Consider the following 42,482-nt stretch of genomic DNA (forward strand, 5'->3'; position numbering starts at 1 on the left):
GCCCATCTCGGAAGCCAGCTTTCGCCTTTAGTGAACGCTGCAGGAGAGGCAGGGGTCGTAGGCTCGCACGAGCTCTTCCACCCGCAGGCGGATATCGGCCTCGGCGGCGCCTTCCGCCACCATCTTCTCGGCGAGAACGCGCATGTCGCCTTCGAGGTTTGCGACGTTTTGCGCCGTGGGCGTGAGAATCGACGCATGCTTCACACGGCCTTCCTCGTCGAGCTCCAGGTCATGGAAGAGCACGCCTCGCGGAGCCTCGGTGAACCCGGTCGCGCGACCGGCGCGCACTGTGAAGGGCACAGGCTCGCTTGAACCCGCAAAGCAGCTGTCGCCCTCGGCGAGCCTTCGCGCTATGCCCGCGCAGCGATCGAGCGCATCGACGAGCTCGACTGCCTGCGCGACGTTGTTGCGGAAGGGGTTGCGCTCCGGCGGACGAAGCCCCGCCTTTGCAGCGGCAAGTCGCGCACGCTGACCGAGCTGGCCCCACGACGCGTTGATGCGCGCGAGCGACGCCGTCATGTACGGCTTTCGGGACAAGCGAGAACGCGCGAAGAGCGCGCCGGAATGCGGCACGGCGTATTCCTCGACACGAGCCTCGTGGTCGTCGGCGTCGAAGGTTTCCCCCGTGCCCACGAACCGCGCGTCGCGCGAGGTGCACACCGGGTAGTGTCCTTCCTGAACCATGGCGAGCATGTCGCCCGCCGTTTCGATATCGGGAACAGGGAAGCTGTTGAACAGGTCGACCGTCTGCTCGGCGAAGGGCAGCATCGCCTCCATCTTCTCAGCGAGCGCCAAGTACTCATCGCGCGAGATCTCGTTCGTGAAGCCGCCCACGACCGCCGTGATCGGGTGCACGGAGCGCCCACCCACCTTCGTGCAGAGCTCGTTGCCCAATGCCTTTAAGGCAAGCGCCTGATTAAACAGCTCGGGTGCCTCGGTGGCCAGCGGGAACACGCTCGCATGCCCCGTGAAGTCGGGCGCGGCGAACACGAACAGGTGCGTCGCGTGATTCTGCAAGTACGACCCGTAAATCAAGAGCTCGCGCAGGGCATGCGTGCGGTCGCTCACCTCGATGCCGAAGACGCGCTCGATGGCCAAAAGATCGGTGACAACATGGCTTGCCGAGCAGATGCCGCAGATGCGCGAGGCGATATAGGGTATCTCGGAAAACGTGCGGCCGCGCACCATGCTCTCGAACAGGCGCGCCGGCTCCACGACGTTCATCTCGCAGGTCGCGACCGCGCCATCCTCGATCGCGAGGTGGATATTGCCGTGGCCCTCGATACGCGCGATATGGTCAACGTTGATCGAACATCTCATCTTGCGTCTACTCCTCGCTCGCCTCGGAAAGGGCTGGGTTCACGTAATTGAACATCTGAAGGGCCTCGTCGAAGGCCGCAACGCTCACGCCCGACTCGGCGCACACCGCCCGCGCGGCGGCCACGTTCGCATCGGGGGAAAGACCCGCGCAGCCGTTGCAGGGACGGCCAAGCGACGTGCAGCGCGCACCGCACCCGCAGCGCGTGACGAGCCCCAGGCACAAAATGCCGCGGCCGAAGAAGCATCCGCGGTCGTTGTGCTTGCACTCGCCGCACAGCGTCGCCGTCTGCGGCAAGCGATTCGAGCCGTAAATCGCGCGCTGCAGCACGTCGATGAAGGCGAAGGTGTCGATCGGGCAGCAGAGCACCTCGAAATCGACATCAATGTATGCCGAGATGGGCGCAGGATCGACAAGCTCGCCGCACGCCTCAGGCACACCCGCCTCGCCGTAGACGGCAGCGGCACCCGCCTCCACATTGCCCGCCGCCATGCCGGGGATACCCGCCGTCGTGGCGCATGCCCCCACGGCAATCACCGCGCTCGCCTTCTTGCGCACGGCCTTGAGGGTCTCGATGGCCTCGGCGGTCGTCGCCGCGCCCTCGATTACCGCCACGTCAAATTCCTCGGGCATGGGATCGCTCGAGGCAAGCTGCCAATAGCACAGGTCAATCTGGCCCAGCACGTCGAGCAGGTAGGGCTCGGCGTTGGTGATCTGGAGCTGGCAGCCAAAGCAGCTCGCCAGGCCCACCACGACGACGCGCGGTGCAGCCGGGCGCTCGCGCTCGAATTCAAGATTGCTCATGCTACATCGACCCCTGGATGTTCTTGGCTTCCCAGTAGTTGAACACGGGCCCGTCGATACAGCAGTACTGGTGCCCGATTTGGCAGTGGCCGCATTTGCCCATGCCGCATTTCATATGCCGCTCGAAGCTCATGTAGATGTGGTCGTAGGAAATGCCCTTCTTGCGCATCTCCTGCACGACGAACCGATACATCACCGGAGGTCCGCACAGCGCACCAAACGTGGTGTCGGGATTGATCTCGAGGTGCTCGAACGGCTTGGTGACCAGGCCTTCCTCGCCGTCCCAGGTCTCGTCGGCGTGATCGACGGTAAGGTAAAGGTCAAAATCCTTGCGATGGCGCCACATCTCGAACTGGTTGCGGAACATCACTTCCTGCGGCGTCTTGCTGCCGTAGATGATGGTGACCTTGCCGAAGTCGGAACGCTCGTCGTGAATGTTGTTGATAAGGCTACGAAGCGGCGCGATGCCAAGGCCGCCCGCCACGAGCAGGATGTCGTGGCCGCGCATCTTCTCGAAGGGAAAGCCACGCCCGAAAGGCCCGCGGATGCCCACGATGTCGCCGCACTGCATCTTGTGGAGCGCCTCGGTGAAGCGGCCCGCGCGGCGCACGCACAGCTCGATGAAGCCGCTCTTCGATGGCGAGGACGAGATCGAGATAGGCGCCTCGCCCACCCCGAAGATGGAAAGCTCGACGAACTGGCCGGGCTCATGATGGAACGCGTTGCGGATGCATTCGTCGACCAGGCGGAACTCGAAGAGCTTCTCGGTCGCGGTGAGCTCGGTGATCGACGTGATGCGCGCCGGCCACGGGCGATACGGGTTCGCGGCCATGCGCTCGGCGCCGGTCATCGGAGACCCGGCGTCATGGAAGGGATGCACCTCGATTGCGGAGGCTGCAACGTTATTCGGCATCGTCTGCCCCCTTTCGCTCGAAGAACTTCAGCACCTCGATGGGATTGATATTGGCCTTGCAAGCGCGCACGCAGCGCCCGCATCCCACGCAGAGCATGCGGTCGTGCGTGGCAAGAAAGCCGTTGAGCTTGTGATACATGCGATGGCGCACGCGGTTGCGCCCGTCGGGTCGGAAGTTGTGCCCGCCCGCCACGACGGCGAACTGCGGGTTCATGCAGCAGTCCCACACGCGCTCGCGCGAGCCGTGCTTTCCGTCGGGGGTGCGCACGTCGCGGATATCGAAGCAGTAGCACGTTGGGCACGCCGAGGCGCACGCGGTGCACGACAGGCAGCGTCCGCCGAGTTCCTCCCAGAAGGGGTCGGAATGGAAGGCATCCATCAGCATGGCGACTTCCTGGATGTCGGGAATTTCCTTGTTGAAGGCCTCCTGACGACGGCGCGTGACATGGCGGAACTCCGCCCGCTCCTCATCGGTCGCCTCACGAGGAGAGCATGCCGCCTCCAGGATGTTCGCAGCCTCGACACTCGAGATGCTCACCAGGTACTTCCCGCCAATATCCTGCAGGAACAAATCGTAACCGAAGCGCGCCTCGTCGGAGCCCCACAGATGGCAGAAGCAGGTGTCGGTCGGCATGCAACTGATGCCCACGATAAGCGTGGCGTTGCGGCGCGCCGTATAGTATGGATCGGGGTACGGTCCGTCGCGGAACACCAGGTCAAGGCTGTTGAGCGCATTGATGTCACACGCATGGGCGCCGAACACGACGCGCGGTGCGACGGGCTCCGAATACTCGGTGACGTCGTTGGTCTCTGTGTCGAAGGTGAGAAGCGTCTCGCGCACCGGCAAGAAGAGCTTCTTCAGCGGGGTGATGGTGGTCGTGTAATCGAGCGCGATTTCCTCGAACGATTCAACCGTAGAGTACGCATGACTCATGCCGCTCTTGACCGGCGCAATCACCTCATAGGTTTCCAAGAAGGCCGACACAAGCGAAGGGAGCTCGCTCGCGTCGATAACTCGATAGAGCATACGCACGCATCCTTATCTCGTCTGGGATTACTTCGTGCGCGTATCATGCTACTCCGACAAGCGCACCCCAAGAGCAACGTATCGACCAATGGCGCGTTTCCCCGACTCGGGATGGATGGGATTTCGTGTCTGCGCGCTACCGTCTCACCCCTCGAAACGCAGAAAAGCCGGCAAGCCATGAGGGCTTGCCGGCTTTCGGATGCGCTTGGGAGGCGCGAGAGTGCGCCCGAAGACGCTCGCTCAATTGCAGCTTATGCGCCGAAGAACACCTTAATCTCGCGCTCAGCGGACTCGACGGAGTCGGAGCCATGGATGACGTTCTCGTCGACGGTCAGGCCGAAGTCGCCGCGGATGGTGCCAGGAGCAGCATCGGCGCAATTGGTGGCACCCATGAGCTTGCGCATGGTAGCCACGGCGTTCTCGCCGGAAACAACCATCTTCACAACCGGGCCGGACGTGATGTAGGAGATAAGACCCTCGTAGAACGGCTTGCCCTTGTGCTCGCCGTAGTTCGCCTCTGCCTCTTCGAGCGTCACCATGCCGAGCTCCATGCGCTCGATCGTGAGGCCAACGCGCTCGATGCGGGAGATGATCTCGCCGATGTGGCCGTTGCGCACACCGTCGGGCTTGATCATGTTGTAGGTCTTCTCGATTGCCATGCTTGTTACCTTTCTTGTTCGCTACGTTTTATTCCCACGCGCCCAAAGCGCGCGAAATAGTTAATTTTGGCTGGGGAAATAAAGCTCAACGTTCGAAATCTTCCAACCGACGAGATCGCGAACCATCGAAATCTTGTATTGCACTTCCCCGCCCTGATCGGTGGTCGCCTTCACGTAGACGGTCGAGTTGCTCATCGACTTGTCGACGCCGAGCACCTCTGCGGAGGAGTCGGTCACGATCGGGCCCGTGAGCGAATCGACGTCCTCGACGTCCTTCGAGAACAGGGCATCGGAGCCGGACGGGTTCGCGAGCAGCTCCTTGGCAACGCTTTCCTGCGTCGGGAAGCCGTAGCCTTGGGTGTAGGCGAACACGGCGGCGCCGAGCGCGAGGATGATCACGATGATGATGGCCACCACGATCTTGAGGCCGACGTTTCTGCGCTTGCGCTCCTGCTTGGCGATGCCGCGCGACCACTGCTCGAGCTCTTCGTCACTCGCGGTGAAAAAGCGGTCGTCGTTGCCGTCCGCGTAAGCTTCCGGATAACCCGGCGCGCCTTCCATGGGGCCGTCGTCGTAATAGTACGGATCCTGAGGAACTGCTTCAGCAGGGTAGCTTTCAGCCTCGGGATATACCGCCGTACCATCGGCGACCACGTCGAAGCCCGACATGTCGACAGGCGCGAGCACCTGCGTGGGCTGGGAAGACGTCCCCTGAGCCACAGCGCCTACCGCGCGCTGGTAGTCAACGCTCGCGGAGTCGGAGAGATAGTACGTCTTGTCGGCGATTGCCGACTCGAATGCGGTGACTGCCTTCGCCATCTCGCCGCACGCGACATAGGCCTGGCCCAGATTTGCGTTGAGCTTGTTCTTCATCGCCTGAGACATATCGAATTGGAACGCGCTCTCATAGGACGCGACCGCATCCGCCGGACGATTGAGAGCCATGAAGCAAACACCCAGGTTGAGCAGCGCCTTCGTGGGATCGGGATTGCCCTCGTCAAGCGCTGCCTCGCGAAACGCGACGCCCGCCTCTGCGGTCTTGCCCACCTTCATGTACGCGTTGCCCATGCCGATGTAGGCCTTGTAACGCGCGTCGTATCCCTCGTCGGCCACCGCGGCCTCGAAATAGTGCACCGCGTTGTCGTAGTCGTGGAGCGACGCATATGCCATGCCGAGATTGCAATCGACCGCGCCCTTCATGTCGTAGGCGGGATCGGCCACGGCCTGTGTGTACGCTTGGATGGCCTCGTTGGCATCCCTCAGCTTGATCAGGCAGTTGCCGATCTGGTGGTACAAACGCCCCGTCTCGCCAGGCGCCGGCGGCATAGCCTCATCCTGCAGGCACTGCGTGAACGCCATGAGCGCGCCCTGGAAATCCTTGGCGTCGTAGAGAGATTGCGCTTTGCTGAAAAGCTCGTAGTTCATCTGGTTCCTTTGATCCGGGCAGAATGCCGGGATATCGGTTTATTCGTTGGCGTTCTCGATCTCGATCTTCTCGATCACATCGCCCACGCGAAGCTGACCGATGACGTCTTTGCCCTCGATGGTCTGGCCGAACACGGTGTAACCGTCATCGAGGAAGGGCTGCGCGCCCAGGCAGAAGTAGAACTGGGAGCCCGCGGAGTTGGGGTTCTGCGAGCGGGCCATGGCGAGCGTGCCGTCCTTGTGCACATTGTTCGGGTTGGTGGTGTACTCCTCATGGATGGAATAGCCCGGGTTGCCCGTGCCGCAGCCGCGACGAGAACCTTCATTGATGACCTGCTCGGGCGTGAGGTCACGCGTGTTCGGGCAGCCGCCCTGGATGACAAAGCCAGGGACGTAACGGTGGAACTTCAGGCCGTCGTAGTAGCCCTTCTGGGAAAGCTCGACGAAGTTGCCCACGTGGATGGGGGCATCGTTGCCGGCGAGTTGCACGCGGATAGTTCCCTTGGAGGTGGTGAGGACGGCGATTTCGTTGCCGTTCGGCTTGTATTCGGGGGTGTACAACGCCATAAGGCGACTCCTTTGCGTTTCCTTGACTCGCAGGGCGGCCTACCAGGCTGCACGGCGAGCAGATGATTGCATACGAACCTGTATTCTACCAGTATGCGGCGAACATGATGCAAAAACCGCAATGTTCGCAAACGAAGGCAAAACCAGAAGATACGCGGGTAAGGGGCAAAGGAACAACTACCGCCGTTTTGGCGCGCATACGAAAAACGGGCTGGAAGATAACTACCAGCCCGTTTGTTTTAAATGGTGCCCCCAACGAGAATCGAACTCGTGTCTCAGCCTTGAAAGGGCCGCGTCCTAACCTCTAGACTATGGGGACGAAGTCGCTTCCTTGCGAAAGCAGCCAGGATATTATCGCAAAGGTCGCGGCCCTTGGCAAGAACTATTTTGCATTTTTCTGCACAAAAATGCTCACGACCTCGACGTGATAGGTCTGGGGGAACAAATCGACCGGCTGCGCGTAAAGCAGCTTGTAGCCATTTTCCTCGAATCGGGCCACGTCACGCGCCCATGTCGCGGGATTGCAGCTCACGTACGCCACGCGCTCGGGGCACGCCGCGGCGATGCTCTCCACCACGCCGTCTGCCAGGCCCGCACGCGGCGGATCGACGACGAGCGCGTCGAGCTCGCCCAGCTCGGGAAGCTCGCGGGCCGCATCGCCGCCGATAATCTCGATGTCGACCCCGTTGGCATCGGCGTTGCGGCGCAAGTCGCGCACGGAACTTCCCGCCGACTCGACGGCAATCACATCGGCACCCGCCGCTGCAAGCGGAATGGAGAACGTGCCGCCACCCGAGTACAGATCGGCAATGAGCGTCTCGTCAAGGCCGACAGGCCCCTCATCGCCCACTTCCCCACCGAGCCCGCGAATGACCTCGCCGATGAGCTTTTCTGCCTGCGCGGTGTTCACCTGGAAAAACGACGGCGCCGCCACACGGAAGGTGAAGCCGAGCAGCTTCTCCTCCCAAAAGCCCTTGCCGTCGAGCACCTCCACTCCCTTGATCTTGCGCGCGCGACCCGGGTCGGCAAGCACGCGCACGATGCTCGTGGCCTTGAACGACCCCTTGAGGATGTTAGCCACATGGCCGCGCGGGAAGGCGGCGGGCGTCGTCCAAAGTGCGACCTCGGTGCTGTGGGTGCGCACGCTATGTCGCACGCCAACGCGGAAAATACCCAGGTCGTCCGCACCTTGTGCGAAGCGGAGCGCCCCGCGCAGCGCCTTAGGGGCACGCTCGATCTGCTTGTAGGCAACCGGGCACGTAGCGCTCGCGACAACGTCTTGACAACCTTCATCGTGGAAGCCCAGCTGGAACATGCCCGCCGCATCGAACGCCGCGCCGAGCTCAATCTTGTTGCGATATCCCCACTGCCGCTTGCTTCCCAGACAAGGGCGCACGAGAGCAGCCGCGCGCTCGTCCCCGAAGCCGGCCGTGCGCGAAAGCGCCGCAACGACGTTGTCAGTCTTCGAGGCAAGCTGGGTCTCGTAAACGAGATGCTGCCAGGGGGCGACTCCTTGCGAGGACGGCTCCGCCCAGGTGGGGGCCACACGGCACGCCGCAGGCTCTTTCACCTCGACGATGCGCGCGCGGGCGAAAGAGTGCTTCTCCTCCGTCAGCTCGATAGCGAGCACGTCGCCCGGTGCGCCGCCTTCGACGAACACGGCCTTCCCGCTCGCGAGATGCGCGACCGCCTCGGGGCCGAATCCCATGCGCTCGATCGTTACGATTTCTCCCATGCCCTTGCCCGTTCTCCCTCATTTTCGATATCGATGTTTGCGATTCACCCATGATAGCGTATAATTCCTGGGTTGTGCCCCTGTAGCTCAGGGGATAGAGCGTCTGCCTCCGGAGCAGAAAGCCACAGGTTCGAATCCTGCCAGGGGCACCAGAGTAGAATGAAAACGCCAGGCCGCAAGACCTGGCGTTTCTTATTGCGAGGCTAACCGGATAATACGGCGACAGGTTTAAGACACCCGGCCGTGCTCGACCGAGTAGGTGGCATCTGCGATGGCAGCGGCGCTTGGACGATGGCTCACGAGCAGCACCGTCTTCCCCGCTCGATTGCCGGCGAGCGCCCGCAGCACGGCGGCCTCGTTCAGGGCATCCAGGTTGCTCGTGGGCTCATCAAGCAGCACGAAGGGGGCGTCGTGCAGGAACATGCGCGCGAGGCCCAGCCGCTGGCGCTCGCCGCCCGAAAGCGCGTCGCCCAGCTCGCCCACCTGGGTATCGAGACCCGAAGGAAGCCTGCGAACGAAGTCGGCGATGGAGGCCTTCTCGCACGCCGCCATGATTTCCTTATCGCTCGCGCCCGGTTTCGCGAAGGCAAGGTTGTCGCGAACGGTGCCCGCGAACAGGTGCGTCTCCTGCGTCATGAAACCCTCCACCTGGCGCAAGCTCGCGGTGGCTACGCGGCGAACGTCGTGCCCCGACACTTCGATGGCGCCACTATCGACGTCCCAGAAGCGCATGAACAGTTTGAGCAGGGTCGACTTCCCTGACCCCGAGCGACCCGCGATGCGAACCACCTGACCGGGCCTGATACTCAACTCGACATCGGAGAGCACGCACGCATCGCCGTACGAGAAGTCGGCATGGCTTGCCGCGGCACCGTCGAACCCGTCAAGTGACGCGCCTTCTTCTATCTCCTCGGTCTGCGGGCTCTCGTCGAGCACATCGAGCACACGAGCGCCCGATGCGAGCGTCTGCTGCAGCGTCGAACCCAGGTTCGCCACGGCGATGACCGGGCCGAACGACGACATGAGCGCCGCACACGCAATCGCCGCCGGACCGAAGGCGATCATCCCGCCGTTCGCCAGGTGCATCGCCGCAAGCAGCATGCCCATATCGAGCGCGAGCACCACCGCACCCGTCGCCGCCATGGCCGCCGCCGTGCGATCCTTCAGGCGTCCTTCCACCTTGGCGAGGCTGCCCATGCGGCAAGCCAGCTCGTGTGCGCGGTCGGCGGCGCGCCCGAACTGCAGCGTTTCGCGCAGACCGCGCAGGCTGTCGAGCACGAACGCGTTCATGGAGCCGATGGCGTCGCGCACCTCGCGCCCGCCCGTGCCGCTCGCCTTCGACGAGATCCACGGCACCGCAATGCCCACGACCGCATAGGAGAAGGCCGCGTAGAGGGCCAAAAGCGGCGAGAGCGTCGCCGTGAACGCCACCATGACGACCGACACGACAAGGGCAATCGCTGCGGGCGAGAGCGTGTGCGCATAGAACACCTCGAGAAGCTCGATGTCGCCTGTGAGCAGGGACACAAGGTCACCCTTGTCGCGGCCCTCGAGCTTTGCGGGCGCAAGCGTGCGCATCTTGCCGAACACCTTGTCACGCACAAGCGCGAGGATCTTGAACGCCAGGTAGTGGTTGCACAGCTGCTCGCCGTAGCGAAGCGGCCCGCGGACCACGCCGCACACGACCACGAGCGCGCACGCCGCGCCCATGGGGAGCGCACCCCACACGCCCGCCGCGCCGAGCAGGCCGTACGCTGCGAACACAGTGAGGAAGATCGCCGCGAGAAAGCCGAGCACGCCCAGCACGATGGCAAGCGCCATCACGGGAAGAAGCGGGCGCGTAAGCCCCACAAGCCGCGCCATGATGGAGAAATTGGAGCGGCGGCGCGGCGCTGCGGTGCCCGACGCCCCACGTCGGTCGGTACCCGCGGCGCAAACCGGCTCACCGGCTTCGCCCGGCATCTCCAGAGCGTCCACGCCCGAAACCGCGCTCGGGGTCACCGCGCTCGAGGCGGCATCCCCGTCGCTCTGCGCGAACGCCTCCAACTGCGACTGGCTCTCCCACAGCCGCGCATAGGCGCCTTCCCGTGCGAGCAGCTGGGAGTGCGTGCCATGCTCCGCGAGTTTTCCCTGCTCAAGGACATAAATCGCATCGGCTTGCTCGATTGCCGACAAGCGGTGCGAGATCATGATGACCGTGTGGCTGCCCGCAAGCTCGCTCGCGGCTGAAATGATAGCGGCCTCGCTTTCGGCGTCGATATTGCTCGTGGCCTCGTCGAAGATGTAGATGGGCGAATCGTGCAGCAGTGCCCGGGCGAACGCCAGGCGCTGGCGCTGGCCGCCCGAAAGGTTCGCTCCCTCGGCTGCAATCTCCATGTCGAGCCCACCTGATTCGCGCACAAAACCCGCCAGCCGGCACTTCGCGAGGGCCCTCCACAGCTCCTCGTCGCCCGCGTCGGGCTTGGCAAGCAGCAAGTTCGAGCGAAGCGTTCCCTTGAACACGTAGCTCGAAAAAGGCACCGTGGTGATGGTCTTGCGCAGCGACTCGGCCGAGATATCGCGCAAATCGATCCCGCCAATGCTGACCTCGCCCGTATAGCGCGCGTTCGTGCCCGACAAAATGCCCGCAAGCGTCGACTTGCCCGAACCGCTCTCGCCCGTCACGCCGATGAAGCTGCCGCACGGCGCCGAGAAGTCAACCCCCTCAAGCACCTGGCGCTTCCCGTCGTAGGAGTACCCGACACCGCGGCATTCCACGCGCGCATCGTGCGGATCGACCTCGCAGGCGCCGTCGACGGGCAGGGGCGCATCGAGGATTGCATACATCTTCTCCGCCGCAGCCATGCCGCCCATGGCCGTGTGGAAGAACGAGCCCAGCGTGCGCATGGGGATGAAGAACTCGCTCGACAGAAACACGATGGAGAAAGCCGCCGCGAACGTCGCCGCGCCGCACGAGAACTGCCACAGCACGGCGACCATTCCCACCGCCGCGCCGCCGAACGCAAAGAGATCCATGACAGTGATCGAGTTCAACTGCATCGTGAGCAGGCGCATCGTCGCCTTGCGGAAGCTCTCTGCCGCCCCGTTCATCTCCTCGTGCTTGCGCGCGTCGGCGGAATAGATCTTGAGGGTCGTGAGGCCCTGGATCGCTTCGAGGAACATGCTGCCCAGATCGGTGTAGCTGCCCCAGTAGTTGCGCATGGTACGGCGCGCAATTTTCTGCACGCAGACGATGGATGCGGGAATGAGCGGCACGCACACGAGCAGCGCCACGGCAGCGGGAAGCGACAGGGGCGAAAGCGCCACGAACAGCGTCAAGGGGGCGAGCAGGGCGTAGAAAAGCTGCGGCAGGTATTGGCCGAAGTAGCTCTCGAGCTGCTCGGTGCCCTCGACGCTCACCTGCACGGCGACGGCCGTCGCCACAGTCTCGCTGTAAGCGGGCCCGAGCGCTGCGAGCTTGTCGTAGACCTGCTGGCGGATGGAACATTTCGCGCAAGAAGCGGCCTTACGGCCCATGCGCTGCGCCGCCGTCTGGCACACCATGCGCACTACGATTGCCGCCGCCGACGCCGTAAGCACACCAATCGCCATGCCTGCGTCAGCCGCGCCCTCGAGCGTCGCCTGCAAGAACAGGCCGATGACCACGAACAGCGCGATATTGCACGCAAGGGCCACCCATTGAAGCGCCACGTCGGCGACGATGAACTTGACAGCGCCCGGCACCATCGAAAGCAAACGTTTATCGAACACGTCTTCCCCGTTTTCATTCATGCGAAGCTTGAAAGTTATACGTGGCTAATGGTAACCCACGAGATACTTTTTGTGGGGAGAAAGGCGGAATGACTACTCAGGCGGCACAAAACACCTGTTAGGAAAGCCGCAGTTCGCCTGCAATCGCATATGCCCACGTCCCGATACACAAAGAGGGTTGAAGCCGCCGCACGCTGAGCGAGCACACGGCGCGGGACCGCCTGGGCACGCTCGACGCCACCACCTGAGGCTGCGGGCGCGGCGGGACGCTGCCACCAACTTATTCCGCAGCTATGCGTGCGTGGTCTTGCCGCATTCCTCGTAAATGCGCGTGACCTCGAGCTCGTATTGCTTGCGCGCTCCCTTCACCACCGTGTCCAGGATCAGGCCGCACGAGAACGACATCATCCCCAAGAAGATGAACGCCACGGCCAAAAGCGCGGTCGGCAGCTTCGGGACGAGCCCCGTATGAGCGAACTCCCAGATCACAGGCACGCCGAACAGAAGGCCGACCACGCACAGCAATAGGCCCAGAAGCGAGAAGAGCGCGAGCGGGCGGTAATCTTTGAACAGCGAGAGAATCATCATGAGCACCTTCATGCCGTCGGAGAAGGTATTGAGCTTGCTTTCGGAGCCCTCGGGACGGTCGCGATAATCGATAGGAACCTCAGCGATGCGCCATCGCTTGTCGACCGCGTGGATCGACAGCTCCGTCTCGATCTCGAACCCCGGCGAGAGCACCGGCATCGACTTCGCGAACACCTCGTTGTAGGCGCGATACCCCGTCATGACGTCGGAGAACTCGAACCCGTAGATCGCCTTGATGAGGAAACGGACGAGATTGTTTCCAAAGCCGTGGAAGGCGCGATCGTTTTCCTCGCCGTAAGTGCCGTTTGACAGACGGTCGCCCACCACCATGTCGGCCTCGTCGTTCATAAGCGGCGCCAAAAGCTCGGGCGCGGCCTCGGCGGGATAGGTGTCGTCGCCGTCAACCATAATGTAGTAGTCGGCGTCGATATCGCGCATCATCTGACGCACGACGTTGCCCTTCCCCTGGCGACGCTCGACGCGAACCTGCGCACCATGCTCGCGCGCGATGTCGCCCGTGCCGTCGGTGGAGTTGTTGTCGTAGACGTAGATTGAAGCGTCGGGCAAGACGCGCTTGAAGTCGTCGACCACCTTCGCGATAGTGAGCGCTTCGTTGTAGCAGGGAATGATGACGGCAACGGAGGGCTTCCCCGTGCGATCGGTGGTGTTATCGGCAGCCTCAAGGCTCATGTAGGTACTCCTCGCGAATACGTGCATTGCGACGCGCCGCAGCGCGCAACTCAAAACTTCTAACCAGTGAATGCTAGGGGATGAAAGCCCGAACCGAGGCGGCGTCAAGGGAAAAACAGGGAATCAGAGGAGAACGCGCCGCGAGCAGCTCGCTGTGATAGAGTTCACGCGGGCTGAAACCGCCTGCGCGCGAGACTTGAGCGCGCTTATTGGGACCGCATAGGGGGCGCACGCTTGAGACGCGCGCTCGAAAGGCACTCGGATATCGTGAAGAAACTTATCGCACAGCTTATGAAATTCGGCGTCGTCGGCGTGGTCGCCTTCATCATCGACTACGGCCTGCTCGCTCTTTTGACGGAAGTTTTCGGCGTGAACTACCTGGTGAGCGCCACGATTTCTTTCACCGCGTCCGTCATCTTCAACTACCTGGCCTCAATGCGCTACGTTTTCACCCACAAAGAGGGGATGAGCCGGCGCCGCGAGTTCATCATCTTCGTGACCTTGTCGGTGATCGGCCTTATCATCAACAACCTCTGCATGTGGGCAGGCGTCGAGCTCGCGCATATCCACTACCTCATCACCAAGATCGGCGCCACGTTCATCGTCATGGTGTGGAACTTCGTCACGAGGAAGATCTTCCTCGATGGCGGAGACGCGCCCGCCGAAACGCCGAGCGAGAGCTAGACCACAGCGTTTACGATGGAAACTATGGAACACACTGGCGAAATGGACAACGAGCTCGCGCAGCAGCCTACCACGCCCGAAGGGGCATCGGGGGTTGCGCGCAAAGATGCTCCCGAACAGGTGCTTGCCGACACAAACGAGGGCTCGCCCGACGACGCATCCGAGCAGCAGCCCGGGGCCAGCACCCCCGACGACGCAACGCGCCCGACGGTCATCGTGATGCACGCCTCCGTCGGCTCGGGCCATCGCAGCGCGGCGAACGCTGTCGCGCAGGCGCTCGAGCTTTTGCGCGACGACCCGTCCCTTCGCGATGGTGTCCCTTGCCCTGAGGACCTGAATGTCGAAGTGCTCGACGTGCTCGGCTTCGGCCGCATGCGCATGAACGGCGACAAGATGGCGTCGATGTTCACCGGCCCGACGCGCCCCATCTACGACCTCACCTGGCGCTACACCCTCACGGGGCGCCTTCTGTGGGCAGGCGGCACCGCCTGGTCGCGCATCATGTTCCCCCGTTTCACCGAGCACGTGCGCAAAACCAAGCCCCTCGCCATCGTCTGCACGCACATCACCGCCGCCAACGTCGCCGTCGGCGCGCGCATGATCACCGGGCAGTCCTTCCCCATCGTATGCGTCCCCACCGATTACGAGACGGAGGGCATGTGGCCCCATCTGCACAGCGACCTTTTCTGCGTCGCAAACGAGTCGATGGCCGAGACCCTGCGCCCGCGCAAAGTGCCCGAAGAACGCATCACAATCACGGGCATCCCCGCGCGGCCCGCGTTCCGCAAGACCTACGACAAGGCCGCAGGGCGCGAGAAGTTCGGACTGCCGCAGGACAAGCGCATCGTACTGGCGCTCGCGGGCGCGTATCTCCCCACGCCCTACGTACGCTTTCGAGAGGCGCTTGACAAGATGCTTCCCTACCTGCACCGTTTCAAGAACACCCACCTCGTGATCGTGGCGGGCGCCGACGCGGAATACGCCGCCCATCTGCGACGGGAATGCGAGGAGCTGGGAATTTTAAACGCCACGGTGCTCGAGTACGTGGAAGGCATGGCCGAGCTCATGGCCGCGAGCGATCTTGTGATTTGCAAGCCGGGCGGGCTCACCGTGACCGAGTGCCTCTGCGCGAAGGCGCCCATGATCCTGCTCGGGCGCGCCTATGGCCAGGAGAACATCAACGTGCGCATGCTGACCTCGCTCGGTGCCGCCCTGCACGTGACGACCGCGCGCGAGCTCGTCGGAGCGATGGGGCATGTCGATACGAACCCCGCCATCGTGGAGGCGATGCTCACGCAGGGCTCCTTCCTGCGCCGCCCGAACGCGGCAATCGACATCGCTCGCAACGCATTGCGCCTGGCCGCAGCCGAGCCGAGCACTGATGCACGTATGCGCAAGAAGCACTTCCTCCACTTCTACTGGGGGCACACCCCCGCACACATCCGCTAATGCACTCGGCATCGCGCCGAGATGGAAAGGAACAACCGAACGATTATGGCTTCATTCGACGATCTGGGGCTTAGCCCCAAGGCGCTTGCCGCCGTCGCGTCCCTCGGCTACGAAGAGCCGACCCCCGTGCAAGAACGCGCGATCCCGCTTGTCCTCGAAGGACACGACATCATTGCCGCCGCGAAGACGGGAACAGGAAAAACTGCCGCTTTCTCGCTTCCCTCGATGGATAAGCTCGGGCATGCGAAGGGTGAGCGCGGGCCGCTCATGCTCGTCGTCACCCCGACGCGCGAGCTCGCCGCACAGATTGCAGAGGTCTGTGAGGCCGTGGCGAAATCGACCCACCACCGCGTGCTTTCCGTCGTGGGCGGCGTGTCGTATAACCCGCAGATCAGCGCCCTGAAACGCGGAACCGACGTGCTCATCGCCACGCCAGGGCGCCTGATCGACCTCATGGAGCAGAAGGCTGCGCATCTCGATCGCGTGGAGGTGCTCGTGCTCGACGAGGCCGACCGCATGCTCGACATGGGCTTTCTGCCGTCGGTGAAAAAGATCGTCGCCGCCACGCCGAAAACGCGCCAAACGCTTTTGTTCTCCGCCACCATCGACCGCTCGATCGAGGGGGTTGCGGGCACGTTCTTGCGCGACCCCGAAGTGGTGGAGATCGCGCACAAGGGCGAGACCGCCGACACGGTCGACCAGTGCATCGTGCATGTGCCGCAGGTGCTCAAGGCCGACCTCCTGCGCGCGACGATCGCTGCATGGGGGCACGAGCGCGTCATCGTGTTCGCCCGCACGCGCAGCCGCGCCGACGCGACGTGTCGCCGCCTGAAGCGCGCTGGGTACTCGGTGGAAGCCATCCACTCGAGCCGCACGCAGAACCAGCGCCGCCGTGCGCTCGAGAACTTCGCAGCCGGGACGACCGACATCCTGGTGGCCACCGACGTGCTCGCCCGCGGCATCGATGTCGACGAGGTGAACTACGTCGTGAACTACGATTTGCCCATGCAGGCTGAGGATTACGTGCACCGCATCGGGCGCACGGGGCGCGCAGGCGCGAAGGGCCGCGCGATTTCCTTCGTCACGCCCGAGACGAAGGAAGCGCTCTCCGACATCGAGAAGTTCACGAAGCGCGAGATTCCCGAGGTGCGCATCGAGGGCTTTGACGAGGAAGCGTGCGCCGTGGCCGCCGCCGAACGCGCCACGAAGGCCGCAGCGAAACGCGACCCCGACATCGCCGAGGCGAAGCGCGAGATGGACAAGCGCGAGAAGAAAAAGAAGAAGGCGCAGGCCCGCGCCGCCGAGGAGCGCGAGGAAGCGCGCAACGGGGACGGCGGACGCAGCGGGAAGGCATCGGGCAAGGGCGCCAAAACTCACAACAGCAAGAAGACATCGCATGCTAACGGGCAGCGCACCCGCAAGAGCTCGCCTGAGACGAGCAGGCCCGCCAAGGGCGCGAAGGCGCAGGCCGAGCGTTCGCGCAAGCCGCAGGGTGGAGCCACACGCAAGCAAGCGCAGTCGCAGAGCGGGAATTCCCGCAAGCAAGCGGGCGCCACGAAGCCGAAGGGAGACTTCCGCCCCGGCCGCGCACACCGCGCCGAGGTGGCTCGCCAGCACAGCAAACGCCGCTAGGCGCTTTCGCCTCTGGAGCGCAAGCGCCTATGCGCTCCAGAGGTAGCCGACGCCGCGCACGGTTTCCAGACGTTGTGCCAGCTCAGGGCCAAGCTTCGCGCGCACGCGCCTCACGTGGACATCGACCGTGCGGCTGCCGCCGTAGTAATCGAAGCCCCACACGCGGCGCAGGAGCGCATCACGGGAATACGTGCGGCCAGGATGCGTCACCAAAAATGCGAGCAGCGCATACTCCAAATACGTGAAGTCGAGCGGCTCACCGTTCACCTTCACCTGATAGGTCGCCAAATTGATCGTCATGTTGTCGACGGAGATGTAATCCGAGGTGGAGCCCTCGTTGCCAGGCCACAAAAGCTGGCGGATGCGGGCAGCGCATTCCTCGGCGGATGCGCCATGCACCACGAAGTCCGCCTTGATCTGCACGGGAAGGCGAAACTCGGACAGCTGCGCCTCGTTCACGATGACGAGCATCGACGTGGAGCCGTCTTCCACCAAAAGCGACTCGGCCTGCGCCACCGTGTCGAGCGCATCACCGCGAGCCTCGTAGATCACGAGGTCGTGCGAGGGATGCTGGGCGAGCAGCTTCTTGAACTGCGCAGACGAACCCGCCACCACGTCAACATCGAGCCCCGAGAGCACGGACTGGAACTTATGGGCGTTGTCGAGACTGTCGGCGATGAAAAGAACCGTCTTCCTTTGCATCATGGCTCAACCTTTCCCGCATGCAGAGCGCACATCTAGAGGACCTCGAGGTAGCGATTGCGTTCCCATTCGGAAACGGTGCCCTGGTATTCGTTCCACTCGGCGCGCTTCGTCTCCACCAGATAGCCGTGGATATGCTCGCCGAGCGTCTTTTTCATGAGCTCGGACTCGGCGAAGAGCTCCACCGCCTCGCCCAGGCTCTCAGGCAGCGTGCGGACACCCTGTTTGCGCAGGTCCTGACGCGAAAGCTCGAACAGGTCGAGACCCTCGGTCGGATCTTGCAAGGGCAGCTCCTCTTCAATGCCGGCAAGGCCTGCGGCAAGCATGCAGGCGAATGCCAAATACGGGTTCGCCGCCGGGTCGGGGTTGCGCAGCTCCACACGGCACGCGACTTCGCGATTCGGACGATATGCGGGGATGCGCACGAGCGTCGAGCGGTTGCGGGCTCCCCAGGAAATGTAGGTGGGCGCCTCCCCGCCGGAAACCAGGCGCTTGTAGGAGTTCACGTACTGATTGGTGATGCAGCAGAACTCGGGAGCGTACTTTAAAAGACCGGCGATGTAGTGTTTCGCCAAATCGGAAAGGTTGTAGCCGAGCGGATCGTTCGGATCGAAGAAGGCGTTGTTGCCATCGAGGTCAAACAGGCTCTGGTGCACGTGCATGCCCGATCCGGGGGCATCGGCTAAGGGCTTGGGCATAAACGACGCGTACACGCCGTGCTTCATGGCGATTTCCTTCACGACCAGCTTATAGGTCATCACGGCGTCGGCCATGGAGAGCGCGTCGGTGAAACGCAGGTCAATCTCGTGCTGGGAAGGACCGTTCTCGTGGTGGGAGTACTCCACCGGAATGCCCATCTTCTCCAGGGTGAGCACCGTGTCGCGGCGCAGGTCAGAGGCATAGTCGAGGCTCGTCAGATCGAAATACCCGCCGTGGTCGAGTACCTCGGTGGAATGCTGGTCCTTGAAGTAGAAGAACTCGAGCTCGGGCCCGACGTTGAGCACGTAGCCCATGTCGAGCGCACGCTGGACCTCGCGCGCGAGCACCTGGCGCGGGTCGCCCTCGAAGGGCTTGCCTTCGGGCGTGCGGATGTCGCAGAACATGCGACCGACGGCGTTGCTTTCGGGGCGCCACGGAAGCACCTGGAAGGTCGAGGCGTCGGGGAAGGCGAGCATGTCGCTTTCCCGCGTGCGGCAAAAGCCCTCGACGCAGCTGCCGTCGAAGCCCATGCCGTCATCGAAGGCGTTCTCGAGCTCGCTCGGGATGACGGCGAACGACTTCATGTTGCCGAGAACATCGGTAAACCAGAAGCGAACGAAGTGGACATCGCGGCCCTTGATGGTCTTGAGCACGAAATCTTGTTCCGGATTCGATGACATGGCATATGCTCCTTGCGTTCGGTCGTTCTTCGCGGTGTGCCCCGCACCGCTCAAGCGCAGCCGCACAGCAGGCCACGCCCAGTGAATATCCTCCCATTATATCGACTCATGTTTCGATGGGGTTAACAGCTTTGTAAAGCTTCGGCTCCTCCCCTTCGCGTCGGGAAAACGGCGCTTAGTCGGGGCGACATTGCCTGGATATCGTGAATTACGATATCCAGGCATTTGTTTTTCGAACTACCACTTATTCCGCGCTCGCGATACTATGGGGAACATCCAATGGAAGCAAACGCGTTCCCCCGAGGCAACGCGTCCCAGGAAAGGACATCATCAATGGCAATCAATTTCAAAAAGAAGAAGGCAGCGCTCGTCGCAACGCTCGCCCTCGGCGCAGTGCTCGCATTCGGCTTGGCAGGCTGCGGCGCACAGAGCGCAAGCTCCGACAAGTCGGCAGGCTCTTCCAACGACAAGACCATCACCGTCGCGGCAACCCCCTCTCCCCATGCGGAAATCCTGAACAACGCCGTGAAACCGCTCCTCGAGAAGGAAGGCTACACCCTTGAAGTGAAGGAGTTCACCGATTACGTGCAGCCCAACACGGTGACCGAGGAGGGCGAGGTCGACGCGAACTACTTCCAGCACATCACCTACCTCAACAACTTCAACGAGGAGAAGGGCACGCATCTCGTGAGCGTCGCCGACGTCCACTACGAGCCGTTCGGCCTGTACCCGGGCAAGACCAAGAGCCTCGACGCCCTGACTGACGGCGCGACCGTCGCCGTTCCCAACGACGCCACCAACGAGGCGCGCGCGCTGCTGCTGCTCCAGGATGCCGGCCTCATCACGCTGAAAGACGACGCGGGCATCAACGCCACCACAAACGACATCGTTTCCAACCCGAAGAACCTCCAGTTCAAGGAAGTCGAGGCTGCAACGGTTCCCAACATCGTCGCCGACGTCGACATCGCCTGCATCAACGGCAACTACGCCATCCCCGCAGGTTTCAAGACCACCGACGCGCTCGCAACCGAGTCCGCCACCTCGCTCGCCGCTGAAGCTTATGCGAATGTCCTCGTCGTGAAGGATGGCAACCAGGATTCTGATAAAATCAAGGCTCTTGTGAAAGCACTCACGTCCGACGAGGTTCGCACCTACATCAATGACACCTACGCCGGCGCTGTCGTCCCCGTGTTCTAAGGGACGCCCACAAAGGAGTTAGAAAGCGAATGATAGAGCTAGACCATCTGGAAAAGGTCTACCTCGCTCGCGAAGGCTCACATCGTGCCCTGCATGATGTGAGCCTTACCATTGGCGAGGGAGAGATCTTCGGCATCATCGGCCAGTCGGGCGCAGGCAAGTCCACGCTTGTGCGCTGCATCAACCTGCTCGAGCGTCCCACGTCGGGGCGCATTCTCATCGATGGCGTCGATGTGACGAACTACCAAGGTCGCGACCTGCGACGTCTGCGCGAGGGAATCGGCATGATCTTCCAGAATTTCAGCCTATTCCAGCAGCGCACAGTCCTCGACAACGTAATGTTCCCGCTCACTATTCGCGGCGAGAAGAAAGACCACGCCAAGAAACGCGCCCTCGAGCTGCTCGACGTGGTGGAGCTGGCCGACAAGGCGCATCGTTACCCAAGCGAGCTCTCCGGTGGCCAGCAGCAACGCGTGGCAATTGCGCGCGCCCTCGCGAACAACCCTCGCATCATGCTCTGCGACGAAGCCACAAGCGCACTCGATACGCGCACGACGGTGTCGGTCTTGAACCTGCTCGCAAAGATCAACAAAGAGCTCGGCGTGACGCTCGTGGTGATCACCCACTCCCTCGCCGTGGCGCGCCACATCTGCGACCGCGTCGCCGTGATCGACGAGGGTGTCATCGTGGAGGAAGGCCCAACGCGTCAAGTGCTCGAGAATCCGCAAAGCGAGGCAGCCCGCGAGCTCGTTTCCTTCGACAGCCTGGAGGTGAAGTAGGCCATGTTCGATTTCTCCGCCTTTTTCGCCCAATACGGCAACTTGTTTTTGCAGGGCACCGTCGACACGCTCATCATGACGTGCGTGGCAACCATCTTGGCATACGTCATCGGAATCCCCCTTGGCATCCTTCTGGTGGTGACCAGCCCGAACGGGCTGCGCCCTAACCGAATCGTCTCGACCATCGTCGGATGGATCGTCAACATCGGCCGCTCAGTACCTTTCATCATTCTGCTCGTCGCGCTCATCCCGTTCACACGCTTTATCGTGGGAACTTCGCTCGGCGTGCCGGGAGCCGTCGTGCCCCTTGTGGTGACGGCTGCGCCCTTCGCCGCGCGCATGGTCGAGCAGAGCCTTGAGGAGACCGACGGCGGGCTTGTCGAGGCAGCTCAGAGCTTCGGCGCCTCCAACTGGCAGATTGTGTGGAAGGTATATCTGAAAGAGACGCTGCCCTCGCTCGTGCGCGGCGCGGCCATCACGTTCGTCACGCTGTTCGGGTACTCCGCCATGGCAGGCACCGTGGGCGCCGGCGGCTTGGGCGATATCGCCATCCGCTACGGCTACCAGCGCTTCCAGACCGACGTCATGATCTTCGCTGTGCTTTTGTGCGTTGTGCTCGTCATCGTGTTCCAGGCGGTCGGCGATGTGGCCGCGCGCAAAATCGACAAGCGCCGCAGGTAACCTGCAAGAGTAGCTGGCGCACGCCAGCAAAGACACGCACCATCAAAAGAAGCCGCATCCTCTGGGAGGCGGCTTCTTCATTTTGTGAGATACGCAGTTGGGCTCAACCATCTTCCTGCGATCGCCCGAGGCTCTTCTCGCTATTCGCCTGGTAAAACCTCGGACAGCCCCTTAGATTACGACCCCGTTGCAGTGGTCGATCTCATGCTGAACGATTTGCGCCTCGAAGCCAGAAAACGACTTTTCGCGCGGTGCGAACGATGCATCGAGATAGGCGACCTTTATGCGCTTGTAGCGCGCGCAGGGCCGCACACCCTCAAGCGACAAACAGCTTTCCTCGGTTTGGTACTCACCCGACGCCTCGATGATTTCCGGGTTGTACATGAGCACCGCGCCGCCTGCGCACGCCGCCACGATGATGCGCTTGCGCACACCGATCATATTCGCTGCAAGCCCCACGCATTCGTGCGCGTGCGCAGCAAGCGTGTCGAGCAAGTCCTGCCCCACGGCAGCATCGAGCGGCGTAGCGTCGACGCTCGGAGTCGAGAGCAGCACGGGCATCTTCACGATAGGGCGAATCATCAGGAGTTCCTTTCAAGTGGTTAGCGAGGTGGACTTGAAGCCCACAAAGGCGCGAGAAGCTTCGCGCGCGAAAGATTGGTCGGCCCCGGGGACGCCGGCTTTTGCTAAAAGCTAGTTAGAGGCTTCCTTCACGTCCCCGTCTTCGGGCTCGACATAGACGCCGTCCTGCTTGAAGATGACGTAGAACGTGCGGAAGAACACCTTCACGTCGAGCGCAAAAGACACATGGCGCACATAGTACACATCGAGCTTCAGGCGATCGCGCCAGGGCAGCGAGTTGCGGCCATACACCGCAGCATAGCCCGTGATACCAGGCTTGACCAGAAGTTTCTCACCGTCGTCTCCCTCGTAGAGCTCGGTTTCGCGCCGCAAGTCGGGACGCGGGCCCACAACACTCATGTCGCCTTTGAGCACGTTTATGAACTGAGGCATCTCATCGATCGACGCCTTTCGCATGAACGCCCCGATGCGCGTCATGCGCGGGTCGTCGGCGCCGTTGTAGGTCGAACCGTCTTCCATCACCAGGTCAGGCGCGTTCACCTTCATCGAGCGCAGCTTGTACATCGTGAAGTCGCGGCCGTCCTTGCCCACGCGCGGCGCGTTGTAGAAGATGGGGCCCTTGTCCTCAAAGTAGATGAGCGGAGCGCAAATCGCCACGATAATCAGCACAAACGGCAGCGCGATCAAGCCGATGACAATGTCGCAGACGCGTTTTCCGAAACGCAGGTACATCTAGCGCACGCCCTTCGCAGAAAGCCTTGCGAACACATCGTGGCACATTGCGATCACGTAGTCCGCGTCGTCATCGGAGAGCTTCGTGTGCAGGGGCAGCGTGACCTCGTTTGAGAACTGCGCAAGCGCGTTCGGGAAGTCGGCGATATCGAAGCCGAGGGCTTTATAAGCGGTGAGCAGGGGCAGCGGCTTGTAATGCACGTTGCAGGCGACGCCTTCCTCCCCCATCTCGTTGATAAACGCGTTGCGGAACTCCTGCGAAGCGCCCTCAATGCGCGCGAGCATAAGGTGCCCCGACGATGCGAAGTCATCCCCGTAGTGCTTGATCAAGGAAAACGGCAGGTCGGCAAGCCCGCGCTCGTAGCGCTCGACAATCTCGCGACGGCGAACGAGAAGACCCGGGTAGCGGCGCAACTGCGCCAAACCGAGCGCTGCCTGCAAGTCGGTCATGTTGCACTTCCAACCGCAAAAGGCCACGTCGTATTCCCATGCGCCGACGCGCGTTTTCGCGAGCGCATCTTTCGTTTGGCCGTGAAGCGACATCAGCATAAGGTCGCGATAGAGCTCCTCCGAGTCGAGCCCGGGGATATCGCGCCAGGTGAGCGCGCCGCCCTCGGCCGTGGTGAGATTCTTCACCGCGTGAAAGGAGAACGTCGTGAGATCGGCCGCCTGTCCCGAATGAAGGCCATGGCGCACCGCACCGAGCGAGTGCGCGCCGTCGGCAACGATGGGCACGCGATCGAAGAGCTCCTCGCGGGGCGTGCGCGGGCGCCACTTGCCGCTCACGCTCTCAAGCGCTGCCCGCAGGCGGTCGTAGTCGCACATGACACCCGCCACATCGACGGGGATGACGGCGCGGGTGTTCTCGGTGACGAGGCCCGCCACCTGGTCGTAGTCAATCTCGAAAGAGCCGGGCGCCACGTCACAGAACACGGGGGTCGCGCCCACGTGCACGATCGGGCTCGCTGACGCAGTGTAGGTGTAAGCGCTCGTGATAACCTCGTCACCTGGCCCGATGCCAAGCGCGCGCAGGGCGCATTCGAGCGCCGCCGTCGCGGAGTTGAAGCAGGCAAAGCGCGTCGTGTGGCTGAATTCCGCCAAATCGCGCTCGAACTGCTTGGTCTTCGGACCGGTGGTGATCCAGCCGCTTCGGAGCGCATCGGCCACCTCGTCGATTTCAGCTTGAGAAATATCGGGAGGGGAAAAGGGAATGTTGCGCTTCACGTTCACGAGCATGCCGTCCTTTCGTCGCCCCTTCGCGCACGCCGCCGCTCTGCCGCGCGCGGTCATGGGCCAACAGATTGAGCGCACGTGCGCCCAGGTTACTTCAAGCACTTAATTGTGCAACGAACCTACCCGCTTGATGTGCGCTTAGAGCAAATTGCGTATCAATTCCACTATCGCCTGGTAAGAATGAGCCTGATCGAACTGGCGGCACGCAATGTCGCGCGCCTTCGCCCCCATGATCTTGCGCGACGAGGAGTGCGCGGCAAGCTTCACGATTGCCTGGGTGAGCTCGCTCGCGTTTCCTGGGGCGACATTCACGCCGAAGCCATCCGCCTCCACCTTCGAGCAGAACTCAGGGCTCTCCCCCGTGTTGATCATGGGAATGCCCGCAGCCAGGTAATCGCCGATTTTCGTGACGATACTCTGGGCGGCGCCATGCACAAGCGAGTTGACCGTGATGTCAGACGCGGCGAGCCAGGCTGCCATGCGATCGTAGGGGGTGTAACCAAGGAAATCGACGGGCGCGCCAATCGAGCTCGCGAGCTCGGTGAGCTTATCGCGGTCGGGACCATCGCCCAGGATCTTCACGCGCAAGCCGCTCACCTGCGACTCCGCGAGCTTTGCAGCTTGAACGAGGGTCGAGAGGTCGTAGCTTGCGCCGAGCGTGCCCGCATAGGTCACCCAGAACTCGCCCGCTGGTTTCACGACCGCGTCTGCGTTCTCGCGCACGCCCTCGTCGAACGCGGCAAGGTTGTTCCCCACGTACACCGTCACGCGCTCATAAGGTTCCTCACGATCGGCGGCGGGGCGCGCGGCGTACTCGTCGGAGGTTCCCACCGCGCCCGAGAGCAGCTCGTAGACGCGATGCGCGTCGCGCGCGAACGGTCGGAAGGCGATGTCGCTCACGACCGGCACATTCACGACCATGCGCATGGCCTCGGGCCACAGATCGTTCACGTCGGCAACGAAGGGAATGCCATGCTCGTGCGCCGTCTCCGCGCACACGCGGGCGACGTCGTTGGGCGGAATCTCGGCGTAAATGAGATCGAACGCGCGGGCGTCGGCGGCGAAGCGCTCCGTGAGCATGCGACGCAGATTCTTCGCAGCCTTACGGTGGCTCATGATGCGCGCGAGGTCGAGGTTCTTCTTGTAGCCAGGCTCGGGAATGAAGACGACGCGATACGGAAGGTCGCGATAGCACGCCTTCTCAACGTCGCGCTGGGCCTTCTCCCAATGCTGAAACGACGAGGTGAACAGCGTCACGTCGAAGCCCTCGCGCACGAGCAGCTCCGACAGGAAGCGAAAGCGCGTGTAGCCGCGCGTTTCGTCGCCGAGCTTCACGCCCATGGTGACGACGGCGATGCGCTGCTTGCGGGCAGGCGCGTGGTGTGTGTTCGATAATGTGTTCATGGTTCGGAAGTATAGCAGCACCGACGGGAACGCCCGCCCTCGAACTTGCGAAAGCGGGCGTATCACGGTTTTTTGTTCGCGCTGGCAGATTCCCTGATCGACAAGACGAGGGCAGCCGATAGGACGAGGGCGGCTAATCCGAAGAAACGCCGCCCTCGAAGCTATATGCCGCCTACCCCTTCGAAGCGTACACCACGTTATCGGCGGCGTTTTCCCAGGCGGGAAGCTTGAAGATGCGGAAGCCCCGCTGCCGCAGCGCCTCGCATTCCCCTGCCGCGGCATCGCCAACGGAAAGTGCCCCGTTCGGGCATGCGTTCACGCAGTAGGGAAGCTCGCCCTCCGCCAGCCGCCCGCCGCAGCGCACGCAGCTCTTCGACCAGATGGGAATCCAGCTCATGTGCAGGTCGGGCCACACCCCCGCGGGCCGATCAATGCCCTCGCCGCTACCTTCCGTGCGCACCGTCAGCCAGAATTTCTCATCCGGGAGGCCGTTTCCCACCTTGCAAGCAAGGGAGCAGGTCCAGCATCCCGTGCATCGCTGCAGGTTCACCAGAATCGTCTTCTCATCCATGTCGCTCCCCTATTCCTCGACCTTGCGCACATCGCATGCGCAATCCCAAATCGTATCCCAGGCACCCGCCATGCCGCCGATGCCGCCGGTGCCGAACCCAGGCTGGAAACCGCCGATCGCTCGCACGCAACTGTCCCAATGTTTGGACACGTCGTTGAGGGTATAGTCGCTGCCGAGCGCTGGGATGAGCTCGGAGTACATGCCATCCTCGAACGCGTCATGGCGCCAACCGAACCAACACTGCACGGTTCCCGGGGGAATCTGCTGGTCGAGTTTCATCTCGATGGTCACATGCCCGCGCTCGTTGTAGATTTCCACCTTGTCGCCGTCTTTGATGCCTTCCGCCTGTGCGTCCGCCGGGTTCATGCGGCCCGTCGGATACCCGCCCGACAGATCGGCCATGACCGGGTCGTCGGTGAACATCGACTGCATGAAGAAGCGCTGGCGGCCGCTGAAGAAGTGATACCTCCCCTTCGCGGTTCCGTTCCCCAAGCTCATCGGCGTGGGAGCCTCAAGCGGCTCGCGATACGCGGCCATCTGCGCCCCGACGGGAAGCAGTCGCTCGCAGTAGAATTCAAGGCGCTTGGAGGGCGTGTTGAACTGCAGCCCCATGAACGGATCCCAGTTCACCGGGGGCGTTGCCGCGCGCACGAGCTTCTCCTTCTTCAGGCGCTCGTAGGTGAGCGGCGGCTGGATCCCCGCGATCATCGGCCACTTCGACTGGATGCGCACCTCGATCCATTCCTCCGCCGTCTTATCAAAGTACTCGCCCAAGCCCACGCGCTTCGCAAGCTCGCTGTAGAGGAACGTGGGGTCGCGCGCCTCGCCCTGCGGCTCGATCGCCGGCTCCTGCAAGACGATGTGGTTGTACGCCGCCGACGCCACCAACTCATAGCGCTCGAACGGCATGCAGTCAGGCAGCACGTAGTCGGCATACTGGCCTGTGTCGGTCATCCAGATGTCCACGTCGACGATGAGCTCCATCTGCGGGAATATCTCGTCGATCCACAGACCGCGGTTCGGGCAGTTGTGCACCGGGTTGCCCGCGATCACCCAAAACGCTTTGATCGGGTACGGCTCCTGGCTTTTCACCTGGTTGATGAACTCGTTTTGACGCAGCATCTTCGCCTTGTAGCCCTCGCGGCCAAGCGGCATGGTGATGGGCGTGTCGTTGAAGATCATCGGGAAGCCGGCCGGCAGCATCTCACTCGTGACGCCGGCGCCGGGGCGGCCCAAGTTGCCCGTCAGCATGCCGAGCAGATAGAACGAGCGGTAGCTTTCGCCCTGGTTCTGATAGCGAAGTCCCAGCGCGCCGAAGATGTAGGCATTCGGGGCTGCGACGTACTCGTCGGTAAGGCGCCTAACCACTTCGGGAGCGACGCCCGTGACGCCCTCCTGCCACTCGGGCGTATAGCTTGCCACATGCTCGCGCAGGCACGCGAACGCCGTCTTGCATGCCACGCCGCCGACTTCATGCACGCCGTCGAGTTCCATACGCGCCACAGGAGACGCCTGCTCACCCGGGGTCATGGGCGCCGCAGCTTCGGCGTCGGCATCCCACACCAGGTAGTTTCCTTCCGCATCGCGAAGGAACTCGCCCGTATCGTCGCGCACGAGGAACGGCGCCACCGTGTAGGACAAAAGGAAGTTCTCGTTGTAGCGCTTGTCCTGAATGATGAGGTTCGCCATGGTAAGGGAAAGGGCTGGGTCGGAGCCTGGCTTCACAGGGATAAACTCGTCGGCAAAGCCCGCCGTGCCGTCGAACAAAAGCCCGATATCGACGATCTTAGCGCCGTTCGAACGCGCCTCCACCAGGTGCTTTGCAATGCGCTGCTGATTTTCGATGGGATTGGCGCCCCACACAATGATGTAATCCGACGTATCGAAATTTGCCGGATCGGTCGTCATGTACTTGTAGAAATCGCCCATGTCGAAGAACGCCGCGTAGAACGGCCCGTTGTCGAGGCCGTACCCCTGAATGGGGTCGGTCGCGCCCCAAAGCCCCATGAACCGCGAGCTCAGCACAGCAGCAAGTCCCTGCGAGGGCGGCACCGACGCCACCACGTCCCACATGGCAAGCGACTCGGGGCCGTAATCGTCGCGCAATTGCAGAAGCTTCGCGGCGATTTCGTCGAGCGCCTGGTCCCAGCTGATTTCCTCCCACTTACCCTCGCCGCGCTCGCCCGCACGCTTCAGCGGATGCAGCAGGCGCTTCGGATTGTACGGCTGACGGCACGACATAATGCCCTTTTGACAGATATAGCCCTCGTTCGCCTCCGCGCCAGTGTAGCTCGGCTTTTCGGTGCGCACGATCTTGCCGTCTTTGACGATCGTCTTGATCGCGCAGAATTCATGATCGCCCCACCCAGGACAACAGGTGTAGACGAACGACTCCCCTTGCGTCATGATTAGGCTCCTCTCGTTTTCTCCCTCTTGGCGACGCCCCATCCCAAATGCTCGACGCAAGATGTACCCAACTTGCGGCAGGCAGAATAGACGGCTCTCATTCACCCTGGGCTCATTATGAAAAGGAATTACAGCAACCGAAAGAAGCCTATAATTGTCTTTTATGCAACGTTTGGTTGTGCACGAGAGCGAGCACGCATGAACATCGAGACAATCCGATACTTTGAAGAGGTCGCCCGGGCGGAATCCTTCTACGGTGCCGCAAAACGACTCGCCGTGTCCCAGCAGGGATTGAACAAGGCGATTACCTCGCTTGAGCGCGAGCTATCGACAAAGCTGCTCGAACGAAGCCGCAAAGGCGTCACGTTAACGCCAACGGGAAAGAGCTTTCTCGCGTTTGCGCAGAAGGTAACTGCGGACTACGGGGAGTTTCTCGATGCGCTTTACAACCCCGATGAGGAACAGAAACGGGAAGAAGACCCCTTCAATATCCATGTCACGCATTACTCGGCGCAAATAGCCTCGGCGACGCAGGCGTACGTCGACCTGCTCGCGCAGTGCTCGTATATCGAGGAGCCTTTCGAGAAAATCGTCTCGCGCACATGCCTCTCGGACGGCACCGACCTCGGATTTGTCGACCTTCACGCCAACAGCGCGCTCGAGCTCATCGCGAGCACGGAGCTTGCGTTCGACCCCGTCCTTCGCACGCAATTGGGAATCGTGTGCCATGCGGCGTCATCGTACGCCCGAAGAGAGTCCCTTCGTCGACGCGAGGTGGCGGGCGCACCCTGCGCGACAGACGCTTCACGAGAAGCGGCGCAGCAGATCGAGTGGCTGTTTCGCGATTATCCGCTGCGGAATGTGAGAATGAGCGTCGCAAGTCCGCGCATGCTCATCCGCTTCGTCCATTCGCGCGATGACGCTGTGGCTTTTTTTGACTCGTTCAGCTATCGCCTAGCGCTCGAAGACGCAGCCATGCCAACAGACGGCCTCGCCTTCGTTCCCCTATCGACCCCGGAATCGATGAGCTACGTGGGGTTTCTTTACCCCAAGCATATTCGCCAAAAGCCACGCGTGCGACACGCCGTGAGATTGCTCAATCGGTATCTTAAGGAGAATCAAGCCGACTACCTGGCGCAATACCCCGTGTAGAGGAAGCGTCACCCCCCGACCCGCCCTTTTCCCACTGACTTTCTTCTTAAAAAACAGGGTACGTGGCATTTTGGTTTGTGGTGCGTCAGAGGCATCACCGAAACCGCGTGCCGATGGTTCGTCATCCCGTGGCACATCAGGGGTATCGCCGAAGTCGTCACGCGCCCTCGAGAAACGGGTTGACTCGCCAACATCCAGAACGCCGTCTTTACGCCACCCTGCCTTTCCACCACCCTTCTTCTCGAAAAACAGAGCGCGGTGGACAATAATCGGCGATATGTGAGTCCTCGGGTCCGAAGGAAACCGTTCGCTCGCGTTTCTGCCGGCATTTCCCCAGGTTAGTTTTTTCAAAAGGAAGTTAGCCTTCCGACACTCCTCACATATCGGCGATTTATGTCCACGGCAAGCCGATTTCAAGAAAGAAAGAGGGACGACCGATTGGCATTAGCCGAAGCTTTGAGGAAGCAATCTTGTTCCATGGTGGACGAAGTCCAGAGGCAGGCTTCTTGAGCGCGCAATAGCAGCCGAGGACGAGAACTGCCTATTGCGAAATTCGCGACGCTTGCCGAGATGACCGCGAGCCGCCCACCGCGCAGTCGAGAAGCGCCCGCTGAGCCTTACGATTTACGCGCTCCATGCGCAATCGCACGCCAAGCCCCTTCGCCACCTGATATGCGAGTTGGTCCAATCCAGGAATGCTTGTCACCTGGCTCTTTGTAGCCGTGATAACCGTGAAGCCAAGGGACGAAAGGGCATTTCGCCGTCTCGCATCGTGCGCAATCTTCTGCGAACCAGTGTGAAACATGTCGCTATCGTACTCGACGCAAAGACTCGCTGTCGGCCATAGCAAATCGCACCTGAACTGCCGTCCGTATGCAACCCTCCAATCCCCCTTAGGAACTTCGACCGCTGCATTAAGCTGCGGCGACGGTAGTCCATATCCTCCTTTCGCCTTCGGCATTGAAAGCAACATGGCAAGCGCTGACTCCATCGGCGAGGCGGACCCCGAAGAAACGAAACGCAGGGCATTTTCCGCCTTATTTGCACCGAGAAGATTGCCCTGGGAAGAAACCGAAACCAACGCCGAGTGGGATACAAGTGGTGGCGCCGAAAAAAATCCCTGTTCAGAGTTCGAATCCAAGCGATAGCTGCCCGTTATCTCGTAACCCAGCAGGACCAGCTCAGCGAAATCGAGCTCGACCGCCGAGCGAGTAAATGCGAAAGCTGGCGAGCATGCATACACGTCGTCGCCCAAGAATACAAAAGCCTCGCTTGGGAGAGGCGATCCGAGTACACGACACTTGACGCCCTGGATTCGGCAGCGCTTCGACTGTTCGCTCACGAGAAGGCGAGGCGAAACGAGGCTTGGGAACGATTCCCGGGCGCTCTTCAGGCTTGCCAGGTTCGGCGAACTTGCCGCAAACTCTCGAGCGTAACGTTTTGGCGCACCGACAGACGCCCCCGCTAAGTTCATCGCGCGGTAACAATCCAGTGCCGATATGCCATCGAAGAAGAGCGCCATGGGAAGCACCATAACACGGGCACAGTGTGATTTCTAGTAATATTTTTTGGCTTTTACCTGGTGTTATATTCTGCCAGATTCCAGTTAGGAATATGGCAATTGCCGCCGAATTTCCGTCGAGAATCTGCCAGATAATTGCCAGGAAACAGTAGATGGCATGCAGCAAATATGCCAGGAAAAGAAGAAAACGCGGGGATTGTATGGCGGACGCTACAGGGGATTTACAGGGGATGCCTAAGGAGCGGGCGTGGAACACGGGCTAGGGTATATGTAAGGGCAGCGCCGAGAAACGGGCTCGAGGAAGCCGAAGGAGCGGGAAAGGAAGCCGACTCGTGGGAGCCAAAATTGCGAGAGTGCGAAACGGGGCTGGGACATGGTGAAAGGGCGAGTGCTGGGACGAACCGAAGGAACCATACGCCGGACGGGGTCGGGACGAACCGAGAACGCGAGGGCTCGGAGCGGGCGCCGAGGGCGCGCGAAGAAGCAGAGACGAGAATCGTGGGCTGAAGGCAAGCCGAAAACGCGAGGGTGCGGAACAGGCGCTGGGATATATGAGCAGGTGGACACTAGAGCGCGGACGAAGGAGCGGGCTGAAGGAGCAGGAGGAAAGCTGGTGTGGGGCTGTTTCGCCTTTTTGATAGGGCTCAAGCACGCGAACGCTACCCCCTCGCGAAAGACCACCCTCTCGTGGACAAAAATCGTCGATATGTGAGCCACTTTCGAGCTGACCGATCAAGAGGGTCGTGGCGTTTCCATAAAAGGCCACGTCACAACTTCTCACCTTTTGAACGCGTCTTCTTCTTAGAGTAGGAAGACTCACATACCGGCGATTTTTGTCCGCGAAAGAGGGATACCAGAGAAGATGGAGGCTGTTGGGCTGGTTGGGCCGGTTTGTTGGTTAGCTGGTTGGTGGCGAACCAGGGGGTTGGGGCCAAAGAGTCGAGAGGGTCGGGTGCCGAAGGCCTCGAGCCGCGCACCCGAAGGCCCCAAGCTACGCAACCGCGCACCCGAAAGCCCCAAGCGCCAGGCCACGCAAGCTCGCCCATCCCTTATGACGCGTCCTCGGGCAGAGGGGTCTTCTTGCGTCCGAAAAGCTCGTCCCAGTCGCATGCCGCAAGCACCGTGCCCGCCATGATAACCAGGCAGCATACGATCTGCACGACAGTCGGCACGCTCCCCAAAAGCACGAGTCCGAACACGACAGCCCAAGCGGAGTACGTGATGTTGAGCGCCATGCAGCGCGCCGCGCCGATCGTTGCGATACCCTTGTAGTAGAACAAATACGACGCCGCACCCGCGAGGCCGGACAACACCACCACGGCAGTGGAAATCGACGGCAGCGCACTCGCCGTAAACGCCCACGCGCCAAACGCCGGCAGCACCACCACAGCGTACACGATGGCAGACGTCGTCTCACGGATCTGCAGCGCGGTCTCGTTGTCAACTGCGTCGTCGCGCATGCCCCAAGCGCACAGCACCGCCTCGCTGCCCCAACCGACGACGCACACGACCGCGCCGACCAAGCCAAGCGCCGCGTTTCCGACCGATGAATCTCCCGAAGTGGCGTACCCCATCACCATGACGCCCGCGAGCGCGCAGGCAAGCGCAACGAGTTGGCGCGGCCTCATGCGTTCTTTCAACAGGACAAACGCCATGAACGTACCGAACGCAGGGTAAAACGCAGAGATGATCGCAGTGTAGCCTGCGCCAATGTTGTTGATGGCGACCAGGTAGCCCGTCATGCCCAAAGGTCCGCCGAGAAGCGCGCCGAGCATAACCACCTTGCCGCTTCGGGTCTTTAGGGCCCGAAGCGTGTCGCCAAGGCGCCGGCGCACACCCATGTAGAGGAAAAGCCAGATAGCGCATGCCGCATCGTGCATGAATGCGCTCGCAATCGCCGCGAAGGCAATAGCCTCGGGCGTGCCGATGAACGCGCCCATCGTGAGGGCTATTCCCAGGATGACGGTGTCCAAACCCCACAAAAAGCCGCTTGCAATGCCGAACCTCATGCGATTCCCCTCTCCTCTTGCTGAGCAATTCCCTCATAACCCGAGATCACGCGGTCAAAATAGCGCACTGCATAGCTGAGATAGATTTCCTTCCACTCACCCGCGTTCCCTCCGACGGCTTCCTTGTAGAGCGACCACAGATACCAGCACCAGCCAGCGAGCGCTACGAACGCGAAGTTATGGCAGCGCTCGGCAAACGTGGGAATGCGCCCGAAGTACGCTGCAAGCGCTGCATCGGCCTCGGATTCGGAAAGCTTGCAGCACACGGTGAAGGTACCGAAATCGTGCGCGTAATCGGACATGCCCGCGTACTCCCAATCGATAAGGTGCATGCGGTCGGATCGGTCGATGAGGATGTTCAGGTTGAAGAAGTCGTTGTGCGTGATGCACACGGGCGCCCCGTCAGCGTGCGCGAAGGCGGCGACGCAATCCGCCTTTGCGGCAAGCTCGTCATAACCAGGCACCTCAATCGGCCCCAGCTCGCGCAAAAGCGCGTCGTAGCGCTTCCCCTCTTCGTAGAAGTCGAACGTGCGGGCAAGGCGCGCGCCGCTTTCGTGAAGTGTGCGAGCCATGCGCATCGCGCAAGCGACCTGCTCGGCATCGCGCGCATCGAGCTCGCGGCAGTCCACGAGAAAGCGGGAAAGCTTCCAGCCCTGCTTGACGTCCTCGTAGATGAAGGTACCGTCGAGCCCGATCGAGCGCGCGAGCTTCAGCGCCTCGACCTCAGCCTCGCGATCGACGAGGTCCTCGGTGCCCACGCCCGGCTGCCGATACACATATTCGCCCTCTGGCGTGGTGAAATGCCACGACTCGTTTGTCAGGCCCTGCTTGAGCGGCCAGATATCGGTGATCTCGTCGCGCGAGACTTCCAGCACCGATGAGATGTGCGCGTATGCGCACGAGGGCAGCATGCCCTGTTCTTGTTCTATACCCACTTGTTCTCCCCAGACTCAGTAGGTTACTTACTTGCTATCTTCCACTGGACGAAACAAACCCGTCCAGCACATCCGTTACGCACACCGCTCGCCTGGCGTCACTCGGAGCTCCCAACCGCACGCTCCGCGTCATAGAGCACGTCCTCGCCCGCATGATGTAGACCACGATGGTTCCGATGAGTTCCACAGGCTTCCTTTCAACCAATCAAGAGGACCAGCCCTTTAAGCGGGCAAAACTTTGCGAAGCAGGCGCTCCTTAGGCGACCTGCCCCGGCGTCGCACCGTACAGGTCGAGCGCCAACGCCGAATACGCCTTCGCCGTTCGATACCACAGGTAGAGCCACTCGCCCACCGGATCGCCCGTCGACTCCTTGTAGAGCGCCCAGACGAACCAGTAATACGCAGCAAGGGCAACATAAGCCAGGCAGTGGCGCATTTCGGCATCGGTCGGGGTCCGCCCGAAGTAAAGCTCGATCACATGGCGCGCCTCATCGACCGAGTAATCGGAGCAGCAAATGAACGTGCCCAGGTCGGAAGCATAATCCGACATCGCCGAATACTCCCAATCGATGAGATACATCTCCTCGCCGCGCACGAGGAAGTTCGGGCTGTAGAAGTCGTTGTGGCACAAACACGGCTCGACGCGATCCGCGCGCACGAACGCATCGAGCACCCCGGCGTTGCGCCCGAGCTCCTCGCGATCGGGAAACGACGGGTAGCTCTTCCTGCCGAGAAGCTCCACGATTGCGACCGCGTCGCGGTACACGTCGAAGGACCACTCGCTCTTCTCGCCGCTGTCATGCAGGCGGCGACCCAGCTCCATCGCATGGCGCACGTGGTCCTCGTTGTGGTAGTCGAAGGGAACGCAGCCGTCGATGAAGCGCGAGATCTTCCAGCCTTCGGCGGGGTCCTCGTGGATGAAGGTGTCGTCGATGCCGAGCTTCTTCGCAATGGCCTGCGAAAACGCCTCGCTTGCGCGGTTGATGATCTCGTCGGTGCCCACACCTGGATGGCGATAGACATACGACTCGCCGCGCACCACGAAGCGAAACGACAGGTTCGTGAGCCCCTCCTTGATGGGCACGATGCCCTCGACGTCGCCGCGCGAGCAGTCGAGCACGCGGCAGATGTTGTCGAGAATCGCAGAGTCGACGTTCTCGATGAAGTCGTGGTCAAACTCCTTCAAGTCGGAAATCGAGTCGAACTCGAAAATCACACCCGGCTCATAGGGCCGCATGACCATGCGCAGCTCGTCGAGGTGCGCACGGTAAATGTCCTCCCACAGCTTGCCCGCGGTCTCGGGCCGATCGTACTCGTCGACGAGAATCCTCACGAAAGTCTCGGAGAACGCGCGGTCGAAGTACACGTGCCCGAGCATGCCGTACTTGTCGCGACCGCCGATGGTCACGCCCGTGATGCGCCCGTCGCGCGCGGTGTCGAGCAGGTACTCGTTCGTCTCGCCCGCGAAGAACACGCCTGGGTAATAGGCCTCGAACACATACGGTTCGAAGACGTTCTCGGTGAAATAGTCGTCCGAAGAGCAGACATAGGTGTTCCCCAGCTTTTCGCGTACGAGCATGAGAGTGGAATTGTTGTTGCGCACGGAATATTCCGCATTCACGCGGATGGTCACGCCGAACTTGTCCTCAAGATAGAAGAAGGCTTCCTTCATATACCCCACGACAACGGTGATGTCGGTGATGCCCGCCTCTCGAAGCTGGCGGATCTGCCGCTCGATGAGCACCTCGCCGCGCACGGTGAGCACGCCTTTGGGCTTCTCATAGGAAAGCGGCGCGAAGCGAGAGGACAGCCCGGCTGCCATGATGATGGCGTTATCGACCTTGTAGGGCGAAAGCGCCTCGAAGCCGGCAGGCGTCACGGAGAAGTTCTCCGCCAGGCCCGCGTCAACAAGCGCGCGATACGCCGTGTTCACCGTTCCGAGCGACAGACCGGTTGCCGTCGCGATGTGGCGCTGCGTGTGGACGGCCTCATCGCGCAGCGCGTTGAGCACCTTGAACGTGCTTTTCGTCAATGTCATTGCAATACTCCCCAGTAACTGAAACGAGGAGTATTCTAGCGGAAATTGTTCAATCTTGTAAAGTTTTAATCAAGAACTGAACAAATGCAGGTCAAAAGCTTAGGCGTACGGCCCGAAATCAAGCTCGACGGGCGCATGGTTACGTCGCGCCTCCACCGGGGGAAGCTTTTGCCACTCGCCGTAGAGTTGACGTAGGAAGGCCTCGGGGTCGGCAGGTGCGGGGAGCTCGCATCCTTCGAAGGTGACGGTCGAAGTCGGCAGCATCATCGAGCGCGCGTAGGGCTCGTAGGTTGCATACGCCATGACAACGAGCTCGTCAGATGCAAGCGAAGGGTCATTTCCACAGGTGGCAGCTTTGTTGAAGCGCGATACGATCTTTTCGGGGGAATAGAGGCCACGTGTCGCGAGATGGGCTGCGCCGCAAGCCGCACGCTCGATCGCGCCGAGCGCTCCCTTGTGGGGCACGACGATGCTCTTCGCATGGGAAAGATACGACACGCTTTGCCAGAAGCGGCAATCGCGACGCTGCTTTGCCGCCGTCGCCGGGTCGGACGAAAGGGCGTCATAGGGCAGAAGGTCGACGAAGATTCCCTGGTCAAAGCCTGCTTCGATAGTCTCCTCCGTCGCGAAGCGCGTGCCGCGCAGCCACACCTTGCCGAACAGCGCCGCCTGATGCGGGTTCGTCTCGGGGGTCGACACGACGTATTCCTCGCCCAAAAACGCCGGCGCCTCGGCGACGAAGCGGTCGTAGTCCGCGCGCGGCATTCCCAAATCGATGTCATCATCCCACGGGATAAAGCCGCCGTGGCGCAGCGCCCCGAGCACCGATCCCGAATCGAGGAAGTACGTGATACCCAGCTCGCGGCACACGCGGTCGATTTCTTTTAAGATGCGCAGCTCGAGCAGCTGGAGTTTCCTTAGGTCCCTGTCGTCGTATTGCATTGCGTTCCCTAACCTATCTGCCCGAATAATCCCTACAACCTACCATTGCGCGCGCCGCCCCGCCGCCGCAGCCTCGTAGAACGCCGCAAGGCGCATCGAGGTGTCGGCGATGTCGAACCCGTGCGCCCGAACCTGCTCGCACGCGTCGCTGCGTGCAGAGCGCGCCGCAGCCGCAAGCATCCTCACGCACGCGCCAGCCCATGCCTCGGCGCCGTCCGCCAAAGGCATGCGGCTCGTGCGATCGCTCACTACCGCAAGCTCGGGCACGCCCGTCGAGACGATAGTCGGCAGCCCCGACGCCTGCGCCTCGACCGCGGAGAGGGCAAGCCCCTCGTTCACCGAGGGAAACACGAACGCGTCCGCCGCTCGCAGAAGCCGCGGCACGTCGTCCACTACGCCGAGAAAGCGCACTGCATCCTCAAGTCCCAGCTCACAAGCGCGAGCCTTCAGGGACTCTTCGAGCTCGCCGCGTCCGGCGCATAAAAGCGCTGCGTCAGGAAGCTCTCGTTTCACCTGGGAAAACACCTGCAACAGGAACTCGTGGTTCTTCACGGGAATCAAGCGGCCCGTATGGCACACGACAGGGCGGCCGGATAGTCCCAGCTCGGCCTTCGCCCGCTCGTGCGCAGCCTCGTCGCACGCATAGCGCGTCATGTCGATACCGTTCGGCACGATAGCGAAGTGCTCGCCTTCCACAATCGCGCCCCCGAAGCGGTCGATCCCCGCCTCCCTCGAGCACGCCATGAAATAGTCAGCCACGCGGCGCACGGGATGCGCGGCGACGTTGAAGGCGAGTCCCGGCAGACCGCGCACGTAATTCTGCGCGTGGCTGTGCGCAATCGTGAAAGCCCCAGCCCGCTTCGCCTCCGAAAGGTAAGCGGGCGCGCACGAACCGATATGCCCATGCACCACGCGCCACTCCGGATGCTCGGCGAAAAGCGCACGAACGCTGCGCCGATAGGAGCCCGCGTTCAACCCCGTGAAGCGCGGCACGCGGAAAAAACGCCCGCCCAGCCGCTCGATTTCGGCATCGTAGTCGCCTTCACGCTGCTCGTGCACGAGAAAGTCGAACTGGATGCGCTCGCGGTCCATCGCGCGGTAGAGATTCATCACCATGGTCTCGGCCCCGCCGCGATCCATCACGCCGATCACCTGCAGCACGCGCATCAGCAAGCCTCCTTAGCATCGCCCGCACCGTCCCGTACAGCTTCGCTCTCGGCCCCGATGATGTGGTCGGGCCCCTTCTTCACGACTTTCACCAGGAATAACAGCAAGATTGCCACACCGGCAAGGCACGCACCCGCACCCGCGAAGCTCACGCCGTTCATGTCCCACCTATCCACGCATAAAAACGTGAGCGGAATAACGGCGAGAAACGCGACGACGTTGCCCGCGAAGTTCGCCCAGAAATGGCGCAGCGTAATGAGCAGATCGCCGAAGAACCACAGAAACGCGGTGGCGGCAGTCGACACGATAATCGGCTGCAGCAGGTAGACGTAGGGCACGATGCTCTCGCCGAACAGCAGCGCGAGCGCCCAGGCGCCGATGAACTCGAGCACAATCGCGCAGGCAACCGTCACGCCCACGATGCCCGCGACCGTCTTCCCCAAAAGCGCCACGAAACCGCGCACATTCCCCTCGAAGAACAGCTTCGGGAAGATGTCAAGCAGCGGCCCGTAGAGATACTGCGCGCCCATCTGGATGACGAGCGCGGGCGCGGCGACCGACGAGTAGATGCCGAGCGCCGCCGAACCCACGGTGAGCGCCAGGTATTGCTTGGGAATCGCGAAGATGGCGCTCGCCGCCACCGAGGCAATCACGGCGGGAAGCGAGGTCTTCAGGAAGAAGAGCGCCTTCTTGCGGGAAAGCGAGAGGCGCACGGGTTCGAAGCGCTGGCAATGCGGCAAGTCGAAGGCGAAGAGCACAACCGCCGCGGCGACGAGCATGGCAATGATCGCCGCATCGAGGTTGCGCGTCGCCCAATAGACCACCACGAACGCCACGAGGGTCGAGGTTCCCTGTAGGATGAACGACTTGCCGATGTAGTCCATGCGGCGGTTGATTTGGTCGACCCCGTGGAGGATGTCGATCACGAGCCCCACGCCCTTGAAGGCGTAGAAGAGCGCCACCGTGATGAGCGCCTCGGGAGCGCAGGTGAGAGCCGCATATATCATACAGGCGACGAACGCACCCGCAAGCGTGAAGCAGCGGAATCCCATGTACTCGCCCACCGTGTTCTCGCGACGGATGTCAGAGATCTGGTAGGTTCCCATCTTGTAGTTGGCGAAGGTTCCGAAGATGCCCACGACCGACATGGCAAGCGAGAGCAGGCCCGCATCGTCGTAGCCCGACGACAGGCGCACCACGAAGATGGTGGTGAACCACTGGCAAGCGAGGTAGGTCATGGAACCGATGGAGTTCCAGATCATGTTCGCCTTCACGGAAAGCTTCTCAGGTACCTCAGCTTCTACCGCCGCGCCAGCTTCGAGCGCATCCTCGGCCTGCGAAGCGGCATCCCGAGGCGTTTTCGCATCGCTCATAGGCGATAGGCTTCCATCACGTGCACGGCGCGATCGGACTCGGCGGGCGGCGTGCGCCAATCGCCGTACTCGACGGTAAGGAACTCCTCAGCCCCGGCGGGAGCTGTGTATTCGCGGTCCTCGAACTTCATGCGCACGGGCTTGAACAGGCTCTTCGGGTATGTTTTATTTGGATTCCCCTCGCCAACGACATCGATGACGCGATCGGAAGCGCCCTTGTTCACCTCGCGCGCGATGCCGTCGAGCTTCGCCGCAAGCTTGTAGAGATCGGAGTGCTTCGCAAATGGGCACACGATCTTCTTCGCCAGGCGGACGACGGCGCTCGAGCCAACCGTCGGGTCGGCGACGGCGAAGCTGCGCCAGAGCCCCACGCGAGCGTGCTTCTTCAGAAGGCCTGCACATGCAGGATCGAAGTTGTCTAAGGGGAAAATGTCCACCCACACGCCCGTGGCGGCCTTCTTCCCCACGAAGTTCTCGTAGATGATCGTGGTCGTGTCGACGATCTTCGCGAACTGGTAGATCGACGATTTGTCGCGATAGGACACAAGCTTGAAGCGCTCGGAGGTGCGCCACTCGTTGAAGTGGTCCATGAGCAGCTCGTACTGGTCGCGCATCATGACGATGTCCATGTCGTCGTCCCACGGGATGAAGCCCCCGTGGCGCACGGCGCCGAGAAGCGTGCCGTAGCCTAAGAAGTACTCCACGCCATGCGCGGTACACACGCGGTCGATCTCGTCCATGATGTCGAGCTCGATCGCCTTCATGTCGTCGACGGAGAGGCGCTCCATGTTATTCCTCACCTGCGCCTACGTTCGCGTCCGCATGCTTGTTCGCAGCCTCGCCCGCTTCCGCATCCGTGTTCTCGATAGCGTCCAGCTCGGCAAGCGCCTCGGCCTGCGCGAGCGCCGCGACCTTGTTACGCAGCTGCGAGAGTTCGACGGTGGTGAAGAACTCGCGCACAAGCAGGATAGCGATGATGGCGAGGAACACGCAGTTCGACGGCGATTCGATGCCGAAGATGTTCGAGAAGAAGAACGCGATGTGCGGGAACACCGCCAAAAGCAGGATAACGAGCGCGAATATGAACCAGAACGTGCTGTCGGCGATCTTCACCTCGGAGTGGCGGATCTTGCGCAGAACGTAGATGAAGACGAGCAGTGCGCATACGATGAGCGTGATTCTGAATAAGAGAGTCATTTACTTTCTCCTCCTGAACCATTGCACGATGAGAATGGAGAGGCTGATGCGCAGCATGTAGGACACTGATTTCGTGAAGTTGAGATAGCTCTCGCCGGCGGTGCGCTCGCGCATCTCCACCTGCATTTCCTCCACCTTGTAGCCGTGACGCATGAGAAGCGAGATGGTATCGGGCTCGGGGCCGAAGTCGAGCTCGTTGGCGAACAGCGGGATCATCTTCGAATCGAACAGGCGCATGCCCGAGGTGGGGTCCTCGATGCGCTTTCGCGTGGTCACGAAGATCATCGCCGTGATGAGCGCCGAGCCTGCCATGCGCGCGGAGAAGGGCTTCTTGCAGTCGGCGAAGCGCGACCCCACGACCACGTTCGCGCCGGTTTCCTCTGCAACCTCGACCATGTCGTCGATGTAGGCCGCGGAATGCTGACCGTCGGCGTCGAACTGGATGGCGTAATCGTAGCCGTGCGCGTACGCATACTTCATGCCTGTCTGGAACGCCCCGGCAAGACCGAGGTTCACCGGCAGCGAAATCAAATGATAGCCCCGCTCGCGGCAGATGGCGGCCGTGCTGTCCTTCGAGCCGTCGTTCACGATGACGTAATCGATGTCGGGCGCGTTCTTCCGCAAATCCTCGATCGTCGATACGATGTTCTCCTCTTCGTTATACGCAGGTATAACGGCGAGCACTCGTTTGTTCATAACCTTCCAACCTGATATCGTGCAGCCCCTCGAGCGAGCGCGATGAGCTGCTTAAAATTTGACACACGATTCTTTATTTTACCTCTTTTCGATATCATTCACGCACTCAACCTATAATAAGAGCGAACGAGGAAAGAACCTTCAGGAGGAAATCGTGGCGACCACCCGACTTTTGCAGCATAACTGAATAGACTCCAGATTGTTCGCCCAGTTCAACGGGCTTTTTCTTTGTCAAGTTTTTACGACTTTATATGCCGTTGTATGGCTATGTATGGTATAATCAGGCATCGTGTAAACCCAGGTCAGGACGGCTATATGTACCTCAGGAAGTCGAAGAAGCCCAACGGGCGCACATACCTCACGATCGTGCAGGGCTACCGCGACGAGGACGGCAAGAACAAGGCCAGGACCGTCAGGAGCCTCGGCTACGTCGACGCCCTCGAGGCGGAGTTCGACGACCCCGTCGCCCACTTCGAGGAGGAGTGCAGGCGCATGACCGAGGAGGCCGCCAGGGCGCAGGCGCCCGTGACCGTGGAGTTCTCGG

Annotated in this window: 36 protein-coding genes and 2 tRNA genes; 9 read left to right on the forward strand and 29 right to left on the reverse strand. The window is 61.7% G+C overall.

The features are described from left to right. Positions 1 to 27 precede the first annotated feature (27 nt). From F8C90_RS07590 to rlmD, 9 genes are all read right to left on the reverse strand, one after another. Positions 28 to 1,320, reverse strand: coding sequence for a Ni/Fe hydrogenase subunit alpha (locus F8C90_RS07590; protein ID WP_158049921.1), 1,293 nt, complete (start codon positions 1,318 to 1,320; stop codon positions 28 to 30). Between the two features lie 7 nt (positions 1,321 to 1,327). Beyond that, positions 1,328 to 2,122, reverse strand: coding sequence for an NADH-quinone oxidoreductase subunit B family protein (locus F8C90_RS07595; RefSeq protein WP_158049922.1), 795 nt, complete (start codon positions 2,120 to 2,122; stop codon positions 1,328 to 1,330). 1 nt (position 2,123) lies between these two features. Continuing rightward, on the reverse strand, positions 2,124 to 3,035 hold the full coding sequence (locus F8C90_RS07600) for an FAD/NAD(P)-binding protein (RefSeq protein ID WP_158049923.1): 912 nt from the start codon (positions 3,033 to 3,035) through the stop codon (positions 2,124 to 2,126). After that, positions 3,025 to 4,062 (reverse strand): 4Fe-4S dicluster domain-containing protein, encoded by a 1,038-nt coding sequence (locus F8C90_RS07605; protein WP_158049924.1) that lies wholly within the window; start codon positions 4,060 to 4,062, stop codon positions 3,025 to 3,027. Before F8C90_RS07605 ends, F8C90_RS07600 begins: the two co-directional genes overlap by 11 nt. Before the next feature lie 251 nt (positions 4,063 to 4,313). Beyond that, positions 4,314 to 4,721: a nucleoside-diphosphate kinase gene (gene ndk / locus F8C90_RS07610; RefSeq protein ID WP_158049925.1), complete on the reverse strand. Its 408-nt coding sequence runs from the start codon at positions 4,719 to 4,721 to the stop codon at positions 4,314 to 4,316. A gap of 60 nt (positions 4,722 to 4,781) precedes the next feature. Then, positions 4,782 to 6,146, reverse strand: coding sequence for a tetratricopeptide repeat protein (locus F8C90_RS07615; RefSeq protein ID WP_158049926.1), 1,365 nt, complete (start codon positions 6,144 to 6,146; stop codon positions 4,782 to 4,784). 39 nt (positions 6,147 to 6,185) lie between these two features. Beyond that, positions 6,186 to 6,713, reverse strand: coding sequence for a peptidylprolyl isomerase (locus F8C90_RS07620; protein ID WP_158049927.1), 528 nt, complete (start codon positions 6,711 to 6,713; stop codon positions 6,186 to 6,188). 244 nt (positions 6,714 to 6,957) lie between these two features. Then, positions 6,958 to 7,032: transfer RNA gene (locus F8C90_RS07625), tRNA-Glu, on the reverse strand. A gap of 63 nt (positions 7,033 to 7,095) precedes the next feature. Beyond that, on the reverse strand, positions 7,096 to 8,448 hold the full coding sequence (gene rlmD, locus F8C90_RS07630) for a 23S rRNA (uracil(1939)-C(5))-methyltransferase RlmD (protein ID WP_158049928.1): 1,353 nt from the start codon (positions 8,446 to 8,448) through the stop codon (positions 7,096 to 7,098). Positions 8,449 to 8,524: 76 nt separating this feature from the next. Between rlmD and F8C90_RS07635 the strand changes: the two genes are divergently transcribed. Next, positions 8,525 to 8,600: transfer RNA gene (locus F8C90_RS07635), tRNA-Arg, on the forward strand. Between the two features lie 76 nt (positions 8,601 to 8,676). Here F8C90_RS07635 and cydC read toward each other — a convergent pair. Together cydC and F8C90_RS07645 are read right to left on the reverse strand one after the other, a co-directional pair. Continuing rightward, entirely contained in the window at positions 8,677 to 12,198 is a 3,522-nt protein-coding gene (gene cydC, locus F8C90_RS07640) for a thiol reductant ABC exporter subunit CydC (protein ID WP_158049949.1), read from the reverse strand. Positions 12,199 to 12,489: 291 nt separating this feature from the next. Further along, the gene (locus F8C90_RS07645; protein ID WP_158049929.1) at positions 12,490 to 13,476 is read right to left on the reverse strand and encodes a glycosyltransferase family 2 protein; all 987 of its coding nucleotides are present in this window, start codon (positions 13,474 to 13,476) and stop codon (positions 12,490 to 12,492) included. Between the two features lie 267 nt (positions 13,477 to 13,743). Between F8C90_RS07645 and F8C90_RS07650 the strand changes: the two genes are divergently transcribed. Genes F8C90_RS07650 through F8C90_RS07660 form a run of 3 tightly spaced genes read left to right on the forward strand, consistent with a single transcriptional unit; the run spans position 13,744 to position 17,241 of the window. Further along, positions 13,744 to 14,160 carry a GtrA family protein gene (locus F8C90_RS07650; protein WP_158049930.1) on the forward strand — a complete coding sequence of 139 codons (417 nt, stop codon included), beginning with the start codon at positions 13,744 to 13,746 and terminating at the stop codon, positions 14,158 to 14,160. 24 nt (positions 14,161 to 14,184) lie between these two features. Next, a complete protein-coding gene (locus tag F8C90_RS07655; protein ID WP_246155850.1) occupies positions 14,185 to 15,609 on the forward strand; it encodes an MGDG synthase family glycosyltransferase in 1,425 nt (474 codons plus the stop codon). 45 nt (positions 15,610 to 15,654) lie between these two features. Beyond that, entirely contained in the window at positions 15,655 to 17,241 is a 1,587-nt protein-coding gene (locus tag F8C90_RS07660) for a DEAD/DEAH box helicase (RefSeq protein ID WP_158049931.1), read from the forward strand. A 27-nt stretch (positions 17,242 to 17,268) separates the two neighbouring features. Here F8C90_RS07660 and F8C90_RS07665 read toward each other — a convergent pair whose 3' ends face one another. Together F8C90_RS07665 and F8C90_RS07670 are read right to left on the reverse strand one after the other, a co-directional pair. Beyond that, positions 17,269 to 17,946: a winged helix-turn-helix transcriptional regulator gene (locus tag F8C90_RS07665; RefSeq protein WP_246155851.1), complete on the reverse strand. Its 678-nt coding sequence runs from the start codon at positions 17,944 to 17,946 to the stop codon at positions 17,269 to 17,271. A 32-nt stretch (positions 17,947 to 17,978) separates the two neighbouring features. Continuing rightward, positions 17,979 to 19,322 carry a glutamine synthetase family protein gene (locus tag F8C90_RS07670; protein WP_158049932.1) on the reverse strand — a complete coding sequence of 448 codons (1,344 nt, stop codon included), beginning with the start codon at positions 19,320 to 19,322 and terminating at the stop codon, positions 17,979 to 17,981. 333 nt (positions 19,323 to 19,655) lie between these two features. Between F8C90_RS07670 and F8C90_RS07675 the strand changes: the two genes are divergently transcribed. Genes F8C90_RS07675 through F8C90_RS07685 form a run of 3 tightly spaced genes read left to right on the forward strand, consistent with a single transcriptional unit; the run spans position 19,656 to position 21,979 of the window. Further along, entirely contained in the window at positions 19,656 to 20,519 is an 864-nt protein-coding gene (locus F8C90_RS07675; RefSeq protein ID WP_158049933.1) for a MetQ/NlpA family ABC transporter substrate-binding protein, read from the forward strand. Positions 20,520 to 20,548: 29 nt separating this feature from the next. Next, a complete protein-coding gene (locus tag F8C90_RS07680; protein WP_158049934.1) occupies positions 20,549 to 21,298 on the forward strand; it encodes a methionine ABC transporter ATP-binding protein in 750 nt (249 codons plus the stop codon). Positions 21,299 to 21,301: 3 nt separating this feature from the next. Further along, positions 21,302 to 21,979 carry a methionine ABC transporter permease gene (locus F8C90_RS07685; RefSeq protein ID WP_158049935.1) on the forward strand — a complete coding sequence of 226 codons (678 nt, stop codon included), beginning with the start codon at positions 21,302 to 21,304 and terminating at the stop codon, positions 21,977 to 21,979. A 171-nt stretch (positions 21,980 to 22,150) separates the two neighbouring features. Here F8C90_RS07685 and F8C90_RS07690 read toward each other — a convergent pair whose 3' ends face one another. The 6 genes from F8C90_RS07690 to F8C90_RS07715 form a co-directional block, all read right to left on the reverse strand. Further along, complete coding sequence (locus F8C90_RS07690) at positions 22,151 to 22,561, reverse strand: peptide deformylase (protein ID WP_158049936.1); 411 nt, start codon at positions 22,559 to 22,561, stop codon at positions 22,151 to 22,153. Between the two features lie 111 nt (positions 22,562 to 22,672). After that, positions 22,673 to 23,293, reverse strand: coding sequence for a sugar transferase (locus F8C90_RS07695; protein ID WP_158049937.1), 621 nt, complete (start codon positions 23,291 to 23,293; stop codon positions 22,673 to 22,675). Next, a complete protein-coding gene (locus F8C90_RS07700; protein WP_246155852.1) occupies positions 23,294 to 24,529 on the reverse strand; it encodes a DegT/DnrJ/EryC1/StrS family aminotransferase in 1,236 nt (411 codons plus the stop codon). Positions 24,530 to 24,664: 135 nt separating this feature from the next. Next, complete coding sequence (locus F8C90_RS07705) at positions 24,665 to 25,930, reverse strand: glycosyltransferase family 4 protein (RefSeq protein WP_246155853.1); 1,266 nt, start codon at positions 25,928 to 25,930, stop codon at positions 24,665 to 24,667. Positions 25,931 to 26,102: 172 nt separating this feature from the next. Then, positions 26,103 to 26,501 (reverse strand): 4Fe-4S dicluster domain-containing protein, encoded by a 399-nt coding sequence (locus tag F8C90_RS07710; RefSeq protein WP_158049938.1) that lies wholly within the window; start codon positions 26,499 to 26,501, stop codon positions 26,103 to 26,105. A 9-nt stretch (positions 26,502 to 26,510) separates the two neighbouring features. After that, the gene (locus tag F8C90_RS07715) at positions 26,511 to 28,907 is read right to left on the reverse strand and encodes a molybdopterin-containing oxidoreductase family protein (protein WP_170264601.1); all 2,397 of its coding nucleotides are present in this window, start codon (positions 28,905 to 28,907) and stop codon (positions 26,511 to 26,513) included. 198 nt (positions 28,908 to 29,105) lie between these two features. On the opposite strand from F8C90_RS07715, the gene F8C90_RS07720 reads away from it, so the two are divergent. After that, a complete protein-coding gene (locus F8C90_RS07720; protein WP_170264602.1) occupies positions 29,106 to 30,059 on the forward strand; it encodes a LysR family transcriptional regulator in 954 nt (317 codons plus the stop codon). Positions 30,060 to 30,600: 541 nt separating this feature from the next. Here F8C90_RS07720 and F8C90_RS07725 read toward each other — a convergent pair. From F8C90_RS07725 to F8C90_RS07770, 10 genes are all read right to left on the reverse strand, one after another. Further along, on the reverse strand, positions 30,601 to 31,581 hold the full coding sequence (locus F8C90_RS07725; RefSeq protein ID WP_211361066.1) for a hypothetical protein: 981 nt from the start codon (positions 31,579 to 31,581) through the stop codon (positions 30,601 to 30,603). Between the two features lie 1,049 nt (positions 31,582 to 32,630). Continuing rightward, positions 32,631 to 33,590 (reverse strand): DMT family transporter, encoded by a 960-nt coding sequence (locus tag F8C90_RS07730; RefSeq protein ID WP_158049942.1) that lies wholly within the window; start codon positions 33,588 to 33,590, stop codon positions 32,631 to 32,633. Further along, positions 33,587 to 34,525, reverse strand: a complete 939-nt coding sequence (locus F8C90_RS07735; RefSeq protein WP_246155854.1) for a choline/ethanolamine kinase family protein — start codon at positions 34,523 to 34,525, stop codon at positions 33,587 to 33,589. The genes F8C90_RS07730 and F8C90_RS07735 overlap by 4 nt, the downstream gene beginning before the upstream one ends. Positions 34,526 to 34,781: 256 nt before the next feature. Further along, entirely contained in the window at positions 34,782 to 36,563 is a 1,782-nt protein-coding gene (locus F8C90_RS07740) for a phosphotransferase (protein WP_158049943.1), read from the reverse strand. Between the two features lie 99 nt (positions 36,564 to 36,662). Beyond that, the gene (locus F8C90_RS07745) at positions 36,663 to 37,505 is read right to left on the reverse strand and encodes a LicD family protein (RefSeq protein WP_158049944.1); all 843 of its coding nucleotides are present in this window, start codon (positions 37,503 to 37,505) and stop codon (positions 36,663 to 36,665) included. Positions 37,506 to 37,544: 39 nt separating this feature from the next. Then, on the reverse strand, positions 37,545 to 38,672 hold the full coding sequence (locus tag F8C90_RS07750) for a glycosyltransferase (protein WP_246155855.1): 1,128 nt from the start codon (positions 38,670 to 38,672) through the stop codon (positions 37,545 to 37,547). After that, complete coding sequence (locus tag F8C90_RS07755) at positions 38,672 to 40,045, reverse strand: lipopolysaccharide biosynthesis protein (RefSeq protein WP_158049945.1); 1,374 nt, start codon at positions 40,043 to 40,045, stop codon at positions 38,672 to 38,674. Before F8C90_RS07755 ends, F8C90_RS07750 begins: the two co-directional genes overlap by 1 nt. Further along, complete coding sequence (locus tag F8C90_RS07760; RefSeq protein WP_246155856.1) at positions 40,042 to 40,845, reverse strand: LicD family protein; 804 nt, start codon at positions 40,843 to 40,845, stop codon at positions 40,042 to 40,044. The genes F8C90_RS07755 and F8C90_RS07760 overlap by 4 nt, the downstream gene beginning before the upstream one ends. Further along, positions 40,835 to 41,242, reverse strand: coding sequence for a DUF2304 domain-containing protein (locus F8C90_RS07765; protein WP_158049947.1), 408 nt, complete (start codon positions 41,240 to 41,242; stop codon positions 40,835 to 40,837). Before F8C90_RS07765 ends, F8C90_RS07760 begins: the two co-directional genes overlap by 11 nt. After that, positions 41,243 to 41,938 carry a glycosyltransferase family 2 protein gene (locus F8C90_RS07770; protein ID WP_158049948.1) on the reverse strand — a complete coding sequence of 232 codons (696 nt, stop codon included), beginning with the start codon at positions 41,936 to 41,938 and terminating at the stop codon, positions 41,243 to 41,245. A gap of 261 nt (positions 41,939 to 42,199) precedes the next feature. Here F8C90_RS07770 and F8C90_RS07775 point away from each other — a divergent pair. Further along, positions 42,200 to 42,482 (forward strand): hypothetical protein (locus F8C90_RS07775; protein ID WP_211361067.1); only part of this gene is annotated, 283 nt, incomplete at its 3' end.

The sequence above is a fragment of the Ellagibacter isourolithinifaciens genome, assembly GCF_008831035.1.
Taxonomy (GTDB): Bacteria; Actinomycetota; Coriobacteriia; order Coriobacteriales; family Eggerthellaceae; genus Ellagibacter; species Ellagibacter isourolithinifaciens.

Bases quoted from the DNA above. Each gene is read 5' to 3' on its own strand.
- F8C90_RS07590 (WP_158049921.1), bottom strand. From the start codon at position 1,320: ATGAGATGTTCGATCAACGTTGACCATATCGCGCGTATCGAGGGCCAC.
- F8C90_RS07595 (WP_158049922.1), bottom strand. From the start codon at position 2,122: ATGAGCAATCTTGAATTCGAGCGCGAGCGCCCGGCTGCACCGCGCGTC.
- F8C90_RS07600 (WP_158049923.1), bottom strand. From the start codon at position 3,035: ATGCCGAATAACGTTGCAGCCTCCGCAATCGAGGTGCATCCCTTCCAT.
- F8C90_RS07605 (WP_158049924.1), bottom strand. From the start codon at position 4,062: ATGCTCTATCGAGTTATCGACGCGAGCGAGCTCCCTTCGCTTGTGTCG.
- ndk (WP_158049925.1), bottom strand. From the start codon at position 4,721: ATGGCAATCGAGAAGACCTACAACATGATCAAGCCCGACGGTGTGCGC.
- F8C90_RS07615 (WP_158049926.1), bottom strand. From the start codon at position 6,146: ATGAACTACGAGCTTTTCAGCAAAGCGCAATCTCTCTACGACGCCAAG.
- F8C90_RS07620 (WP_158049927.1), bottom strand. From the start codon at position 6,713: ATGGCGTTGTACACCCCCGAATACAAGCCGAACGGCAACGAAATCGCC.
- rlmD (WP_158049928.1), bottom strand. From the start codon at position 8,448: ATGGGAGAAATCGTAACGATCGAGCGCATGGGATTCGGCCCCGAGGCG.
- F8C90_RS07645 (WP_158049929.1), bottom strand. From the start codon at position 13,476: ATGAGCCTTGAGGCTGCCGATAACACCACCGATCGCACGGGGAAGCCC.
- F8C90_RS07655 (WP_246155850.1), top strand. From the start codon at position 14,185: ATGGAACACACTGGCGAAATGGACAACGAGCTCGCGCAGCAGCCTACC.
- F8C90_RS07660 (WP_158049931.1), top strand. From the start codon at position 15,655: ATGGCTTCATTCGACGATCTGGGGCTTAGCCCCAAGGCGCTTGCCGCC.
- F8C90_RS07665 (WP_246155851.1), bottom strand. From the start codon at position 17,946: ATGATGCAAAGGAAGACGGTTCTTTTCATCGCCGACAGTCTCGACAAC.
- F8C90_RS07670 (WP_158049932.1), bottom strand. From the start codon at position 19,322: ATGTCATCGAATCCGGAACAAGATTTCGTGCTCAAGACCATCAAGGGC.
- F8C90_RS07675 (WP_158049933.1), top strand. From the start codon at position 19,656: ATGGCAATCAATTTCAAAAAGAAGAAGGCAGCGCTCGTCGCAACGCTC.
- F8C90_RS07680 (WP_158049934.1), top strand. From the start codon at position 20,549: ATGATAGAGCTAGACCATCTGGAAAAGGTCTACCTCGCTCGCGAAGGC.
- F8C90_RS07685 (WP_158049935.1), top strand. From the start codon at position 21,302: ATGTTCGATTTCTCCGCCTTTTTCGCCCAATACGGCAACTTGTTTTTG.
- F8C90_RS07690 (WP_158049936.1), bottom strand. From the start codon at position 22,561: ATGATTCGCCCTATCGTGAAGATGCCCGTGCTGCTCTCGACTCCGAGC.
- F8C90_RS07695 (WP_158049937.1), bottom strand. From the start codon at position 23,293: ATGTACCTGCGTTTCGGAAAACGCGTCTGCGACATTGTCATCGGCTTG.
- F8C90_RS07700 (WP_246155852.1), bottom strand. From the start codon at position 24,529: ATGCTCGTGAACGTGAAGCGCAACATTCCCTTTTCCCCTCCCGATATT.
- F8C90_RS07705 (WP_246155853.1), bottom strand. From the start codon at position 25,930: ATGAACACATTATCGAACACACACCACGCGCCTGCCCGCAAGCAGCGC.
- F8C90_RS07710 (WP_158049938.1), bottom strand. From the start codon at position 26,501: ATGGATGAGAAGACGATTCTGGTGAACCTGCAGCGATGCACGGGATGC.
- F8C90_RS07715 (WP_170264601.1), bottom strand. From the start codon at position 28,907: ATGACGCAAGGGGAGTCGTTCGTCTACACCTGTTGTCCTGGGTGGGGC.
- F8C90_RS07720 (WP_170264602.1), top strand. From the start codon at position 29,106: ATGAACATCGAGACAATCCGATACTTTGAAGAGGTCGCCCGGGCGGAA.
- F8C90_RS07725 (WP_211361066.1), bottom strand. From the start codon at position 31,581: ATGGCGCTCTTCTTCGATGGCATATCGGCACTGGATTGTTACCGCGCG.
- F8C90_RS07730 (WP_158049942.1), bottom strand. From the start codon at position 33,590: ATGAGGTTCGGCATTGCAAGCGGCTTTTTGTGGGGTTTGGACACCGTC.
- F8C90_RS07740 (WP_158049943.1), bottom strand. From the start codon at position 36,563: ATGACATTGACGAAAAGCACGTTCAAGGTGCTCAACGCGCTGCGCGAT.
- F8C90_RS07745 (WP_158049944.1), bottom strand. From the start codon at position 37,505: ATGCAATACGACGACAGGGACCTAAGGAAACTCCAGCTGCTCGAGCTG.
- F8C90_RS07750 (WP_246155855.1), bottom strand. From the start codon at position 38,672: ATGCGCGTGCTGCAGGTGATCGGCGTGATGGATCGCGGCGGGGCCGAG.
- F8C90_RS07755 (WP_158049945.1), bottom strand. From the start codon at position 40,045: ATGAGCGATGCGAAAACGCCTCGGGATGCCGCTTCGCAGGCCGAGGAT.
- F8C90_RS07765 (WP_158049947.1), bottom strand. From the start codon at position 41,242: ATGACTCTCTTATTCAGAATCACGCTCATCGTATGCGCACTGCTCGTC.
- F8C90_RS07770 (WP_158049948.1), bottom strand. From the start codon at position 41,938: ATGAACAAACGAGTGCTCGCCGTTATACCTGCGTATAACGAAGAGGAG.